Raw genomic sequence first — 56,937 nt, forward strand, 5'->3', positions numbered from 1 at the left:
CGTCCGTGTCCGGTCGTGCACGTTGCTGGTTCGCCCGTAGACCCGGTTCGTCGACTCGAGCCACATGCACCCCTCGGCGGTGTTGGTCAGCCCGAGCACGATCGCACCCGCGTCCAGAACTCGTTGCACCACCGTGGCATTCGCGGTGGGCCGCAGGTGCCGCCGAGCCACGACGCCCGCCGTGTTGGGCAGGCCCGCGACCGCCAAGGACTCCTTGACGGTGATCGGGACGCCGAACAGCGGCGGCAGGTGCTCCGGCCCGGTCGCGAGGTGGGCGTCGGCGGCGTCGGCCTGTGCCCGCGCGGTGTCGTAGCAGTCCACCACCACGGCGTTCGTGGCGGGCGCGAAACGTTCCAGCACGGCGATGTGGGCATCGATCACCGCGCGGACGCTGACCTCGCGGGCGCGAATGGACGCGGCCAGCGCGATCGCGGACTCGTCGGTGATCGTGGTGCCGTCTGAGCGGAGCATCATGCTCGTTACAGTATTACAATCTCCGTAACGTCGTCGTGTGGCGAATTTCTGGCGGGCTCAGAACTCGTTGGCCACGCCGATCACGGTGCGCCCGGAGTGGGTGCCGTCCTTGATCGACTGCAGGACGGTGCCGACCTCGGTGATCGGTGCGAAGGACTCGATCGTCGACAGATGCTGGGGTCGAAGCTGTTTGCCCAGTGCCGTCCACAGTGCGCGGCGCTTCTCGATCGGGAGCTGGACCGAGTCGATGCCGAGCAGGCTGACACCGCGCAGGATGAACGGGAGCACGGTGGTGGGAAGCTCGGCGCCGCCGGTGAGGCCGCTGGCCGCTACCGCCCCGCCGTAACCGATGGCGCTGAGGACGTGGGCCAGCGACGCGCCGCCGACGCTGTCCACCGCCGACGCCCAGTTGGCCTTGTTGAGCGGGCGCGGCTTGGCATCGGGGTCGAGGGGCAGCCGGCCGATGACCTCGTTGGCGCCGAGCTCGGCCAGCAGGTCGTTCGCGTCGGTCTTGCCGGTGGAAGCGATCACCTCGAAGCCGAGGCCGGAGAGGATGTCGATGGCCACGGTGCCGACGCCGCCGGTCGCGCCGGTGACCAGGACGGCGCCGTCGTCGGGGGTCAGGCCGTGGTCGAGCAGGGCCTGCACGCTCAGGGCGGCGGTGAAGCCCGCGGTGCCGATGGTGGCGGCGTCGCGGGTGTCGAGGCCGTCGAGCTTCACCACCCATTCGGCAGGCACCTTGGTGTATTCGGCAAAGCCACCGTTGCGCGAAACGCCCAGGTCGTAGCCATGGGCGATGACCTGATCGCCGGGGGAGAAGTCATCGATCTCCGAGGCGATCACCTCACCGGTGAGGTCGATGCCCGGCACGATCGGATAGTTGCGCACCACCCCACCGCGCGGCGTGATCGCCAGCAGATCTTTGTAGTTCGCGCTCGAGTAATGAACCTTGATCGTCACCTCGCCGCTACCGAGGAAGTCGTCTCCCACCGTTTCACGAGCGAGAACGATCCCACCATCGGATTCACGGGCCACCATCGCAGAAAACTCCATTGCCCGAGCATACGAGTTCGCGAGACCTCGGGGGAGGACCCACGTCAGGGCGGGAGGAGTTCCAGTCGGACGCCGAGGAGGCGGATCGGGCGGTCCAGGTCGAAGCGGTCGATGATCGCCAAGGCAGTGTCGGTGATGGTGGTGATGTCGTCGGTGGGGGTGGGGAGTTTTTGCTGTTTGCTGCGGGTATAGAAGGTTTTCGTGCGGACGGTGACCGAGACCCGGGTGCTGACGCGGTGGTGTTCGCGCATCTCCTCGGCGACCTCGGTGGCGATGCGGGCGACCTCGCGGCGGATTTCGCCGGGATCGGTGAGGTCGTGCGGGAAGGTCTCGGACTTGCTGCGGCCCACGGGGATTCGTGGGGTGGTCGAGAGTTCGGTGTCGCCTTTGCCGTGGCCGAGGACCCACAGGTAGGGGCCGGTGCTCGGGCCGAACTCGGCGGCCAGACGCGCGCGGTCGGCGGACATGAGATCGGCGACCGTGGTGATGTCGAGGTCGGCCAGGCGGTGGGCGATGCGGGCACCGACGCCCCAGAGCGCGTCGGTGGGGCGGTGGCCCATGAGTTCGGTCCAATTGGCGGCGGTGAGCTCGAAGATGCCGGTGGCGGCGCCGGGGTCGTGCTCGGGTTCGGCGGAGGTCTTGCCGGTGGACTTGGCGAAACCGGTGGCGAGCTTCGCGGTGAGCTTGTTGTCGCCGATGCCGACCGCGCACGTGAGGCCGAGTTCGATGATGGCGGTGCGGATTTCGGCGGCCAGCTGCCACGGATCGCCGTCGGTGGCGACGAACGCCTCGTCCATCCCCCACACCTCGACCGCGCCGGCCACCCGGCCCAGCGTCGCCATGATCTCTTCGGAGGCCACCTCGTAGGCGGCCATGTCGACCGGCAGGAAAACGCCCTCCGGGCACTTGCGCTGCGCCATTCTCAACGCCATCCCCGCACGCACGCCGTAGGCCCGCGCGGGATAAGACGCGCAGGTCACGACCTTGCGGGGCTGCGCGGGATCGCCCTCGCCGCCGACGATCACCGGCCGGCCGCGCAGCTCAGGGCGACGCCGGAATTCCACCGCCGCCTGGAACTGGTCGAGATCCACATGCAGGAGCCACCGGGGCACAGTTCCGTCTTACCGCATCGCACCGACAGATCGGCTCTTGCCACGTCAGCCGGACAGAACTAAATTCTGTATATGGAGATGCGAGATCGGTTGTTGCTCGCCGCGGAGCGGCAGTTCGCCGAACACGGCGTGCTCGATGCCACGCTGAGCGATATCCGCGCCGCCGCCGATGCCAGCGTCGGCGCGCTGTACCACCACTTTCCGGACAAGTCCGACCTCTATCGGCAGGTCTGGGTGGCCGCGCTCACCGACTACCAGCAACACTTCTGGAATGCCGTCGCCGACAGTCCCGACGCGCGGACCGGCGTCGAGGCCGGGGTGCGCGCGCACCTGCACTGGGTGCACGAACATCAATACCGCGCAACGGTTCTCACGGGTTCGCGGCCGCCCGGGGCCCGCGAGAGCGAGCGCAATGTGGAGTTCCTCACGGCCGTCCGGCGGTGGTGGCGCACGCACGCGGGATACGGCGCGGTGCGTGACCTGGAACTCGATCTCGTCTACGCGCTGTGGCTCGGTGCGGCACAGGAATACTCCCGCCAATGGCTTGGTGGCAATATCCGTACCGCGCCAACCGATGTCGCCCCCGAGCTCGCCGCCGCCGCGTGGGCGACACTGCGGGCCGACGGCACCGAATAGTCACCATGCAGGGCCACGCAACTCGAAGAACGGAACACCCGATGCCGACCGAAGCTTCCACCCTCGACCTCGACCTGGCGCGCCAGGTACTAGCCGCGCAGCCGTTCGCCCGTCTGGTCGGCACCGAGCTCACCGAATTCGGTGAGGGCGCAGCCACTCTCATCATCGACATCCAGCCAGAACACGGCCAGCAGTTCGGCTTCGTGCACGGCGGGGTGCTCGCCTACGCCGCCGACAACGCCCTCACCTTCGCCGCGGGTACCGTCCTGGGCCCCAACGTCCTCACCGGCGGCTTCACCATCACCTACCTGCGCCCTGCCCAGGGCGAGCGCCTGCGCGTGCACGCCACCGTCCTTGGCGCCACCCGCCGCCAGGCCGTCACCCACTGCGACGTCTACGCCGAGACCGAGGGCGAGGAACCTGTCCTCTGCGCGGTCGCCCAGGGCACCACTCGCCGCGTCGAGAAGGACCTCGCCCCCACCACCGAGGAAGACGCGGACGGTTTCGACGACGACGATCTCGACGACGACCTCGACGACCTCGACGACCTCGACGACCAGGACAACTACGACACCGACCAACTCGCCGTAGTCACCGTCGCAGGCCCGATGCTGCCGCCGACCGTCAGCCGCTAGCCGGACACGTCAACGGGCCGTACACAGCTGTGCACGGCCCGTTGACAGCGGGGATCAGGCGCTGACGGCGAAGGTCTTGCCGTCGGCGGCGGGTTCGGCGATCGGCTCGATCGCGTAGGCCAGGATGTCTGCCACGTCGGCGACGGGGCGGACGTTCAGGGCGGCCAGTACTTCCGCCGGGACTTCGTCCAGGTCCGGTTCGTTGCGGGCCGGGATGAAGACGGTCTTCAGGCCGGCTCGCTGGGCGGCGAGCAGCTTCTGCTTCACGCCGCCGATCGGCAGGACACTGCCGTTCAGGGTGACCTCGCCGGTCATCCCCACATCGCCGCGGACCGGGCGACCGAGGGCCAGCGACACCAGGGCGGTGACCATGGTGACGCCCGCCGAAGGGCCGTCCTTGGGGACCGCACCCGCGGGGAAGTGGATGTGGATGTTGCGGTCGAGGACCTTCGGCTCGATACCGATTTCCTCCAGGTGCGAGCGGACGTAGGTGAGGGCGATCTGAGCGGATTCCTTCATCACGTCACCGAGCTGGCCGGTGAGGGTGAGCGAACGCTCGCCCTCGGCGCCGTTGGCCTCGATGTAGAGGACATCGCCGCCCGCACCGGTCACCGCGAGGCCGGTCGCCACGCCCGGGACGGAGGTGCGCTCCATCGAGTCCGGGGTGAAGCGGGGACGCCCGAGGTAGTCGGTGAGGTTGTCGAGGTCGACCACCAGGCTCGTCACCTGACCGACCGGCTGCGGACCGGCCGCGATGTCGATGACGTTGTCGTAGCCGAGTTCGGGGTCGTACCCGAGCACCGCGCCCTCGCCCAGCGCGCCCTTGTCGACGAGCGGGGCGTCCACGGCAGCGTCGCCGACGCTCGCGGGGTCGCCTGTGACCAGGCGAGTTGCCGCCTTGCGCAAGGCTTTTGCCACCAGGCGCTCCATTTGACGCACACCCGCCTCCCGGGTGTAGTTCGCCGCGATCTCGCGCAGGGCCGCGTCGGTGATCGACACTTCTTCCGCGGTCAGCGCGTTGCGCTCCAGCTGGCGGGGAACCAGGAAGTCGCGCGCGATCGCCACCTTGTCGGCCTCGGTGTAACCGTCGACGGTGATGAGCTCCATACGGTCCAGCAGGGGACCGGGGATGGTGTCCATGACGTTGGCGGTCGCGATGAACAGGACATTCGACAGGTCGAGGTCCAGGTCCAGGTAGTGGTCGCGGAAGGTGTGGTTCTGCGCGGGGTCGAGGACCTCGAGCAGAGCCGCCGCCGGATCACCACGGAAGTCGGAGCCGACCTTGTCGATCTCGTCCAGCAGGACAACGGGATTCATCGAACCCGCCTCCTTCACCGCACGCACGATCCGGCCCGGCAGCGCGCCGACGTAGGTGCGGCGGTGGCCACGGATCTCGGCCTCGTCGCGCACGCCGCCGAGGGCGACGCGAACGAACTTGCGGCCCAGCGCCTTGGCGACCGATTCACCCAGCGAGGTCTTACCGACACCGGGGGGACCCACCAGCACGAGCACCGCGCCGGACCCGCGTCCGCCCACGACCTCGAGACCGCGCGCGGCCCGCCGCGAACGCACCGCCAGGTACTCGACCATCCGGTCCTTCACCTCGTCGAGGCCGTGGTGATCGGCGTCGAGCACCGCTCGCGCGGCCGAGACATCGGTGCTGTCCTCGGTTTTCACCGTCCACGGCAGATCGAGCACGGTGTCGAGCCAGGTACGGATCCAGCCGGATTCCGGGCTCTGGTCGCTGGCGCGCTCCAACCGGCCGACCTCGCGCAGCGCCTCCGCGCGCACGTTCTCGGGCAGGTCCGCGTTCTCCACGCGAGTGCGGTAATCGTCGGCGCCGTCGGGTTCGTCCTCGCCGAGTTCCTTGCGGATGGCGTTGAGCTGCTGACGCAGCAGGAACTCGCGCTGACTCTTCTCCATGCCGTCGCGGACGTCTTCGGAGATCTTGTCGGTGACCTCCACCTCGGCGATGTGGTCCTTGATCCAGTCGATCTGCTTGGTCAGCCGCACCGCTACATCGGGGGTCTCGAGCAGTTCGCGCTTCTGGTCGTCGGACAGGTACGGCGCGTAGCCCGCGGTGTCGGCGATGGCCTCTACGTCGTCGAGCTGGTTGACGATGTCGATGATCTGCCAGGCCTCACGCCGCTGCAGCACGGCGACGACCAGCTTCTTGTACTCGGCGGCGAGCTCGGTGGTCCGCTCGTCGGGCTCGACCGCCTCGACGAGTTCGGCCTCCACCCACAGCGCGGCTCCCGGCCCGGTGACACCGTGCCCGATCCGGGCGCGGCGCTCGGCCTTCAACACGGCCGCGGGCGCGCCACCGCGCATCCGGCCGACCTGTTCGATGGTGGCGACGACGCCGTAGGACGCGTAGCCCTCGTCGAGGCGCGGCGCGACCAGCACCGAACCGGTTTTGGCCGCCTGGGCGGCATCGATGGCGGCCTGCGCGGATTCGTCCAGTTCGATGGGCACGACCATGCCCGGCAGCACGATCGGATCGGTCAGGAACAGCACCGGCAGGTTCTGAGCTGAAGTCATGTCGACCCTTCCAAAGTTGAGCTTTGCTGACTCAACATGGACCCCCGGCGGTTTGTTCCTGCAGGTGGCGCCGTTCACTCACGGCGAAAATAATCGGCCGGGATTCTTGTGCCGCCGATGTCAAGAACGCGTGGGTGGCTCCGTCCCAGGGGTACAACCCACACAGAACACCAACCGAGGAGAACATCATGGCCAAGTACCTGCTGCTCAAGCACTACCGTGGCGCGCCCGCATCGGTCAACGACGCGCCGATGGATCAGTGGACGGCGGACGAGGTGTCCGCGCATGTGCAGTACATGGTGGATTTCGCCGATCGATTGCGATCGACCGGCGAGTTCGTCGACGGTCAGGCACTGTCCACCCAGGGCACGTGGGTCCGCTCGGACGGCGAGGGTCGCCCGCCGGTCACCGACGGGCCGTTCGCGGAGACCAAGGACCTGATCGCCGGGTGGATGGTCATCGATGTCGAGACCTATGACCGGGCGCTCGAACTCGCCGGGGAGCTGTCGGCGGCACCGGGCGCAGGTGGAAAGCCGGTGCAGGAATGGCTCGAACTGCGGCCGTTCTACACAGAGTTGCCCACGGTGACCGAATGAACGACGCGCTACTGCGCGAACTCGTCCCCGCGGTGATCGCAATCCTCGTCCGCCGCGGGGCCGGGTTCGCGGCGGCCGAGGACGCGGTGCAGGAGGCGCTGATCCGGGCGCTGGAAACCTGGCCCGACGATCCACCGCGCGACGCGAAGGGCTGGCTCGTCGCCGTCGCCTGGCGGAAGTTCATCGATGCGACACGGGCCGAAACATCCCGGCGTGGGCGAGAATTCGCGGTCGATGCCGAGCCCGAAGCCGGTCCGGTGCCCGCCACGGACGACACGCTGTGGCTGTATTTCCTGTGCGCGCATCCCTCGCTGTCGCCGGGCTCGGCCGTCGCGCTGACCTTGCGCGCGGTCGGCGGCCTGACGACCCGGCAGATCGCGACGGCCTACCTGGTTCCGGAATCGACTATGGCGCAACGGATCAGCCGGGCCAAGAAGCGGATCACGGGCTTACCGCTGGACCGTCCCAGCGATCCGGCAACGGTGCTGCGGGTGCTCTACCTCGTCTTCAACGAGGGCTACAGCGGCGATATCGATCTGGCCGCCGAAGCCATCCGCCTCACCCGTCAGCTCGCCGCCTCGACCGGCGAACCCGAGGTCTCGGGGCTGCTCGCGCTGATGCTGCTGCACCACGCCCGCCGTGCGTCGCGCATCGAGGGCGGGCGCTTGATCTCGCTGGCCGCACAGGACCGATCCCGGTGGGACACAAACCTTATCGCCGAGGGCGTGACGATCCTGCAAGCCGCACTGGCGCGTGACCGCCTGGGCGAATACCAGGCCCAAGCCGCGATCGCGGCCCTGCACGCGGACGCCCCGAGCACCGCCGAAACGGACTGGATACAGATCGTGGAGTGGTACGACGAACTACTGCTTCTCACCGACAGCCCGGTGGTGCGCCTGAATCGCGCGGTCGCGGTCGGTGAGGCCGACGGCCCCCGAGCAGGGCTGGCCGCCCTCGCGGATCTCGACCCGGAACTACCGCGCCACAGCGCATCCCGGGCCTACCTACTCGAACGAGCGGGCGAACTCGAAGAGGCCGCGACCCTGTACGCCGCAGCGGCCCGCGCGGCCACCACAGTTCTCGAGCGCGACCATCTCACCCGCGAGGCGGCTCGAGTTCGGCAGTTACCGCGACCCTGAATCCGATTGCCGCGCGGTCGCACTGGGCAAACCTGCCCACAAAACAGCTCGGCCTCCCCCGGGTTGAGGACCGGGGGAGGCCGAGTTGTGGACAGGTGGCTTACAGGTTCGAGGAACGAATCCGCTCGGTCGGGGGATCGAACGGACGGCCCGCGGTGGAGCCCGAGCTCAGGAATCCGAGGACCGCGCCGCCGATGAGGAAGATGGCGGCGAGGATGCCCAGGATGATCGGCAGGGTCTTGCCGTACAGGTCGAGCTTGTCGAGGCTCTCCTGGGTGACGGCCATCTGGGCTTCGATGGTCTCTTCGTCGAAGACGAGGTGCGACTTCAGGATGTTGACGTCCACCTGCCCGGCGCTACGGCCGTAGTACATGTGGAGGTTCTCGCCACCCTTGAGAACCGCGCCGGTCCTCGGCTCCACCCACACGTCGCGGGTGTTGGTGTAGAAGCGCGTCATGGTGACCGGCTCGGTGCCCTCGAGGCCCCACTTGGCGGCGGGCAGGGCGAGCTGATGGGACGGGTGCTTGACGACGTCCCACATGTTCGTCACCGGGATGGTCTGCCGGAAGTGGTAGACCGGCACGCCGTTGATCTCCGACTCGTCGATGAAATCGATGTCGTAGGTGGCGCGGGCGTTGAGGTCGAAGTACGGGTACGACTTCTTCTCGGTGCCGATCGGGAAGCGGTACTGCAGGCCGCGCCGCTGCGACTCGGTGGGGATCGCGGCGCCCGACTTGGGGTCCTGAGCCACGGCGATCGAACCGTTGGGCGAGGCGTCGATCGGCGCGCCGGTGACGCGGTCGATGGTGACGCGGTCGACCGAGGCGGTGAGCAGGCCGTCCTTGGGGTCCTGGTCGTCGCGACGCAGGGTCTGGCCGGCCTGGACGGTCATCTCGTCGGCGTCCGAGGGCTCCTCGACCGTCAGGAAGCGCTGGGAAACGAGCGGCACATTGGTGTTCACCTTGGCAGCGCCCTCGGTCGCGGTGAGCGACTTCGCGTCCAGCACGAGGCTTTCCTCGCCGGGCACGCTCTTGGCGACCGTGGTGATGCGCAGGTCGAGCGGGGTCTTGGCGACCTTGCCGACCGTGTAGGTGGGAATCATGACCGCGGCCGCGAGCAGCAGCGCGCCGAGACCGACGAGGATGCAGGCGATGAGCCTGCGTACGTTGCTCATCGCGAGCCGTACTGCACGTTGCCGAGCAGCGACGAGCCCGGGTCACCGGACTCCTCGGGCGCGGGGATCGAATTCTGTTGCGCGCCCGCGGTGATGCCGAGTACGGCAATCACCCCGATGACCGCGCCGGCCAGGCCGCTGACCAGGCCGGGGACGACAAACTTCATAGATCGAACTCCAATTGCGTGGTGCGAGACTCAGCCGACGGAGAAGAAACCGAGGGTCGGGGCGAACGAGCAGGTGCGGTCACCATCGGCGGTGGCCGTGGTGAGCGAACCGGTGATCACTGCCGCGACCCGGCCGGGACCGGTGTCGGCGATAGCGGTGAGAGTGGCCGGGCCGTCGGCGTTGATGCCCGCCTCGGTGGTGAGCGGCTGGGTACCGGTGCGACGGTTGTCGAGGTTGACCCACTGCACCGTCATCGGCGGATTCTGCACGACGGTGGCGGTCTTCGTGCCGAGCGCGGTGAAGACGAAGCCGGTCTGGCCCGCGGCCGGTCCGGGCGGCGGCAGCGTCGCCGGGCCGGGGACCGCCAGCGCGGTGCCGACGGAATCCGACGTCGGGCCGATGCAGCCCTTGCCGATGGTCGGGTAGAGGAACTGCGCGATGCGCGGACCGTCCGAAGGCGGCAATTCGGGACCGCCGCCGCCACTGCCGTCGAGGAAGGTGATGACCTTTTCGAGGGTGGCCTTGACCTGCGCCGGGATGCCGGGCGTGGCCAGCAGCACGCGAGCCTGGGCCAGGATCGCGGCCTGTCCGCCGTCGGCGATGGGGCCGGGGGCCGAAATCGCGCCTACGATCGTCGGAGCCAGCGCCGCGAGTGTCCCGGAGGGGACGTTCTCGGCGATGGCGGGGACGCTCGGCTGCGTCGCGGCGGACTGCGGGGCAGCCATCGTGGGCGTGGGTGCCACGAGTGCCGCACCCGCCGCTAGTACGAGGGCGGACAATGCGGTCCGCGATGCTCGGGTGCTCAGCACTGGTCGGCCGTCCTTTGTTCGGTGGATAGATGAAGCGACCCGGAAAGGTCAGTGTTATCCCGGGTTTCAGATACTTTGGAGAGGTGACTACAGCGGACAGGCGGTATGGGGGTCGTACGGTCGTCGCGCGAAAAGCCGAACGACGACTGCGATTCCTGGAAGCAGCGACGCAGATCTTCGCGGAACGTGGCTACGCCACGTGCTCGCTCGCCGAGGTGTGCGCGGCGGCCGGGCTGTCCAAGCGGCAGTTCTACGAGGAGTTCGAAACTCGTGAAGACGTGCTGGTGGCGGCCTACGACCGGATCCAGGACGACGCGGCGGCCGCGGTCGGCACCGCGCTGGTCGCGCTCGGCTCGACCGATCCGCAGCTCGCGTTGCGAGCCGGCTTCGGCGCGTACCTGGAGTCGCTCGGCTCCGACCCGTATCGCGCGCAGGTGGCGCTGATCGAGGTGGTCGGGGTGAGCGATCGGATGGAGACCCATCGCCGGACCCGCAGGCACGCCTGGTCGGCACTGATCGAGGGCGCGCTGGAGCGGGTGGGGGTGCGCCTGCGCGGTGATGCCGAGCTGACCACCGCGCTGATCACGGGCGCGGTCACCGGCGTGGCGCACGAATGGTTGCTGCGCAAGTCGCGTCCGCCCGTCGACGAGCTGGTCGATCTGCTCACCGGCGCCGCTCTGGCACTGGTCACGTTCGACTGACATCAAGGCAGCCTTCGGGACGGTGGCAACCTTGCTCACCTGCCGCCCGCTCAATCGACTCCCTTTCCAGACATTGTGAGACCGACTGGCTTCACAGTGTGGGCGAGAGTTTGACATATTAGTGACCCAGATCGCAACGGCAGAGTTTGCGAGACCGACGCTACCTGCGGGTATGGATTGACGGTGCTGCCCGTCAGCGGCGCGACACCGCGTTTCACGTAGAGGTTTGCTACTGGACGAACGACCGGGTGCACCTGCGCCGAGGGCATCGCGGGCTATCCGGTAGCAACCTGTTCCAGTTCGGTCGGAGCCCATTGTCAGCCCTTCCGCAGGGTGCCGGCGATGGTGCCGCCGAGGACACCAGGGGTTCGATAGGCCAGCGTCCCGTCGGGTTGCAGAGTGACCGTCGAGGTAGCGCCCTCGTCGAAGCATCCGCTACCGGCGGTGAGCCTGGCCCGGAAGGTGAGGCGCTGCGCGGTGGCCTCGGTGAGGGTTTCCGCACGGCCGCAGCGGTCGCGGGAGAGGGCGCCGGTGTTGGCCGAGGTCGCGAGTTCCTGACCGACCGCACCGGCGGCGATGGTGAGTTCGATGTCGAACTGAACCGGGCCGTCGGCGGCACGGCCCTTCCAGATGCCGACGAACTCGGCCGGGACGGAGTCCGTGCCCGATCCGGTGGCGGTCGAGCTGGGTGCGGTCTCGGTCGAGCTCGAAGCGACGGAGGTCGAGGCGACGGAGGTCGAGGCGGCGGAGGTGCTCGATCCGGTGCCGCCGGTGGACCCGGCATTCAGTTGGGTCCCGATCAGATAGGCGCCACCCGCGACCGCCACCGCCACCGTCGCGGACGCGGCGATCAACAGAGTCCGGGTTCGTCGCGACGCGGTGGCACGTGCCGGCGCGGGCGGCGGCCGACCGGTGAACGTGTCGGCGGAATTGTGCGCGACCACAAAGGGCGGCGGGGTGAATTCGCCGGGCACTCCATAGGGAGTCGGCGGCGATCCGCTGATGACGGTCGGTCCGTGCGGTCTCGAGGAGCCGGTCGGAGAGACCTGCGCGGGGTTCGCGGCCGGCAGGTTCGGTACCGAAGTGCCTGTCGACCAGCCTGGTGCGGAAATCGCGGCGGCATCGAGCGGCGATGCGCCGGATGGGTCGGCAGGATCGAAATCCAGGTCGAGTAGCCGGACGGCGCTGGTACTGATGTGCGCGACTACTTGTGGCGGCAGCCAATCGGTTCGTTCGGCAGTGCCGAGGTGGGCCAGTTCCGAAAGGACTTGTTCCGGGGTCGGTCTGGCAGCGGGGTCTTTGGCCAAACAGGACGAGACGAGCGGTCGCAGGGCGGAAGGAAGAGCCTCGAGACGGGGTTCCTCGTACACGATGCGCCAGAGCATCTGCATCACCTCGGCCGTACCGAAGGGGCCGTGACCCGCGGCGGCGAAGGTGAGGACGCCGCCGAGGGCGAAGACATCGCAGGCCGGACTGAGGGTTTCGCCGCTCACCTGCTCGGGACACATGAAACCCGGTGAGCCGAGAAACTTTCCGGTGGTGGTGAGGGCGGAATCCGCGATCACCCTGGCAATGCCGAAATCGATCACCTTGGGGCCGTCGATCGCGAGCATCACGTTCGACGGCTTCAGGTCGCGGTGCACGATGCCTGCCGCGTGCACCGCCACGAGCGCTTCGGCGAGCCCGTGTGCCAACGCCGGCAGCGCGGGCTCGGCGAACGGCCCGAACCGGTTGACCGCGTCGGTCAACGAGATCCCGGCGACATAGCCGGTGGCCAGCCACGGCGCCCGCGCATCGACATCGGCGTCGAGCACCGGCGCGGTGTAGGCCCCGCCGACGCGCTGAGCCGCCGCGACCTCACGACGGAACCTCGCACGGAACTCCGCATCGATCAGATCCGGGCGGATCACCTTCACGGCGACCGTGCGCCCGCCCGGGTTCCGGCCCAGATACACCTTGCCCATGCCCCCGGCACCCAGCACGCCCAGCAGTCGGTAGTCGCCGATCCGCCGAGGATCGTTCGGGTCGAGCGGTTGCATCGCGGGTGGTTCCTTCGGATCAGGTGCGCGTCAGGCGAGCTGGGCTCGGGTGTCGGCCAGCAGTTCCGACAGCATCGGCTTGGCCGCGTGGTCGTCGGTCAATTCCGCGACGGCCTCGGTGAGGATCTTCTCGGCTTCGGTGGGGCGGTTCAGCTCGATCAGGAGTACGGCGCGCTCGTAGTCGGAACGGGTGGCCTGGTCGCCTGCGTCGATGGCGCGGAAACCCGCGGCGGCGGCGTCTGCGCGCGGGAAGGCGTCGTCGGGGCGTTGCGCGCGACGCAGGATCCGGGCGGCGTTGTGGTTGTGCCGGGCCGTGTGCCAGGTGAGCAGTTCGGTGTCCGGGTGGGCGGCGGCGAGCTTCGCGATCGCTTCGTCGGAGGCCGCGATGGCCGTGATCGCGGCGGCGTAGTCGCCGGTCCAGTGCAGCGACAGCGCGGCGCTGTAGCGGCAGTAGGCGACGCGCACCGGATCACCGAATCTCTCGGCGACCTCGGCGGCCAGCACGTAGCGCTCGGCGGCCTCGGCATCGCGATCGAGCACGTCGAGCAGATCGGCGGTCTCGACGAGGGCATGGGATTCGCCGCCGAGATTGCCGGTGGCGCGGTCGAATTCGATGATCTCGTCGAGGACGGTGAGTGCCGGTTCGTCCTCGTCCAGCCGGCGATGCAGATCGACCAGCAGGAAGCGGCAGGTCCTGGCCTGCTCGAGGGCCCCGGCGCGCTCCAGCCCGGCGATCGCCTCTTCGGCCTGGTCGGCGGCGTCGAGCAACTGGCCGACGGCGCGGTAGGCGACAGCCAGATCCCATTGCGCGTACGGCACCTGCGGACTACCCGCCGCGATACCGATCGCGATGGCGGTCAACAGCTCGCTGACTGCCTCCTCGTGCCTGTTCAGGTGGATGAGCAGGGCACCGCGCCGGGCGTGCACGATGAGGCGCACGCTGTCGGGGAGGTCGGCGTCGACCAGCCGAACCGCCTCATCGATCATTTCCAGCGCCGCGACCGAATCGCCCGCGTCGAAGTGGATTCCGGAAAGGTACTGGGCCACATCGGCGACCCGCCACGCCTGACCGGCCCGGCGATACGCCGTGACGGCTTCCTGTCCAGCCGCGACCGCGTCGACGAGTTCAGTGTTGTTCTGATGCAGATACATTCGGTGCCGGGCGACATTACCGAGCAGGATGTCCTCGCCCGCCTCGGCGGCGTCGGCCGCGGCCCGGTCGAGCAACGCGGGTAGCTCGGCGGCGTCCTCCTCGGACAGCTCGCCGCGATCGAACAGTGCGAACATGCCGCCGGAAAGCCTCAGCGTCGCAGCCGCTCTCGTCTGCGGTTCCGGTGAATTCGCCAGGTGTGACAGGGAATCCCGCAGCAGCCCGACAGCTTCCGCCACGTCGCCGTGCCTACTGAGGAGCAGGCCGAGCCGACCCAGGTCGGTCTGACGGCGATCTTGCTCGCCGGTCGCGGCGAAATACGCTGCCGCCCGGCGTAACAGTGATTCGGCGTGATCGTGATCGGTCGTCTGCAAGGCTGCGCCGGCCAGCACGGAGGCGCGTCGCCCGGCCAGACTCGGATCGCCCGGCTCCGGCTCGGCCGCCAACCGCTGCGCCAAAGCCCGTATTTCGGCGGCGGCGTGCTGCGTGGTCGCCTGTTCCGCGCGTTCGATCAGTTCGAGGGTGGTGAGCTCGGGGATCTCGACCGCCGCAGCCGCCGGACCCCGCTCGACCGGCACCCGGTGCGCGGCGGCCGCGGACAGCGGCAGGTAGTCGACGATCGGGCGGCTCGCCAGCTTCTGGTGGACCGATGCCGTCTGGTGATCGGTCCCGTTGCGGTGGTCGAAGCGAGCGGCGATGGCCAGTGCCTCGTCGGTGAGCTCCACGTGCATTGCGCGCGCGGTGGATTCGGCGGCGGGACGATCGGCGGCGGCCGGGCGGCAGAGCAACGTATCACCGTTGCCCGCATCGACGAGGGTGCGCAGGAGCAGCGCCGCGCAGGTCAGGAAGGCCAGCGCGTCCTTCGGGCTCGGCGCGCGATCGAGCCAGGAGAAATGGCGGTCGAGCAGTTCCAAGCCGCGCACCTGATTGCCCGACAGCGCGCAGAACTCGAGGTGGTCGCCGATCGCGGCGAGGTCCTGCGGCTTGGTGCGCAGCAGGCGGTAGGAGCGGCGGTGCGCGCTGCGCGCCTCGTCGAGCTGGCCGGTGCGCAGGTAGGGCAGCAGCAGTTCGGTCAGAATGAGCTGCGGTTGCTCCGAACAGCCGAGTTCGCCGGCGAGGACCGGAGCGGCCAGCTCGACGGCTTCGATGTCGCGGCCCTGGCTCGCCAGCCAGGCGACCCGGTTGGTGGGGTCGCAGCCTTCACAATCGGAGTTCTCGTCACGCGGTGTGGTGCACCACCTTTCGTACCACTCGGCGGCCGCGTCGAGGTCGCCGATGTGGACCGCCACCCGATGCCTACGGCCGTACACCGCGTTCAGGCTCTGACCCTCGACCCGATAGCGGCGTTCCATCTGATCGAGGGCGGCCAGCGCCCGATCCATCGGTACCTCGGGGAATTTCGTCATCGCGCCCACCGCGGTCTTGAACTTCCACCGCAGCGACGGCGCCACCCACGACTCGTGGGCGCCGGGGTCGCGATCGTATTCGGCCAGGCAGCGGGCGAACGGGACGAACAATTTGGCCGGGCTCATCCCGTGTCCGTACGCGTCGACCATCGCCATGCGAACGTGGAACGCGAGCTCGGTGTGCGCGCCCGCCTCCGCGTGCCGCAGCACCTGTTCCAGCAGTGCGTCTTTGGCGTCACCGTAGGGCATGTCGTAGGCCTGGAACAGCAGCCGTTGCAGGTCGTCGGGGGTATTGGCGTCGGACATCAGAGCTCTCCCCGGGGATCGTGAACCGCCCAGTCGAGCAACCCGACGAATGATTTGTTCAGCAGCGCGGTGTCGACCGGCCGCATCGGATGCTGGCCCAGCAGCAGCGCCTGGCTGTAGAGCGCCTCGACCGCCGTGGTGACCAAACGGGCATCGGCGAGCCCGGTGATGCGGCGTACCAGCGGATTCCGGTAGTTGAGCACGAGCTGCGGACGGTCGCCCGCCTGGTCGGTATCGAAAGCACCCAGAACATCGGCCCACAGTTCGTCGGCGACCTCGCGGGTGGCGCGCAGTTCGGCGCGATGCTGGGCATCGCGGTCGAGCAGATACAGCGCCGCCAGCGACGGCGGATCGAAAGTGCGCAGTACCACTTCGCATTCGAGGCGATCGAGCACGCGCTGGGCGGTGGTCAGGAAGGGCCGAAGCGCCAGCTCCGTCGCCGGATCGACGAGATCGAAATGGGTGGCCAGTTCGGCGGGATCCAAACGGCGCACCCGGATCTCGGGATCGATCGCGGGCAAGCGCTCGAGAATGTCGGTGATATAGGAGTAACCGCCGTTCACCAAGCCGATGCCCGCGGCACTCGCCACCGCGGCCAGCTGCCGGAACTCCTCCACCGACGGGGTGTAGCGAACCTCGCCGAAGCGGCGGCGGAATTCGGCGAGCGGGATCTGGCCCGCGTTGGTCTCCACCGGCAACCAGCGGTCGACCAGGCGCAACATGTCGTCGTCGTGCAGGGCGAGGGCCTTCACGCCGAGATCGTGAATACGCAGGAAACGGTGCAGCGCGGACGGATCGGAGGTGGACAGTTCCACCAGCCAGTCCCTGATCCGGCCGCCGAGCGCTTCCCTCGTGCTCTCCAGCAGGTCGTCCTCGTAGAGGGCTTCGCGGCTCGCGGTGGGGCGCAGCTCGGTGGTGTCGACCACACAGCGGACGAAGAAGGCCCAGTCGGGCAGCAGGCCGGCGACGCTCTCCGCCAACAGCATTCGCTTCAGATACACGCGGTGTCCGGCCTTCGCCGCCGGGTTGACCGGCTGCGGGAGCACGAAAGCCACACCGCTGACACCGGATTCGGCGCACGCGAGATCGAAGGTGGCGAACGGGGTGAAGCCGAAGGTGTCCTCGGCGTACGCGGCGAGCGCGTTCGTGCGGTCCGAAGGAGTGGGGTGGGTTGCGCGCCAAGGAACTTCGGGCTCGGTGATCGGCTCACCGTCGACGGTGACCTCGAACGGCAGCAGGCTACCGAACAGCCGCGCCAGCTCGACGACGGTCGTCGGAGTGAGCCACTGCTCGGCGCCGCGGCGCGGCGCGAGGATCACGGTGGTGCCGGGTTCGTCGCGTTCCCGCGCGGCGGGCTCGACGCGGTAGCGGCCGTCGGCGAAACCGGTCCAGCGCACGGTCGGGCCGCCGCGCGCGGACCGGGTGAGAACCTCGGCCTCGTCCGCGACCAGGAAGCACGACAGCAGGCCGATACCGAACTGGCCGAGGAACTCGTGCCGGGCGAAGCCGAGGTCGTCGCGCTTGCCGCTGCGGCCGATCGTGGCGAGGAAGGTGTGCACCTCGGCCTCGGTCAGGCCGACACCGCTGTCATGGACACGGATGGTGCCGTCCCCGGTGCCGGCGGGCGTCTCGATCCTGACCTGCGCGCGAGCCTGTGGGTCGAGGGCGTGGCGGGCGGTGATGGCGTCGACCGCGTTCTGCAGCAACTCGCGGACGTAGACCCGTGGGCTGCCGTACAGGTGATGGCTGAGCAGGTCGACGATGCCCCGCAAGTCGACCTGGAATACCTGCTCCACCGGGGTTCCCTCCCAAAACGCTGACCATCCGCTGGGTCACTGTAACTGGATCTCGGTTGGCTGGCGGCGCAGTTCTTCGCGCTCGACTCCGCCGAGAACGCAGCGGCCGGGGTTCGGTCAGTGGGGACCGCGGGTGAGCTCGGTGCGGTTGGTGACGGCGAGTTTGGCGAGGATGTTGCGGACGTGGGTTTCCACCGTGCGCTCGGAAAGGACCAGGTGGGTCGCGATTTCCCGATTGGTGAGGCCGGTGGCGACGAGGCCGTGCACTTCGCGTTCGCGGCGGGTCAGTGGGTCGGCGGTGCGGGTGGCCGTGGTGATGTCGGCGAGTAGGGTGTCGGCCGCGCGCAGACGGTGTGGCATGTCGAGGCGGCGGAAGGCGGCGGCGGCCCGGTCGGCTGCTTCGCGGGCGGCGGGGAGGTCGCCGCGGGCGAAGAGGGTGCGGGCCAGGCCGAGGTGGCCGAGGGCGACGAAGGGGCGCGCCCCGATCGCGGCGTCCATCGTCAGGCCCTGCTGGTAGAGGCCGACGGCGGCGTCGAGATGGCCTGCGACGCGGGCGTTGTCGGCGCGGATACGCGCGATCGAACCCACACAGATGAGCGCGCCCGTGCCGTCGGCGGCGTAGTGGTGTTCGCGGCCCCGCAAGGCCCGGAAGACGCGATCGGCCGTCTCGGCGTCGTCGAGGAATTCGGCCACGATGCCCACCGAATACACCGTGCCGGACCAGCGCGGGCCGATCTCGAGGGTGTCGGGCAGCAGACGGAACGGCGCGAACAGGGCCTTCGCCTCCTCGAGATCGCCTGCCATCGCGTGCAGCATCGGGGCGAACAGCTGGGCGATCGTGATCTTCGGGGCGAAGGCCAGCGAAGCCAGCGCCGCGGTGAGCTCGTCGCGGTCGATGTGACCGACGATCACGGCATACATGCCACGGAAGGCATGGTGCAGGCCGGCGAGGGAGTAGTCGCCGATGCCGACCGCCAGTTCGTGGGCGGCGGTGTCGGATGCCAGGGCGGCGGGGAAGTCGCCGACCAGGGCCGCGCGGGTGGCCCGCAGGCGCAACAGGTGCCAGCGGGCGAGCGGGAGGCGGCGGCGGTCGGCGAGGAGTTCGATGTGGTCGAGGGCGTTGTCGAAGGCAGGCAGGTCGCCGCGTTGCAGGGATGCGTCAGCTGTCCACACGTATCCCCAGAGTTGTGCCAGCGGCTGCTCGGCGTCGGCCGCGATCTCGATTGCCCTCGCCGCGAGCACCGTTCGCTCCGCCAGGAAGTCCACGGCCGCAAGCGAGAGATGGCGGGCGTGGATCGCGTCGAGGACGACGTCGGGATCGGTGGACCGTTCGGCGGCGCGCATGGCCCGGTCGGAGAGTTCCCTGGCCCGCGCGCCCGCGCCGCGGTCGGCGGCCGACAGGGCACGCTGGGCGAGGATGCGGGCGACGAGGTCGGGATGCTTGTCGGTTTCGAGCAGGCGTAATGCCTTGCCGCAGAGGGCATCCAGTTGCGTCATCACGGTCGGGGTGGTGACGCCCTGCACCACCAAGCCTGCTTCCGCGAGCAGGTCGGGGCGGTCTGCTCGTTCGGCCGACGCGCCCGCCTCGACACAGTGGTCGAGGCTGGTGGCCACCCAACCGGCGGCGAACTCGTCGCGCGCCAGCTCGATCAGCAGCTCGGCGCGCTCGGCATCGGAGGCGGTGCCGCCCGCGGCATCGATGGCCCACTGCCCGAATCGGATCGCCTCGGCGTAGGCGGCACTCGCGCGGGCCGATCGCGCGGCCCGACGGGACCAATGGCGACCGGACGGGGAGTCCGCACAGCCGCTCGCCTGCCGCCAGTGGGTCGCGATCGCCCCTGCCACCGCCGAATCCGGACCACCTCGCCCACTCAGCACCTCGGCGGCCGCGCGGTGACAGGCCGCTCGCCGCGAAGGGGCGAGGTCGGCGTACACTGCATCGCGCACCACAGCGTGCGTGAAACCCGTGGTGTCGTCGGCGAAACGACGGACGATACCGGCCGCGGTTGCCGCATCGAGCGCCTTCGCCACCGGATCGGAGACCGGAACGGGCTCCGACGGCAGCACCGATCCGTAGACCTGCGCCAGCAATTCGGTATCGATGCGTTCACCGAGCACGCTCGCGGCACCGAGAACCTCGATATGGGTGGGGTCGATACGGTCGAGCTGGGCGAGGATCAGGCGGCGGATTCCGGGGACCGACAGGAGCGGGTCGTCGCCGGCGCCCATGTCGGCATCGATGACCAGGCGGACCAGCAGGGGAGTGCCGCCGGTGCGTTCGTGCACGCGGTGCGCGAGATCCGAAGTGAGGCCGCGCTGTTCGAGCCAGTAGCGGACCTCGTGTTCGGAAAGACCTGGTACGGACAGGGATTGGAAGTGGGGTAGGCGCAGCCAGGCGGGCTGGTCGGCGAGCAGGGTTTCGCCCATCGGTTCGCGAGCGGTGCCGACGATGAGCACCTTGGTGCGCGGCGTTTCGGTCGCCACGTGGGTGAGCAGCGCCAGCGACGTGGGATCGGACCAGTGCAGATCCTCGAGCACCAGCAGCAAACCCGACGGCGCGGCGGCCGCGACGAGGACATCGGCGACCTCGGTGAACATCCGGAAGCGCTGGGCGGCGGGCCCGCCACCGGGTTCGGTGACGGTGTCGAGGGCGGCGGCCAGTTCGGGGAGCTCGCGCGCGGCCCGGCGCCACGGCCACAGCGGCGGCATCCCCGCGTCGTCGAGGGCGCTGCCACGGGCAACCCGCAATCCCGCCTCGGCGGCCAGCGAGCCGACCTGCTCGGCCAACCACGATTTGCCGATCCCCGCTGTGCCGCTGACCAGCACGAATCGGCCCGCACCCGAGGCCGCGGCCACCACCGCGGCGCGCAGGCGGGCGATCTCCTCATGCCGTCCGACGGCCGGAGTCTGCACCGCCCCAGTATCTCGCGCGGGCGCGAGTTCAGTACTGCGAATACGTACCGGCACTGATCCGCGCGATGCCGTTCGGCGCGACGCTTGAGCTATCCGATTCCCCCAGTTCAGGAGATGAAATCATGTACGCACACGTCATCTGGTTCGACCAGCCACGCACGGCGACCGAACTCGCCGCCGTCGACTTCGCCAACGCCAATCGCATCGAGCCCGCCGTCGCGGGAGTGCCTGGGCTGCTCGACTTCTACGAACTGCGGCGCGCCGACGGCTCCGGCATGGTGATCGGCATCGCCGAGACCGAGGACGCCCTGCACGCGGTGCGCGAGGCGATCCTGGCCACCGAACTGCTGCCGGGGGAGGACCCCGCCCTGCTGCCCGGCCCCGACCGGGTGGAGATCTGCCCGGTGCTCACCCACCGCGACCGAGCCGCCATCTACGCCAGGGCGGACGAGTCATGAACCTGATCATGGTGGGCAGCCGGATGCCGGTCGGCCGGTGTGTCGGCCTCGCCGTGCAAGCCGTGCTGCGGTGGGGGGTTCCCGCCGGCGCGGGGTAACCGCGGCGCTACAGGTCGGCCAGGGCGATACCGGTGAGCGGGCTGCCGATGCGGACCAGGTCGGTATCGGTACCGGTGCCGATGTCGACCAGGCGGATCGTGCCGCCGAGATCGCTCACATAGAAGCGGGAATCGAAACCGGTGACGCCGATCGCCTCGCGGTAGCCGGTGGAGATGATCGCCGGGGTCCCGACCTCCGGCTGGACCTTGGCCTCGTACAGCGCGTTGCCGCGGGGGGCGGCACCGCGGTCGGTCCAGACGAGATCGCCGAGACCGTGGAGTTCGACATCGATCGGCTCGGGCAGGTTCTCCCAGAGCAGCTCGATATCGGTGCGGGCGGCAGGATCCGCGCCGGGGGGCAGATCCATCCGAGTGCGGAAGATCCGGCCCTCGCCGCCCTTGGCCGCGCCCTTCTGCGTCCAGTAGAGCAGGCGGCGGTCGAGGTCGAGGCAGATGCCGACGCACCAGTTGCGCGGGAGGGAGGCATCGGCATCGCCCTCGCCGGTCACCACGAGGGCGTGCAGGTCGTCACCGTTCAGATCACAGGTGAGAACCTGCATGCCCTCGCGATCACACCAATACAGCCTGCCCCCTTCGACATCGGCGGCGAGCTGTTTGCCGGTGGTGAAGGCGCCGATCGGGACGATCGTGGTGCGGTTGCCGCCGTCGAGGTCGACCCGTTCGATGGAACCGTTGCGGGAGAAGAACTCCGGTTCGACGCCCGGCTCCGGACGCGCGTCGGGGGTGCCCATGTTGGTCCAATAGATATGGCCACGCAATTTGTCGACGACGACACCGTCGGGAAAACGATCGAGGCCGTCGACCACGGTGCGCACGTGTTTGCCGTCGAGCGAAATAGCATGCATCGCAGCTGCTTCGAGATCTAGAGCGACTATCTCGGTCATGGGGCTCAGCCCTGCTTCGGCTTCGGGTAGTCGTCGTAGAAACCCGCACCCGTCTTCACCCCGAGTTTGCCCGCGTCGACATATTTCTTGAGCAGCTCGACCGGGCCCTTCGGCAGGTTCGGGTTCTCCTGCTCGTAGTGCTCCTCGATATCGAGCACCACATCCAGACCCACCTGGTCCATCATCCGGAACGGGCCCGCCTTGGTGCCGAAATTCCGCATGAACATCTCGTCGACATCATGGGGAATCGACACACCCTCGTGCACCACCTCGAGCGACTCGCGCTTGATGGCGGCCCAGATGCGGTTGAAGATGAAGCCGGTCGACTCCTTGCGCACCAGGTACGGGTGCAGGCCGTACTCCGGGAAGGTCTTCAGGACGAAGTCGAGGACGTCCTGCGAGGTCTGACCGTCCGACATCACATCGAGCACCGTCGACTGCGGCGGCATATAGAAGTGGGTGTTGAGCATCCGGTCGTTGGTCGTCAAACCCTCGGTGAACAACCGGCTCGCGTACGACGACGAGTTCGAGGCGACGATCGCGTCGGCATCGGCATCGGCGTCGAGCTGGGCGAAGACCTTCTTCTTCAGGTCGAGGATCTCCGGCACCGCCTCGACCACCAGCCACGCGCCCTTCACGCCGATCGCCTGATCGGGCACATACTCCGCGGTGCCCGGCTTACCGTCGGGCACCGTATCGGCCACCTCGGGCAGCTGTTTCTCCACGAAAGCCACGGCCGCGTTGCCGACCTCGCCATCGGGATCGATGATGCGGACCTCACCGCCCCTGGTGGCGAACATCAGGGCGATCCTTCTACCCAAGGTGCCACCACCGATCACCGCGACCGGACGCTCGAAATGATTCTTCGGAACATTGCTCACAGCGACTCCCTCTGCACAGGCGACGGGGGAAGAACTCAGTGACGCAGACAACAGCCATGCCAGCCTAGCTCCGACGTGCGACAGCGCGGTTGTCCCACGCACGCCTCGCGTTGACTCCCCTCGCGACCCGGGCCGCATCAGCGATGTCGGGTGGGCCGACTTCGCCCGACTTTTGATCTACAAACAGGCATGGCGTAGCGGCACGGCCACCGCGGATCGTTGGTACCCGTCGAGTAAGCGGTGCTCGGCCTGCGCGACAATCAATCCCGCCCTGAAGTTGGCCGATCGAGTGTTTATCTGCGGGTGTGGGTTTCGTGCCGACCGTGACCACAACGCGGCGATCAACCTTGCTTGCTGGCCCACGATTCACCAAGACGCTCCACGATCCCCGGACCCCCCGAGCAAGAGGCCGGGTTACCAAAAGTCCGCCGACGGGAAGGCGCTGACCGATACCCTTCGGGTGTCGGTGTAACCGACCCGGGAGAAGCGGAAACCGACGTTCACGCCGCATTCGTGGCCTGAACCGAGGACGCCCGAGAAGGGCGGTGTCTGGCCCCATCGGGTGCCCAGACATGCTGTTATCCTCACGTTCTTCACGTATTTCGCGCGTCAGCACTAGGGGGCTCCTCGATGACCACACTGGCCTCCGGACTCTTCATCGATTGGGAAGAGCTGACGGGGCAGTCGAAATTCGTCGTCGAGCTGATCAGTTTCCCGATCTTCAGCGCGCTGGCCGGTTGGCTCACCAACTGGACCGGCGTGCTGATGCTGTTCTGGCCGCTGTACTTCAAGGGCTTCCGGGTGCCGATGCTGCACGTGCTGTACCCGTACCTACCCCGGCGCGTGCAGGTGCTGCCCACGTTTTCCGGTGACGGGCGCATGCTCGGCTTCCAGGGCTTCATCCCGGCACGCGCGGAGAAGATGGCGAGCATCTGCGTCGATTCGGCGCTGTTGCGGATCGGCAGCCCACGCGACTTCATCCATGAACTCGATCTCGACGGGATCGGCGACTATCTCGCCGAACGGGCGCGCGATCAGGTGCAGCCGATCGTCGACGAGATCATGTACCGGGAGAACCCCGATCTGTGGCGCTCGCTGCCCAGACCCGTGAAACAGGCCATCTACCAGCGGGTCGACCGGCAGCTGCCCGCGCTGTGCCGGCGGGCGTTCGAGAGCCTCGGCGACAATATCGACCAGCTGCTCGACGTGAAGAACTTCGTGATCCGGTACCTGGAGAAGAACCCGGCCATCCTGAAGGACCTGACCACCACCATCGCCGCGCCCGAACTCAAGTTCATGGCGCGGATCGGTCTGCTCGGCGCGCCCTTCGGCTTGATTCTGGCGCTCTACCTGCATGTGCACTCGAAGATCCCGTACTTCGGCGCGATCCCGGCCTGGGTGATCGTGCTGTTCGCGTCGGCCATGATCGGCGTGACGGTGAACGTGATCGCGATCAAGATGGTGTTCGAACCCGGCGATCCGCAGCCGCGCTACAAGTATCTGTGGCGTCAGGCGCTGCTGGCCAAGCGTCAGCCCCAGGCCGCCACCGACCTCGCCCACATCCTGGCGTACCAGGTGCTGACCGTGGAGAACCTCTCCGTCGAGCTCTTGGAAGGGCCGAACGGGGACAAGACGCGTCAGCTCATCGAGCGGGTGGTGTCGGAGGAGATCCACAAGCAGCTCGGCGCGACCGCGTTCATGGTGCGAGCCGCACTCGGCAAGAAACAGTTCGAGAATCTGGCGGTCTCGGGCGCGGGCGCCGGGCTGGTTTCGGCGCGCACGATGATCGAGGACGAGCAGTTCGTGCTGGAACAGGCGAAGAAGATCGATGACTTCGCGGCGCGCAAGCTGCGGACATTGACGCCCGGCGAGTTCATGGAGATGTTCTACGCGTCGGTCGAACAGGACGCGTGGTTGCTGTATCTGCACGGTGGGGCGCTGGGCATCGGTGTCGGCGCGCTCCACCTGCTGACCTTCGGCTGGTAATAACAAGCACGCGTGCTTGCATTTTTTGACGGTCGCTGCGACTCTTGGTGACGACGGCGCACCGGCACCGGGTCGCGCCATGATCGGCAAGGGAACTCCATGGCTGACCTCGCAGCGCTGCTCGACGATTACGCCGCCGAATGCGCGGATCTGGAAAACCTGGTCGCACCGCTGACCCCCGAGCAGTGGCAGACGCCGACACCCGCGCCACGCTGGGACATCGCCACCCAGATCGCCCACCTGACCTGGACCGACGAGGTATCGCTGATCGCCGCCACCGACGCCGAGGGCTTCGCGGCCTTCCTCGCCGAAGCGGCCCCGCGCGGCCTGACCATCGTCGACGACGGCGCCGAGGAAATCGCCCAGACCCCACCCGCCGACCTGCTGGTTCGCTGGCGGGCCGGACGCGAGCAGTTGATCGCCGCGCTGGCCGCCGTCCCCGCGGGCACCAAGCTGCCGTGGTTCGGCCCGCCGATGAGCGCCGCGTCGATGATCTCGGCCCGCATCATGGAAACCTGGGCCCACGGGCAGGACGTCGCCGACGCGCTCGACGTCACCCGCGTCCCCACCGCCCGCCTGCGCACGGTGGCCCACATCAGCGTCCGCGCCAGGAACTACGCCTACCTGGTCAACGGCGAATCCGGCCCCACCGATGAATTCCGCGTGGAACTGACCGCCCCCGACGGCACTCTGTGGACCTGGGGCCCCGAAGACGCACCTCAGCGCGTAACCGGCCCCGCCATCGATTTCTGCCTCGTGGCGACCCAGCGCCGCCACCGCGAAGACACCGCCCTGACCACCGAGGGCCCGGACGCCGACCACTGGCTCGGCATCGCCCAGGCCTTCGCCGGCCCGCCCGGACCAGGCCGCCACGCAGGCCAGTTCGCCTGAAAGTCAGCATGAGAACAGGCGAGCGCCTTCCCAGAGCGCCATTCGTGCCGACTGCCCCGGACTTCGTTGGCCGGGGGTGACCACCGTGGCAGTCGTGAATGACGCTCGCCTGCTCCCTTCAGATACCCGATACCGGGTGTGAGAAACACTTGCCCAGCCGAAAACCCGCCCCGACTAGGACTGATACGGCGCCGTTTCGGATGTGGCTCTGATCTCAGCCGTGGGAGGCGCTCACCGCGCGCGGTACTCGGTACCGTAGGTATCAGCACGTGGCTTTCAACGATGCGGGCCCGCTCTACTCGGGTATACCCACAGCCACAGGAGGGAACCGCATCGTGACCGCACATCGGCCTGCTCAGATCGTGCGCCTGTCCGCGATCATCTTCTCCGGCGCCGCCAGCCTCTGCCTCACCGTGGCCGCGGGCGCCTACATCGTCAATCACATGCCGGAACTGGCACCGCCGCCCACCGAATTCGCGGGACCGGCCGCGACGCCGAATCCCGGCCACCACCGCCCCTTCTCGATCGAGGACTCCGCACCCCGCGTCGGCGGTGTGGAGCTGGCCATGTCCTTCGGCGCGCCGACGCTGTCCACCGAGCGCTCCGACCCCGCCGCCACGCGCACGCCGATCACCGCGCAGCAGTCCGGAGTCGGTGCGCGACCGGGTAATTCACCGCTGACCGGGCGGGTCGGGATCGGCGGCACCTATGTCGGCGCGCAGGTGACGCCGCCGCGCAGCGATACCGTGGCGTTCACCGTCGACACCAACCTCGTCACGGTGGCGGCGAAATACCTCGGCCTGGCGGTGGATCCGGCCGCGGTCACCGCGCTGCACACCGAATTCGACGCGCGCCGTGGCGAGTTGGTTTTCGTGCTGTCGGATCCCGGCCTCGGCAGCCACACGTTGCGGGTCGAGGGTGCAGGCACCGAACCGGCCGAGACCCCCGGCACCACCGCGGAATCGTCCGAAGACGAGGGCGACGCCGAGGCACCGCGATCCGCGACCGGGGAACTGCCGACTACCGTCGGCGTGTGACTCCTCGCGGCACCTCGAACGGTGCGTACGACTTCTGTGTGGTCGGCGGCGGCATCGTCGGCGTGGCCACCGCGCATCGGTTGCTGACCCAGTATCCCGAGGCGAGCCTGGTGCTCATCGAGAAGGAAGACACGCTCGGCGCGCATCAGACCGGGCACAACAGCGGCGTCATCCACTCCGGGATCTATTACCCCCCGGACAGTTTGAAGGCACGGCTGTGCCGGGCCGGTGCGCGATGGACGAAGGAATTCGCCGCGGCCCACGACATTCCGTTCCGTGAATGCGGAAAGTTGCTGGTAGCCACCGATTCCGCCGAACACGCGCGGATGCTGGCGCTGTACGAGCGTTCGATCGCCAACGGCGTGGAGGTCGAGGCGATCGACGCGGCCGAACTGCGGCGGCGCGAACCACGGATCGCCGGGGTCGGCGCGCTGTTCGTGCCCGCCACCGGCATCATCGACTACACGTTGGTCACCGCCGCGCTCGCCGCCGAGGTCGAGTCGATGGGCGGCAAGATTCTGCTCGGCACCGCAGTCGAGGCGATCACCGAGAGTGTCTCCGCCGTCACGGTTTCGGGTCCGGGTGGTTCGGTCACCGCGGGCACCCTGATCGTGTGCGCGGGCCTGCAGGCCGACCGGATGGCACGAAAGGCCGGGATAGAAACGGACTTTCGGATCGTTCCGTTCCGTGGCGAGTACTACCGGCTCCCCGCCGAGCGATCGGATCTGGTACGCACGCTGATCTATCCGGTGCCCGACCCCGCGCTGCCGTTCCTCGGCGTGCACCTGAGTCCCACCATCGACGGCGAACTCACCGTCGGCCCCAACGCGGTGCTCGGGTTGTCGCGGGAGGGGTATCGCAAGGGCAGCGTGAACCGACGTGACGCCATCGACGTGCTGGGTTTCGCCGGCGTGCGCCGGGTGGCCCGCGACCATCTCGCCACCGGGATCCGCGAGCTCCGCAATTCGGTGTTCAAGCGCGGCTACCTCGCCGAATGCCGCAAATATTGCCCCGAACTCAGCACCGACGACCTGCTCCCGCACCGTGCGGGCATCCGGGCCCAGGCGGTGCTGCGTGACGGCACGCTGGTGCACGACTTCCTCATCGAACGCACGCCGCGCTCCATCCACGTGCTCAACGCACCGTCCCCGGCCGCCACGTCGGCGATGCCGATTGCGGAATACCTGGTCGAACAACTCCATTCCGCTAAATAAAGAGGAGATTTGTAGTACTTTTGGCTCCTGTACGCGTGGGCGAGGAAACCCATCCGGAGCAGGGAGGGCCGATGGGCCACATCAGGTTTGCGAGTGACGTCGGCGCACCGGTCGATGCCGCCTTCGCCTACACCGAGGATTTCCGCCACGCGCCGCAGTGGCTGGTCGGCGTCACCGACGTCGCGCCGCTGGGCGAACCGGATCAGGGCTTGGGCGCCGCGTTCGCGGTGAAAGTCCGGTTGTTCGGAGTGATCCCGCTGCGTTCATCGGTGGAGATCACCGAATATCGGCGCAATGCCGTCATCGGGTATACCCTGCGTGGGCGGGTATACGGAACCGTTACCCTGCGATTCGATCCACTCGGCTACGAACGGTCGGTGCTGACCTCCGAAGCCGACTATCCACCACCACGCGGCATGTTCGGCCGCCTGTGCCACGGCCTCGTCGACGCGGCCGCGAAATCGGCACTGCGCCGAACGGAATCGCGGTTGCGAAGGGAGATAGAGGCATTCCACGGTACCGATCTTGTCGGCCGCATCGCCTAGGGTGGCGGTCATGATCATCGTGAGCACCGACGGGTCCTGCCTGCGCAATCCCGGTGGTGCCATCGGCTGGGCATGGGTGAATCATTCCGGGCCCGCCGACAGTGGTGGCGCGGCCAGCGGCACCAACCAGATCGCCGAACTGCGCGGGGTACTGGAAGCCATCCTCGCCCACCCCGGCGCCGAACCGATGCTCATCGAGAGCGACTCCCAGTACGCCATCAAGTGCGCCTCGGAATGGATCACCAGCTGGCGACGCAACGGCTGGCGCACCTCCACCGGCGGCGCGGTGAAGAACGTCGAGATCATCAAGCAGATCGACCGGGCCATCACCGGCCGCGAAGGACCGGTGCGGTTCCGCTGGGTGCGCGGCCACGTGGGCAACTACTTCAACGAACAAGCCGACAAACTGGCGGGCGAAGCGGCACGAGCTGTCCGCGAGAACCCGGCTCTCGGCCGCGAGTCGGCCCCGGTCGCGCCGGAACCGGCAAGGATTCGGCGCCGGGAACCCGCGGCGCCTGTCCCCACGAACTCGGTCTCCACAGGGAAGTCGGTCGCAGCTGAAGTGCCGGTAGCAGGGACTCTGACCCTGTTCTAGGTGCGGTGCGACCGGAGTGGGACCGCACAGCGAAACGCCGCGGGCGATGAATCTGCCCGCGGCGTTTCGATTGGCTCGGTTTCCTGTGCGCTCAGTTCCCGGGTGTCGGGACAGGCGCGGGAGCCGGAGACGGAACGGCCTGACCGGGCGCTGTACCACCGGCGGCCTCGCCGCCGCCGTTCTTGAGCAACGGCGAGTCCAGCTTGCTGACCAGCCACTTGTCGCCCGAGTGCTCGAGGCTCATCTCGATCGCGAACATCATCCGGTCGGGCTGGGTCTGGGTGAAGTTGGTGCGGTACTGGGTCATGGTGACCATGGCCTTGACATCGTCGGTGCTGCCCGAGATGTAGGCGCACTGCACGTCTTCACCGGTCGACTTGACCTGGGCCTGCACCATGGCGCCCTTGAGCGCATCGCTGGCGTCGCTGAACTCCTTGAGGTAGTCGCCGGTGGCGCCCGCCTTCATCGACGCGATGTAGCCGTCGAGATCCTTGGAGTAGTCGTAGTTGGCCAGGATGGCGCCGTAATCACAGGCGGCCTTGGTGGACTCGGCGATCGCGTCGAGCTTCTCGGCCTTGTTGCTGTTCTGCAGGAAGAACACCACGCCCGCGGTGATCGCGCCGACCGCGACCACACCGGCCACACCTGCGGCGATCCAGCCCTTCGAGCTCGATGCCGCGCTCGGGGCAGCGGCCGGAGCCGGCGCCTCGGTCACGGTCTGTGCCTGCACAGTCGGCTGATCGACCTCGGGAGTCGCCGCCGCACCCTTCACAGTGTCGTCGGCCTTCGCCAGATCGGGCTTGTCTGCTGCGGCAGCATCGGACTTACTCTGGGCATCGTCGCTGGTCATCGAATCAATCCTGCTCTTTCCCGGCGCACATATCGCACCGATTTCCGATCGTGGTCCGTGAGCCGGGCCACACGTTCTTCCCCGCGAGTATGCCCGGTCAAGCTGTGAACAGCCTGGCCGGGCACCATCTCACTTGGCGGGAATGGGTGTCCGCTCGTTCGGGTCGACACCGGGCGGCATCTGCGCGCCGTTGTTGGGCACGTTCGGCCGCGGGGCGTTGGCCGAACCACGGATCTGCAGGTCAGAGGTCGGGTTGGTGCAGTAGTTCCACTTCGGAATGCTGCCGTCCTGTACCTCTTCGTTGCGCCGGTACGCGGTGTCGTAGTTACACGTCGGGCGCGGCCAGATGTCGATGATGGTGTGGAATTCGCCGTCGTGCGCCGGAGCGCTGATCGACCCGAGCCCCAGTGCCAGCGACGGGAACAGCAGCCGCAGCGCGGGCGTACGCAGCTGCGCGGCCTTGGTGATCGCCACGAAGTTGGCCGCCAGCGAACTGATCGGATCGGCGGTCGCGTCGAGCACCGCGCCGAGCGTTTCGAACTGCGCAGGCGCGTTGTCGAGCACGCTCTGCAGCTCGGCGTTGGCGTTGTTGAACTGCGTGAGCAACGCACCCGAATTCTGGGTGAGCGTCTGCAGATCGGGCTGGGCGTGCGAGGTGGTCTCGGCGATCACCCGCAGGTTGGCGATGAGGTTCACCGTCTGCGGAAGCAGGTTGTCCAGACCCGCGACCACCAGGCTGACGCCGTTGATCAGGCCGCGCAGCTGATCGGGACCGGCACCGAGCGCGATGTCGAGCTCGTCGAGGATCACGTCGAACTGCTTCGGATTCACCTGAGCGATCAGCGCGCTGGTGTCGTCGAGCACAGCCCACACCGGAACCGGCGTCTGGATCTGCTCCGGGTTGTACTTGATCACCGCGCCGTCCCGGAGGAACGGACCGACATCGCTCTTCGGACGGAAGTCGATGTACTGCTCGCCCGCGGCCGAGAGCGCCGCCACCTGGATCATGGTGTCGACCGGGATCTTGAAATCCTTGTCGATCCGGGTCTTGGCGGCGATCGCCTCGCCGTCGTTGATCAGCTCGATCGAGGTGACCTTGCCGATCCGGAACCCGCGCATGGTCACGTCGTTGCCCGGCTGCAGACCGCCGGAGCGATCCAGGTTCACGGTGACGTCGTACTCGGACCGCAGCGGGTTGACCCGCATCACGTTGACCAGCAGGTACGACCCACCGAGCAACAGCACGACTACGAGCGCGCTGTTCGCCAGCAAGATCTTGCTGCTCGCGAACTTCTTCAGCCTGCTCATCGGTGGCCTCCCACTCGGCCCTGAACGATCTGCAGCACCTGGATGAAGCTGCCGACGAAATCGTTCACATCTTTCAAGTCCCAGAGCTTGCTGTTCGCCGGGTCGGTCAACAGGCCCACATCGAGGTTGGTCAGCGTCGCGTACGGCGCCAGGCTCTTGCCCTTGAACGTCTGATTGGCGCCGGGTCGGATCGCGTGCAACTGATCCATCACATACCCGAAGTCGCTGCCGGTCGCGGCCAGCGCGTTCATCAGGTTGTCGAGATTGGTGAGCAGCTCGGACAGCTGGTCACCGGTGGTGTTGGAGTAGTCGCCGATGGCGGCGGTGGCCGTGGCGAGCTTGCTGAGCAGGTCGCCGATCGCCCGGTTGTTCTCGGCGATCGCGCCGATGGCCTGGGGCAGTGTGTCGGCCACCTGGCCGAGCTGACCCTTGTTGGCCTCGATGGTGTTGGCGAGGGTGTTGAACTCCGTCAGCACCGAGTCGACCTTGGTGCTGTTGGCGTTCAGTTCGCCGATGACACCGGTCATCTCGTAGATCAGATGGCCGAGTTCGGTGCCGTGCCCGTTGAGAATCGAGCCGAGTTCGGTGCCGAGCCGGCTCAGGCTGGCGACACCGCCGCCGTTGAACAGCATCGACACCGAGACCAGCAGCTCTTCCACCGTGGCGCCGGCCGAGGTGGCTTCCAGGGTGAACGTGTCGCCCGCGGCCATATCGGGCGCGCCCGCCGCGTTCTTCGGGCTGCTCAGCGCGATGAAGACGTCACCGAGGGGAGTGGCCTGGCGCAACTCCGCCGTACTGCCCTTCGGCAGCTTGAAATCGGTGTTGATCTCCATGTCGATCAGAGCTTCGAAGTTCTTGGTCGTGATCGCCGACACGACGCCGACATCGGAACCACCGACCTTCACCTTGGCCTGATCGGGCAGGTTCAGCGCGTTCTCGAACTTCGCGTGCAGGGTGTAGGTGTCGCCGCCGGTGCCCGGTTTGGGCAGCGGCAGGTCCTCTACAGTGAAGCCACAGCCGGTCGTGATCGTGACCGTGGCCAGTGCGGCCGCGGAGAGCAGCGCGCGGCGGGCCTTCATCGTCATTCGTCGGTTCATTTCGTCAGTCCGAGCAGTGCGGCGGTGAGCCCGTAGTCGGGGCCGAAGTCCTGGACGTTCCCGGTGGTGCGGCAACCATCGGGCCGCATCTGGATCCGCTCACAGAACGCGCTGACGATCTCGCCCGAGAGGGCGGTGCCGATCAGCGCCTGCAGGCGGACGAAGCCCTTTTCCTTGTTGATCGCGCCGTCGATGTTCTGCATGAGCAGCGGCACCACGTCGACGATCTCGACCATCGCACCGGAGTTGGCGCGCAATTGGTTGGTGACGGTGGTCAGGCCGGTCAGCGAGGCGGCCAGTTCTTCCTGATGCCCGGCGAAGGTCGTCGAGGTGTTGTTCAGGAACTGGTTGAGCTGGTCGAGGGTGGCCTGCAGACCGGGCGCCTGGTCGGCGAGCAGCCCCGACATGGCGGTCACCCGGTCGCTGAAGTCGCGCACGGACTGATCGTTGTCGGCCAGCATCGTCGTGAGCTCGTTGAGCTTGATGATGATGTTGGCGATGGCGTCCTTGTTGTCGACACCGACCTTCAGCGCACCCGAGAGCGCGTCGAGGGTTTCGCGGATCTTCTGACCGTTGCCGTTGAGCACCGGGTACAGCACCCGGCCCGACAGCGGGCCCAGACCCTCCTGGCCGGGTTCGGGCTTGAGCGAGGCGGCGAACTGGTCGATGGTCTTGATCATCGTGTCCAGCTCGACCGGGGTCCTGGTGCGCGCCTTGGGCAGGTGATCGCCGGACTTCATTGTCTCACCGCCGGTGAACGGCGGGCTCACCTCGATGTGGCGATCGGTGACGATCGAGGGCGAAATGATCGCCGCGATCGCGTCTTTCGGGACCTTGACGCCGGCGTCGATGGTCATGTGGACCTCGACGTAGGTGCCCTTGGGCACGATCTTGTCGACCTTGCCGACCGCGAGACCGAGGACCATGATCTCGTTGCCCTCGTACATGCCGGCGATGTTCTCGAAGTCGGCGGTGATCTTGGTCGAGCGGCCGAGCGCGTCGTCGAACTGGCTCGGCATCAGCGAGCAGCTGCCGAGGGCCAGCGCGGTGGTGGCGATCATCATGGTCCGCGCGATGCGGAGCCTGTTGGTCAGTTTCATCCTTGGCACCCCTGGATCACCTGAACGAAGCACAGCCAGTTGTCCGGGAACAACCACGGCAGTGCGACCGAGCCGTAGTTACCGTTGCCGAGCGCGTTGTTGAAGTAGCGCGCCGTGGGCTGACCGATCTGCAGCAGCTTGTCGAGATTGTCCTTGTTCTTCTGCAGACCCTCGGCCATGGTGTTGAGCTGGCTGATGGTGCCACCGAACTGGTCGCCGTTCTGAGCGCCGATCTCCTCCAGCTGACGGGTCAGCGTGGCGACGTTGTCCAGCAGCTGGCGCAGCAGGCTCTGCCGTTCCATCACCCGGTTGGCGATGGCCTCGCCCTGGGTGATCACGAGCAGGATCGAGTTGCGGTTGTCGGCGAGCAGCTGGGTGACCCGGTTGAGGTCCTTGATCAGACTGTCGACCTCACCCTTGCGCTGGTCGACGACCTTCGCGACCGCACCGACACTGTCGAGCGCCTGGGCGACCAGCTCCGGCGAATCGCCGAGCTGGGAGTTGATGGTGTTGAGCGAGGCGGCGAGCTTCTTGGTGTCGAGCGCCTCGAACTTCGGCGTACCGACCTGCACCACATCGGCGATGTTGTACGGCACGTCGGTGTTGCTGCGCGGGATCGTCTTGTTCTTCAGACCCGATCCGTCGCCGGGCTGCAGGTCGACGTAGCGCGCGCCGAGCAGGGTCGCCATCTTGATCGCGGCGTGCGCGTCGGGACCGAGCTTCAGCGAGCTGTCCACGTCGAGGGTGATCACCACGTGATCGCCCTCGATCTTGGCGCCGGAGACCGTGCCGACCTGCACACCCGAGACAGCGACCTTGTCGCCGGTCTTGATGCCCGCGGCCTGCACGAATTCGGCGTCGATGGACTGTTTTCCGAGCCCGATGAACTGGAAGATGCTCGAACCGACCAGCAGCAGCACGATGCACAGCGCACCGACCACCCCCAGCCAGAAGTTGCGGTTGCCGACGAAGGCTGACTTGATCTTGCTCATCTGCACACCTCGGAATGGCCGGTGCCACCGATCTGGCTGACCAGGCCGCGCGGGAACAGAACCCCGTACAGCGAGATGTCCAGACCACACAGGTAGGCGTTGGCGTGGGTGCCTTCCGATGTCATCCGGCCGAGGTCGGCGAGCATCGAAGGCATGTCGATCGCGACCTGGTCGAGCTTGGCACCGTTGGCCAGCAGCAGATTCAGTGCCGCGGTGGTCGAGTTCTGGGTCGCAGCCAGCTTCGGCTGGATCTTGGTCATCATCCCGACCAGCGCGGTCGTGGAATCGGCGAGGGTGACCGTGGACGCCTGCAGCGACTGACCCTGGTCGTAGAGTCCGCCGATCAATGCCCTGGTCTGGGTAATCAGGGTCTCCAATTCATCCCCTCGCTTCGCCAACCCGGCCATCACACCGGACAGGTTGGTGATCACGTCGGACAGGATCGCGTCGCGACGCTGGAAATCGGTGGCCAGCTGGGCCGCCTGAACGATGAACGCCGACAGCGAGACCCCATCGCCCTGCAGCGCCTGGATCAGGGTCTCCGACATCGCGTTGACCTCGGCGGGCTCGAGCGCCTGGAACAGCGGCTGGAAACCGTTGAGCAGGGCCGAGATGTCGAACGAGGGCTCGGTGCGGTCGAGCGGAATGGTGGAGCCGCTCTTGAGCGGCTCCGGGCTCGGCGTCGCGCCCGGGGTCAGCGCCACGTAGCGCTGACCGATCAGGTTCTGGTACCTGACCAGCGCCTTGGTGTCGTTGAACAGGGTCTGGTCGCTCTGCACGATGAACGACACCTTGGCGTCGTTCTTGCCGTCGAGCTCGATGGCCTCGACCTTGCCGACGCGCACGCCGGCCATCCGGACATCGTCGCCGGGCCGCAGCCCGAGGACGTCGGTGAAGATCGCGGTGTACTTGCGGGTGTCACCGTCGACCGTGCGGGCCAGTGTGTTCCACACGACCACGGTGACGAGCAGTGAGACGAGCGCGAAGATACTGAACCCGATCAGTGGCTTACGGATACTCATGCGCCACCCCCGTTTTCGGACACTTGCAGGGTTCCGCCCTTCAAAATCGGACCGAGCAGCAGATATTCGGACGCGTTCGGCTTGCGACCGAGCAGCTGAGTCATCGCCGCGTCACCGGAGTAGGAGATCGGTGTCGCGGTGGGCACGCTCGCCGGAGCGGGCGCCGCGGCCGGAGCGGCCGCGGGAGCGGGCGCACCGCCCAGCACACCGGGCAGGCCCGGAATCTGGATCGACGGGACGAGACCCTCGAGCGGGGTGCCCTGGAACGGCTTGATCTCGGTGCCGTTGGCTGTGTGCATCGGCGCCACACCGGGACTGGTGAGACCCGGGATGTCGGGCATGCCCGGGATCGACACCAGCGGCGGGAGGCCCGCGGCCGTGTCGAGCCTGCGCGGACGCAGGTTGTCCGGGATCGCCGGCAGCGAGGCTTCGGCCGGTGCGGTGAAGCAGCTCGGTCCGAGCAGGTCGCCGTAGCGCGGGCAGTCGGCGACGGTGTTGGGCTGGTACGGCGTGAAGGTCAGGCCGGCGTTCCACACCATCTGCTTGCCGCTCGGGCCACCGTGGAAGGTGGTGTTGAGCTGGGCCAGCGAGGGACCGAAGACCTGGAAGGTCCTGGTGATCGACGCGGGGTCGGCGGCCAGCGCACCCAGGGTGGCGTTCATGCCGACCGTGACTTCCTTGCCCACATCGGGATTCGACGCGAACAGGTCGTTCACCCGGTCGGTGGTGGCGCTCGCACCGGCCAGCAGCGCGATCAGCTGTTCGCGCTTGGTGGCGATGGTGTTCGCGGTCTGTACCGAGGAGCCGAGCACGTCGAGCAGTTCCGGCGCCGACTGGTTCAGCGCGTGCGCGGAGTCGGAGAAGTTGTCCAGCATGCCGCCCAGGTTCGGGCCCGCGTCGGCGACCGTGGTCAGCCAGTGGTCGAGGCGCTGAATGGTCGAGCCGGGGACCCGGCCGCTGCCGTCGAGTGCCTGGGTGAGCGTGCCGAGCACGCGACCGAACTGCACCGGATCGACCTCGTCGAGGATGTCGCGCACCGTGGTGAGCGTGTCCTGCAGCGCGATGGTGCCCTGGCTGCGGTCCTCGGGGATCTGCGAGCCCTCCTTCAGGTGCTGGCTGTTCGCACCGTTGTAGACCAGCTCCACGGAGGTGACCGCGAACAGGTTGGAGGGCACCACGCGGGCGGTGACGGTGTTGGGGATGCCGTCGGCGAACTCGGGCTTGAGCTCGATGTTCACCTTCTGCTCGGCGTCCTTGCCGATCTCGACGTTCTTCACCACGCCCACGAGCACGCCGCGGAACTTCACGTCGGCGTCCGACGGCAGGCCGTCACCGGTGGTCGACAGGTTCGCGACCACGTTGACCTTGGGAACGAAGTAGCCCTGGTAGCGGGCCGTGAGGAAAGCCAGGATGACGCCGAAGACAATCAGACCGGCCGCGCCGGCCACATACAGCTGCTTCATGGTGGGACCGCGCCCACTCGGATCGATGATCATCGCGCCCTTACCCCGAGATCCTGATGCCGGGGTTGATGCCCCAGATCGCCAACGTCATGACGAGGTCGGCGAACACGACCAGGATGATGCACATCTTGATCGCGCGGCCTGCCGCCACACCGACGCCTTCGGGACCGCCCGAGGCGAAGAAGCCGTAGTAGCACTGGATGAACGTCGTGATCATGACGAAGATGATCGCCTTGAGCAGGGAGTAGAGCACGTCCGTCGGCACCAGGAATTGGAAGAAGTAGTGCGAGTAGGTACCCGACGCCGTACCGCCGATCAATTGCACGGTGACCGAGCAGGCCAGGTAGGCCATGGTCAAACCGAGGGCGTACAGCGGCACGATCGCCATCACCGCGGCCATCATCCGGGTGCTCACCAGGTAGGGCAGCGGGCGAATCGCCACCGACTCGAGCGCGTCGATCTCCTCGGAGATGCGCATGGCGCCCAGCTGTGCGGTGAATCGACAGCCCGCCTGGGCCGCGAAGGCCAGGGCCGCCAGCAGCGGGCCGAGCTCGCGGGTGGTGGCGAAGGCGGAGATCGCGCCCGTGATGGGGCTCAATCCGAGCAGGTTCAGCGAGGTGTGGCCCTGAATGGCCACCGTCATGCCGCCGAAGGCACTGATGATCAAGATGACGCCGATGGTGCCGCCACCGACGACGATGTTGCCGTTACCCCAGGTGACGTCGGAGAGCAGACGCCAGACCTCCTTCGGGTACTGCTTGAAGGCCAGCGGGATGGACCCGACCGAACGCAGGAAGAAGAAGACCTGGTGGCCGAGGCGGGCGAGCAGGTCGCCGGGCGCCTTGCTGGCCTTCTGCAGCGACCGGATCGGTCGCAGTAGCGGAGGTACGTATGTGGATGACATGGCTCAGACCACCTGTGGGGGGAAGACGGCGGCGTAGATCTGGGTGATCGCCACGTTGACACCGAGCAGCATGACGGTGGAGCTGACCACCGCGGAGTTCACCGCGTTGGCGACACCACCGGGACCACCGCGAGCGTTCAGGCCGCAGTCGCAGGCGATGATCGAGGCGATCAGACCGAACAGGACCGACTTCAACAGCGCCACCGCGAGGTCGCGGGTGACCGCGAACGAGGCGAAGGTGCTCATGTAGGAGCCGGGCGTACCGCCCTGGGCGAAGATGTTGAACATGTAGCCGGTGAGGAAGCCGACGAAGACGACGAAGCCGCAGAGCAGGAAGCTGACCAGCATCGCGGCGCCCAGGCGGGGAGCCACCAGGCGGCGCAGCGGGTCGACACCCATGACCTTCATCGCGTCGATCTCTTCACGGATGGTGCGGGAACCGAGGTCGGCGCAGATGGCCGAACCGACGGCACCGGCGATCATCAGCGCGGTGACCAGCGGGGCGCCCTGCTGGATGATGCCGAGCCCGTTGGCCGCACCGATGAACGAGGTGGCACCGACCTGGCCCGCGACCGCGCCGACCTGGATCGAGACGATCACCGCGATCGGGATGGCGACCAGCAGCGTCGGCGCCGCGGCGACACTGGCCATGAACGCGGACTGCCGGACGAACTCGTCGAAAGGAAAACGCCGACGGAAGATCGCGACGATCAACTCCGTGATCGCTTCGATACCCATCGTGATCTGTCGACCGAAGGTTTCCAGCGACTTCTTCGGATGGTCGTCCCAAAGGCCCTTCGTCCAGTCGACAGCCTCGCTGACTCGTGAACGTGTGGGCGGACTCTCGGTCGACTGCACTGCATAACCCCTCTCGACGCCGGGCCCTCAACGCCCCGGCGACTTGTTTGCTTGACGCACCTTACTACGGAGTAGCGCAGAACACATCACCGACATGTGAGCGCTGTCATAGATAGAGGTCACTGTCCGAAACGGCTATGAGACCGGCCATGCCGGACCCTACCGCCCGTAATTCTGGGATTCCAGGGATTACCCGCGAAGTCCTTTTCCAGCATGGTTTCCCAGTACCAGCGGTCGCGGTAAAGGAATATTGCGGAATTTTGTCATTCATAACGAAGTCCTCGTCGAATTATCCGAACACATCACGCGAGAAACACGAACGACGCGCCGCGCCGCGATTGCAATAGGGAATCGCTATGACAACCACTCGGGAAGGCCCGCACGACACGGCGGCAAACGCACCGGTCCGGAGGCGCGCCCGGGACCGAATACAGGCACGATAGACAGACCGTATTGATACTGTGCGAACTTCCGACATCTGGAGGGACATGTTCAGCAAACTCGCCAAGGTGGCCAACACCGCCTTCGCCCTCGCCCTCGGTGCAGCTCTGCTGAGCACCGGTGCGGCCAACGCGCAAGCAGGCCCCCCGGTGATCGGCGGCGGCTCCGGCATCGTGATCGACAACGCGTTCGAGTGCACCGTCACCACGGTGGGACACGACGGCGCGGGCAGGCTGGTCGGACTGACCGCGGGCCACTGCGGCGACGCGGGCGCTCCGGTCAGCGCCGAGGTGGATCGAGGCTACGGCGAGATCGGCCGTTTCGTGTACAGCAACTCCGAACTCGACTACGCGGTCATCGAGTTCACGCCGGGCCGGATCATCCCGGTCAACCGGATCGGCAACGTCACCATCACCGGCGTCGGCGGACCGGCGCAGTTCCCGACGATCGTCTGTAAGGAAGGCCGGACCACCGGCAATACCTGCGGCATCACCTGGGGCGACGTGTTCGCGACCAATACCGAGACCTGGTCGCAGATGTGCGTGGTCGAGGGCGATTCCGGCGCGCCGGTCGTCGTCGGCTCGACACTGGTGGGCATGGTCAACGCCTATCTGGCGCTGGCCTGCTTCGGGCCGGAGGTCGGGACGAACATGAACTCGATCATGGCCGACATCAACGCCCGCGGCGGCGTGGGTTCGGGGTATCACCCGATCTAGTCCCTCGCCCGTACTCCCCGGATGTCGAGCGGGTCGCGTGGTTGTCCACGCGGCCCGCTCTTGCTATGTGGCAAGCGATTTCGGTGCGAGCGCGGGTCCGTCGGCGCCGGCGCAGTGCGGCAGGCAGTCGACGCGTTCGGGCTGCGGAGGCTGACGCGGCACGCGGAGCAGGACCGCCGCGACACCCCCGCCGAGCAGCAGCAGCACCGCGCACCAGCGCATCGCGGTGTCGAAGCCGGCGGCGAAGGCGACCGGGTCGCCGAACGCGCCGGACAACCCGGCCAGCCCTGGCAACGCCGCCACGGCGAGTAGCTGTGCCGTTCGCGCCACGGCGTTGTTCACCCCGGAGGCGATGCCGGCCTCGCCCTCGCGCACCTCGGCGAGCACCGCGCCGGTCAATGGCGCTACCAGCACCGACAGTCCGAGCCCGAAGACGAATACGCCGGGCAGCACATCGGTGAGATAGTCCGCGCCCGGTCCGATCCGCTGCAACGCGAACACCCCGCCCGCGGCCAGCAGCGGACCGAATGTCATCGGAATCCGCGGCCCGTGCTGTTGCGCCCATCGGCCCGCGGGCGCCGAGAGCACCAGCATCAGCAGGGTGACGGGCAGTCCGGCGGCGCCCGACGCCATCGGCGAGTACCCGGCCACCAGCTGCAATTGCAGCACCAGCAGGAAGAAGACGCCGCCGAGCGCGGCGTACACGAGCAACGTCACCAGGTTCGCCACCGTGAACACCCGCGACCGGAACAGCGACGGCGGTACCAGCGGATTCGGGCTGCGCAGTTCCACCAGTACGAAACACGCCAGCGCGGCCAGCCCGACCGCCACCAGCACCACCCGGGAATCGATGAGTCCCAGTGTGAGCGCACCGAGCGCGAGCGCGACGATCACCGCGCCCGGTATGTCGATCCGCGCGGGCGCCTCCGGATCACGGCTCTCCGGGACATATTTGAGCGTGACGACGGCGACCACCAGCGCGAGCGGCACATTGAGCAGGAAGATCGCCCGCCAGCCGACCAGATCGATCAAGCCGCCACCGAGCAGTGGCCCGAACGCACCGGCCACCCCGCCGAGACCGGACCACAGTCCGATCGCACTGCCCTGATCGCCTTTGTCGATCGACGCCGAGATCAGCGCCAGGCTCCCCGGCGTGAGCAACGCGCCCGCCACGCCCTGGAGCAAGCGCGCGGCCACGAGCATCTCGATGTTCACCGCGGCCGCGCACAGCAGCGAGGTGATCGCGAATCCGACGATGCCCCAGACGAAGACGCGCCGACGGCCGAGCCGGTCGCCGAGCGAACCGCCGAGCAGGATGAAGGAGGCCAGAGTGAGCGTGTAACCGTTCACGGTCCACTGCAACCCGGCGACATCGGTGTGCAGCGATTCGCCGATCCGCGGCAGCGCGACGGAGACGACGGTGGCGTCCAGCGACGCCATCGACGAGCCGAGGATGGTGGCGAGCAGAATCCACCGGCCCGTGGCCGAGTTCAGCCGAACCGTCTGTGGCACTACTCCAAACTAGCCGCCACCCACGTCTTTCGTCGGGACTACAGGCTCTCCACGCAGACGACGACGTGGCGCTCGGCGTACTTGAAGCCGGAATCGGCGGCATCGGGGCAGTCGTCGACGCTGTCGGAGTTCTTGTTGATCGTGATGACCTTGACCGGTTCGGTCCCGCCCTCGCCGCACTCGATGCGCTTGGGTTCGTCGCCGCCCACGTCGATGCAGCCGCCGACGACCCAGTCGATGTCGAGGCACAGCGCGCCGGTCTCGATACCGTTGAGCGTCTCGGCGTAGAAGTTGTCGCGGTCGCCGACACAGCCGTTGCTGGTCTTGGCCTTGCCGATGACCTTGTAGTTCGACGAACGGCTACCGCACGCGGCCTTCTCGATGGTCGCGTCGTTGACCGTGCCGCCGAGCGCGACGCAGTCGCCGACGTTGGCCTGGAAGTCGGTCTTGCCGCCCTTGCTCGATGTCGGCGCGGGCTTGCTGGCGGTGGGTTTGCCGGTGGTCGACTTGCCCGGCTTGGTGGTCGGCGTCGCGGTGCTGGTCGCGGGGACGACATCGATCGCCGGCTGAGCGTGGCCGTCGATGGTGCCTCCGCAACCGGTCGAGACGAACGCGGTCACGGTGATGGCGATCGCGCCGACGAGCCGGCCGATTGGCAAATCTGCAAACACCCATTGTGAATACACCACCGGTGCCACCCCCGTCGACTCCAACCGGCGGGTCTGTCCCTGCGATACCCTTGGGATTCCGGTCGCCGTGTGCGGCGCGGGGCCCCCGATCGCGTGTATCAGGAGGTATCCATCGTGTCAGCACCGGTCGACGACTTCGCGGCGCCACGGCAAATGGTGGTCGATCCGCGCTTCATCCGGCTCGCGGATCATTTCTTCGGGATGTTCACCCAGCCCAGTCGTGGCGGCGGGGCGCTGGCCATCTACCTGGACGGACGCCCGGTCGTCGATATCTGGGCGGGCTGGGCGGCCAAGGATCAGCGCTGGACCGGCGAGAACATCGCGCTCACCTTTTCCACCGGCAAGGGTGTCGCCGCCACCGTGCTGCATCGGCTGGCCGAGCGCGGGCTCATCGATTACGAGGAGCCGGTGGCCACCTACTGGCCGGAGTTCGGGTCGCACGGCAAGGACGACATCACCGTGCGCGATGTGCTGTCCCATCGCGCGGGCCTGCATCGCGTACGCGGGCTGGTGCCGGGTCGCGAGGGCATTCTCGACTACGACGCGGTGGTGGCCGCCCTCGCCGAGAGCCCCGCCGACCCGCGCCGCATCCGCACCTCGGGCTATCACGCGATCACTTTCGGCTGGTTGGTCGCCGAGATCGTGCAGCGGGTCACCGGCGATCCGTTCACGGCGGTATTGCGCCGAGAAGTGGCCCAGCCCTTGGGAATCGACGAGTTCTGGTTTCAGGTGCCGCCGGGCGAACGGCATCGGATCGCGAAGATCTTTCCGCATCTGGCGCCACCGGGGATCCGCTGGAACACCGCGTCGTCGGTGCTGTCGTGGGTGCGACCCGCGCGTGGTCTGGCCGAGGCGGGTATGCCGGAGAGCTTCGACGAACTGGTCCGCGATCCACGGGTGCACGACGCGGTGATGCCCGGCTGGAACGGGGTGTTCTCGGCGCGGGCGCTGGCCAGGATGTACGGGGCCCTCGCCAACGGTGGGCAGGTGGGCGACGTGCGGTTCCTGCGCCCGGAGACGATCGAGACGATCAACCGCACCCAGCAGACCAGCAGCCGCGACTATGTCCTCGGACTGCCACTGCGGTTCACCCTCGGCTACCACCGGCCGGTACTGATGACCAAGCAGCAACCACGACATGCCTTCGGCCACTACGGTGTCGGCGGTTCCGGTGCCTATGCCGATCCCGATCTGGGGATGTCGATCGCGTTCGTCACCAATCGGCTGGGCGGGGCCGTGACGGCGCTCGGTGACGCGCGGTTGGCCAAGCTGGCGGCGATGGCGCAGGGGACGGTGCGGGGCGATCGAACCTCTCGAAGAGATGCCACGTAGTACCAGGTATGAGTTCGCCGAGCCCCGCGCCCACCGCGCCGCGGTTGTCCCTGCTGCACGGCGTGGCCGCGGGGCGGGATTTCGAGGGCTACCTGCGACGACGCGCCGCGCGCAGTGATCCGTTCGCAGTCGGGTTCCCCGGGTTTCCGCCGGTGCTGTTCACCGGAACGGCCGAGGGCGCACGCGCGTTGTTCCGGGCGCCGGTGGCGTTGCTGGAGCCGCCGCGGCCCAATCCGATCGAGCCGATGGTCGGGGCCGCGTCGCTGATTCTGAGTTCGGGGACGCGCCATCGCACCGATCGCGCGCTGCTGGCGCCCGCACTGCACGGCGCGCGGGTGCGACTGCTGGGCAAGGTGATTCGCGATGCGACACTGAACGAGATCCATCGTGGTCCACGAGGACCCTGGCAACTCGGCACGCGAATCGATGCGCTCGCGGCCGCGCGCGCCATCACCTTGCGTGTCATCCTCGCCGCGGTGTTCGGCGCCGATTCCGATCGCGCGGCCGAATACGGCGGCGTGGTCACCGATTTCCTCACCGCCTTCACCACCCCGCTCCTGGTGGCACCCGTATTGCGCCGTGACATCGGCGGTTTCGGTCCGTGGGAGCGGTTCACCGCGGCTCGGGAGCGGCTCGACGAGCTGATCCTGGCCGACATCACCCGCCGGCGCCGCACCGGCCCCGCCGACGGTGACCTGCTCGATCTTCTCCTCGCCACCCGCTACGACGACGGCACCACCCTCACCGACGCCGAACTGTGCGAGCAGCTACGCACCCTGCTCGTCGCGGGCCACGAAACCACCGCGACCACTCTCACCTGGGTGCTCTACCACCTGCACCGCGAACCCGGCCTGCTCGCCCGACTGCTCACCGAGCTACCCACCGCGGGCGGCGACCCGGCCGAGCAGGCCCGGCTACCGCTGCTCGACGCCGTCTGCCAGGAAACCCTGCGCCTGCATCCACCGGTGCCGATCGTGCTGCGCACGGTGAAGGAGCCGCTGCGCTGGCTCGGAGTCGACGTGGCGGCGGGCGCCACCATCGGCCTCGCCGTCGGCGTCCTGCACAGCCAACCGTCCACCTGGCCCGCACCGCACCTGTTCCACCCCGACCGGTTCCTCGACCGCACCGTCACGCCGTTCGAGTTCGCGCCGTTCGGCGGTGGTCACCGGCGCTGTATCGGCGCGACACTGGCCGACTACGAGCTGCGGATCGTGCTGGCAACGCTGCTGACCGAGGTCCGGTTGACCCTGGATCCCGCGCTGGCGCTCGGTGGACGACCGCGCACCGTGCCCCGCAATCTCGCGACCGCACCGGATCGGGCGATCCACTTCACACGCACCGGGTGATCTGCCTCACGTGACGTTTGAGAGTCACACCGGTGTGTTTCCCCGCTGTTCGCACGCACCGCCGCCGACTCGCCGCTGTGAGCGCGGCGTTTGACGGAAGCCGATGAATAACAGCATGTTATGTGACCCACGGCACATAGTTGCGCGCCTGTTATCACCGCTCGGCGCGGCTGGCACCGTGTCACCTGGTGCGGGTAGTAATGGAGGGTCAGGGTCGGGGAAGTCGTTACCCCGTAGAGACCCGTTGCGGCCTCTACGGCACATGAGAACGAGCGTCACTGAGTAGATCTCGCGCCGCCGCATGCGGAACGAGAGATGGAATGGACGAGAAACCTATGCACTACGAGGCAAATATGCGGCAATCGCACTGGCTCCGCCGGGGTCTGCTGCTGTCGGCGGCGATCGCAGCGACCGGCGCGTTGATCGCCGTGCCCGCGCAGGCTCAGCCGACTCTGCCGGGCTTCGGCGCCGGTTCGAGCCAGCCCGCGGTGAACGAGCCCGCGCAGCAGGCGCCCTTCGCGCCGCCGAACATCAACATCGCCGACGGCGAGACCGTCGGCGTCGCGCAGCCGATCATCATCACCTTCCAGGAGCCGGTCGAGGACCGCGCGGCCGCCGAGCGGGCCATCAAGGTCACCTCGAGCACCAACGCGCCCGGCTACTTCTACTGGACCTCGAGCAAGCAGGTCCGCTGGAAGCCCACCGAGTTCTGGCCGGCCAACACCAACGTGACCGTGGTCGCGGGTGGCACCTCCAGCGCGTTCCACATCGGTGACGCGTTCGTCGCCACCGTCGACGACGCCACCAAGATGATCGTCGTGACGATCAACGGTGAAGTCGTGCGCGAGATGCCGACCTCGCTCGGCAAGACCGGCCACGAGACCCCCAACGGCACCTACATCGTGGGTGAGCGGCTCGAGAAGATGACCATGGACTCGTCCACCTACGGCGTGCCGGTCACCGATCCCGAGGGCTACAAGCTCGAGGTCGAATACGCGACCCGCATCTCCAACAGCGGCATCTTCGTGCACGCCGCACCGTGGTCGGTTGCGCAGCAGGGCTATTCCAACGCCAGCCACGGCTGCCTCAACGTGAGCACCGAGGACGCGAAGTGGTTCCTGGAGAACTCGCACCGCGGTGACGCCGTGGTCATCACCGGCACCCAGGGCGGAACCCTCAGTGCGGGCGACGGTCTCGGCGACTGGAACTGATGTACTGAGCGCACTGCGCTGAACAAAACCCGAACAATACGATCAATCGAGGTCGTGTTGTTCGGGTTTTTGCTGTAATCGGCACTGTGTGCCCGATGTTCAGGAAATCGGCGGGCAGGGTTAACCAATGGTTCGCCATGCACCGTAAAGCTGCCGCGGTGCGAAAGAGTCCAGAGCGAGTACTCCCCGGGAGAAGCCGTCCGTGGCAGGACTACGCGCTGTTCGCGGTACTCGTGGTGCCGAACCTGGCGCTGCTCACCCTGTTCGTTTACCGACCGCTTGCCGATAACATCCGGCTATCGTTCACCGACTGGAATATCGCTGACCCGGTGGCGAATTCGGTCGGGTTCGACAACTACATCGAGTGGTGGCAGCGCGACGACTCATGGAAGGTCGTCAGCAATACGCTGATCTTCACCGTGGCGGCGGTTGTGGTGAGTATGGCGCTCGGTCTCGCGCTCGCCATGCTGCTCGATCGAAAACTGTTCGGGCGCAATGTAGTCCGCTCGGCGATTTTCGCCCCGTTCGTGATTTCGGGCGCGGCGATCGGCGTAGCTTTTCAATTCATCTTCGATCCGAGTTTCGGTCTGGTACAAGACGTCCTGCACCGGCTCGGCGTCGACAATGTGCCGGATTTCTATCAGGACCCGAATTGGGCCCTGTTCATGGTGACGCTCACCTACATCTGGAAGAACCTCGGCTATGCCTTCGTGATCTATCTGGCCGCGCTGCAAGGCGTGCGCGCCGAATTGCTCGAAGCAGCCGAAATGGATGGCGCGAGCAGCTGGACCCGATTCACGAAAGTTCTTCTGCCACAACTGCGTCCGACAACCTTCTTTCTGTCGATCACCGTGTTGCTGAACTCGCTGCAAGTCTTCGACATCATCAATGTGATGACGCGCGGCGGACCGCTCGGCAACGGCACGACGACGATGGTGTTCCAGGTGTACGAGGAGTCGTTCCGCAATTTCCGGGCCGGCTACGGCGCCACCGTGGCCACGATCATGTTCGTGGTGCTGCTGGTGGTCACGTTGATCCAGGTGCGCGTGATGGACCGAGGCGAACGATGAAACATGTAGGCCCGCAGACACTCTCGTACAAGCGGCGCGAACGTGCCGTCACCGGACTCGGCTACGCGGCGATGGTGTGCGTGCTGATCATCGTCGGAGTCCCGCTGTTCTGGATCCTGATCACCTCGCTCAAGGACCGCTCCGAGATCTACACCCAGCCCGCGGTCTACTGGCCGCACAGCTGGCACCCGGAGAACTACAGCCACGCCACCACCACGGTGCCGTTCTGGACGTTCCTGCGCAACTCGCTGATCGTCACCGGCGTGGTGTCGGTGGTGAAGTTCGCGCTCGGGGTGTTCAGCGCCTACGGCCTGGTGTTCCTGCGCTTCCCCGGCAAGAACATCGTGTTCCTGGTGATCATCGCGGCGCTGATGGTGCCCAACCAGATCACCGTCATCTCCAACTACGCGTTCATCGCGCAGCTCGGCTGGCGAAACACCTTCCAGGGCATCATCATTCCGCTCTGCGGGGTCGCCTTCGGCACCTTCCTGATGCGCAACCACTTCCTGTCGCTGCCCGCCGAGGTGATCGAGGCGGCGCGGATGGACGGGGCGAACTGGTGGCGGCTGCTCACTCGCGTGGTGCTGCCCATGTCGGGACCGACGATGGTGGCGTTCGCGGTGGTGACGCTGGTCAACGAGTGGAACGAGTACCTCTGGCCGTTCCTGATGGCCGATTCCGCCGATGTCGCGACGCTGCCGGTGGGGCTGACCCTGCTGCAGAACACCGAGAACCCCAGCGTCACCAACTGGGGGCCGGTGATGGCGGGCACCGTGCTCACCATGTTGCCGATCCTCATCGTCTTCCTTGCCCTGCAACGTCACATGATCAAGGGCCTCACCTCCGGTGCGGTCAAGGGATAGATCTCGAACAGGAGTTCGCCAGTGTCCAACTCACGATTCCCGGCGTTGAGCCGCCGTGGCTTCCTCGGCCTGACCGGCGGCGTCGCCGCTGCCGCGGCGCTGTCCGCGTGCGCGGGCACCGGCGGCGGATCCGGTGATTCCGGTGACGCCAACACCATCACCTTCTGGTCCAACCACCCCGGCACCTCCAAGGAGCTGGAGCTGGAGCTGATCAACCGGTTCCAGGCGAAGAACCCCGACCTGAAGGTGAACCTGGTCGACGCGGGCAAGAACTACGAGGAGGTGGCGCAGAAGTTCAACGCCGCGCTCACCGGTGGTGACCTGCCCGATGTTGTGGTGCTGTCGGATGTCTGGTGGTTCAACTACGCGCTGAGCAAGGCCATCGAACCGCTCGACGGACACTTCGGCGCCGCGGGTGTGCAGCTGAGCGACTACGTCGACTCCCTCGCCGCCGACTACCTGTTCGACGGCAAGCACTACGCGCTGCCCTACGCCCGCTCGACGCCGCTGTTCTACTACAACAAGGACGTCTGGGCGAAGGCCGGACTGCCCGACCGCGGCCCGAACTCCTGGCAGGAATTCGACGAGTGGGGCCCGAAGCTGCAGTCGCTCGTCGGCGCCGACAAGTTCGCGCACGCCTGGGGTGACGCGAAGAACTACCTGGGCTGGACCTTCCAGGGCCCGAACTGGACCTTCGGCGGCGCCTACTCCGATCAGTGGAAGCTGAAGTTCACCGATCCGGGTTCGATCGCCGCGGCCACGTACCTGCGCGACTCGATCAACGTCAAGAAGTACGCCGCGATCCGCCCGCAGATCGCGGTCGACTTCGGCACCGGCGTCGCGGCCTCGACCATCGCCTCCACCGGCGACCTCAAGGGCATCAAGAAGAACGCCGACGGCAAGTTCGAGGTCGGCACCGCGTTCCTGCCGCACCCGAACGGTCCCGGCGTCACCACCGGCGGCGCCGGTCTGGCGATTCCGTCGCGGATCTCGGATACGCGAAAGGTCAACGCGCTCAGGTTCATCGAGTTCATCACCAATGCGGCCAACACGGCGTACTTCACGCAGAACACGGGCTATATGCCGGTGCGCAAGTCGGCCGTGACCGACCCCAGCGAGATCGACTTCCTGGCGAAGAACCCCAACTCCAAGGTCGCCATCGACCAGCTCTCGGTAGCGAAGTCGCAGGACTACGCGCGCGTGTTCGTGCCCGGCGCCGATCAGATCATCGGTACCGGCTACGAGCAGATCGGTCTCCAGAACGCCGATCCGGCCACGGTTCTCGCGAAGGTGGCCGCCGACGTGCAGGCGATCATCGACCGGCAGATCACGCCCAAGCTGCCCAAGTAGTTCCCCCACGGGCCGGTGGTTCGTTGTGACCACCGGCCCGTTTCGCTTTCCCCGCTAGGAGAATTCGCCATGGCGACAGTGCAGTTCGACGGTGTGACCCATCGCTATCCCGGCGCCGACGCCCCCGCCGTCGACGCACTCGACATCGACATCGCCGATGGTGAATTCCTGGTGCTGGTCGGCCCATCCGGCTGCGGCAAGTCGACCAGTCTGCGGATGCTGGCCGGACTCGAATCCGTCGAGGCGGGCACGATTCGGATCGGTGAGCGCGATGTCACCGACCTGCCGCCGCGCGCCCGCGACGTGGCGATGGTGTTCCAGAGCTACGCGCTCTACCCGAACATGACCGTCGCCGAGAACATGGGCTTCGCGCTGCGCAACGCGGGAATGTCGAAGTCCGACACCTTGGTTCGGGTGAAGGAAGCCGCGGCGATGCTCGAACTCGAGCCGCTGCTCGACCGCAAACCGGCCAAGCTCTCCGGCGGCCAGCGTCAGCGCGTTGCCATGGGCCGGGCCATCGTGCGCCGCCCCCAGGTGTTCTGCATGGACGAGCCGCTGTCCAACCTGGACGCGAAGTTGCGGGTGAGCACCCGATCCCAGATCGCCGCGTTGCAGCAGCGACTCGGCACGACCACCGTCTACGTCACCCACGACCAGGTGGAGGCGATGACGATGGGGCACCGTGTCGCGGTGCTGCGCGACGGAAGGTTGCAGCAGATCGCTTCTCCGCGTGAGCTGTACGACAATCCGCTGAACACCTTCGTCGCCGGGTTCATCGGCTCGCCCGGCATGAACCTGCTCGAAGCGCCCGTCGTCGACGGCGAGGCGGTGCTCGACGGACTGCGAATCCCGGTGCCCCGCACTGTTTCCGGTACGCGCGTCGTTCTGGGCATCCGCCCCGAATCCTGGGAAGTCACCACCGATCCCGCCGGGATCACCGTCGTCGCCGAACTACTCGAGGAACTCGGCGCCGAATCCTTCGTCTACACCCACGGCGCGGGCACCGACTGGTCCACCCGCTCGGGCAAGATCGTGGTCCGAGTCGATCGCCGGTTCCAGACCACGCTCGGCGAGACCTTGCACCTGCGGCCGAAGCCGGAGGAAGTCTTCTTCTTCGACGCCGGCACCGAACTGCGTTTGCGCTGATCAGGCATTCGGTCAGGCGGTACCGCGACGCGGCCGAGCGGCCTGCGCTAGGACAGGCCCGCCGCTGTGCGTCGGCCGATCGCGGCGTTGAGGGCGTCGAGTTCGGCGAGGATGTCGGTGGCGGCCCAGATTCGATTTCGTTTGGAGTCGGAGACGACGTCGAGGATCCCCACGTCGACGAGTCGTTCGAGGGCACGGTAGGTAGCCGAATCGGTGGTCGCCGTGATGGCGTTCGCGCCGGCGACAGTGAGAATCGGGTGCTCGACCAGGTTCGCCAAGAGCGCTTCGTCCGCGGAACCGCCGCGAGGACGGGCGCGGTCTCGCCATCGCTGGGGGAGCGCGGCGAGCGTGCGGGCCGAATCGATCGCCGCCTCGCTGGCGTACACCGCGGCGAGCGCCAGATAGATGACGAATTCGTCGGCGGCGCCGGCGCGGTAGGCGGCCAGTTGGGCGAAATAGCGCGAGGTGTCGGCGAGCATGACCGACGCCAGGGGAACGGTGACCCTGTCGGTCAGCCCGCGTCTGCGCAGAATGGCGCTCACCAGGGCGCGTCCGATCCGGCCGTTGCCGCTGACGAACGGGTGGATCGACACGAACTGCGCGTGCGCGATCGCGGCTTGGACCAGGATCGGCAGATCACCACGCGCGACGAAGGCCAGCAGGTCGGCGACCAATTCGGGCACGAGTTCCGGTGGCGGCGGTACGTACAGGGCGTGCAGCGGCGTGTAATCGCTTCCGCCGATCCAGGTTTGGACGGTCCGGAAGCGTCCCGCCTTCTCCCATTCCGGAGCGATCAGCACGCGATGGGCGCTGAGCAGATTCGCCTCCGTGATCCGGCCGGTCGCCGCACTGTCGACCAGTCCGGTGAGGGCCCGGACCGCGCTGACCTGTGACGCCGCCTCAGGTCCGGTCGTCGCGCCGCCGAAGGATTTGCTGAATGCTCGCCACCCCGCATCGATGTGCTCGATCCGCGACGACGCGACAGCCTCGCTGCGCAGCAGGAATTCGCGCAGCGGTGCCGAATACTGGCCCTGGCCGGCTTCGAGATGTGTCACCGCGATCACCGCGGCCTCGCTCGCCGATGTTGTTCGCCTGGTGGCGAAGTCGAGTTCGGCGATACGCGGTGGGATCGACACCGCTGCCTGCTCGGGGACGGGGCCGACTCGCGGACTTCGTCCGTCACGCGCCTGCCAGGAATGCTGCTCCGTGCGGTGGGCCGGCCAATCCATCTGCTCTTACTGTACTTTCGCTATCACAAACTCTACTTACATGGTCACTACTCGCGTTTGCCCAGAGTGACGACAGCAATCAGCTGACTACTCGTTATTCGCGCCGTTCGGTTCTCGCGTGGGCCCGCGCCCGGTCGACAGCTTGCCGGATGCCCTCGGTGAAGGGGACACCGTGGCCGGGGAGAACCAGATCGGCGGCGAGCGGCTCGAGGGCCTCGAGTGCGGTGAGGGTTTCCGGGGTCGAGTGGTTGAAGAAGTCGGGAAGTAATTGGGGGCCTGTAAATTTCGAGGTGGGATGCGCGGTAACCAGGGTGTCGCCGGTGACTACCGCACCGGCCGCTGCGAGATGGAAGGCCGAATGGCCCGAGGTGTGTCCCGGGGTGGCGATCGGCGTGGGGCGGCCGGGAAGATCCAGCTCGCCCGCGGTGCGGAAGGGCTGGATATGGGGGACCGGGTTCTTGCGGAGGCCACCCGCGCGAGTGATCCGCAGCGCCCAGCCGCAGGTGGAGACATCGGTGAGCCGTTTGATGACGTCGAGCGGAGTGGCGGACTCATGGACCTCACCTTTGGCATGGGCCACCTCGAGCCGGCTGGTGTAGGCGGGGATGCCGTACTTCGCATGGAGGTGGTTGAGGGCGCCGACGTGATCCAGGTGCGCATGGGTCAGCAGAACCGCGGCGATGTCTTCGACGCGATGACCGAGGGCCTCGACACTGGCTTCGATCAGGTCGGCGTCGCCGTACCACCCCGCGTCGATCAGCGTGAGGTCACGGCCCTCGCGGAGTAGGACCATGTTCACGTCCGTACCCGCGATGGTGAAGACGTTGTCGGCTACCTGCTGGTGACGCATGAGATTGCCCCTCTGCGATGGAGTGGTGTCGACCCTACCGGCGACCGGCAGGGTCGAGACCTCGTCACCAGATGGTCACACGTTCCTCCGGCTTCAAGTAGAGCTTGTCGTCCGGAGTCACACCGAAAGCGTCATAGAAGGTGTCGATATTGCGGATCACCGCGTTGCAGCGGAACTCCGGCGGGGAGTGCGGGTCGACGGCGAGGCGGCGGATGGCCTCCTCGGTGCGGGCCTTGGTGCGCCAGACCTGCGCCCAGCCGTAGAAGACGCGCTGCAGACCGGTGAGACCGTCGATCACCGGAGGCTGCTTGCCTTCGAGCGAAATCTTGTAGGCGGCAAGAGCGATGGACAGTCCGCCGAGGTCGCCGATGTTCTCACCGATGGTGAATTCGCCGTTCACGGTGTGCTCGTCGTCCAGGTCGGCGGGGGAGAGCACGTTGTACTGGTCGATCAGGGCCTTGGTGCGCTTGCCGAACTCGGCGCGATCCTCGTCGGTCCACCAGTCCTGCATGTTGCCGTCGCCGTCGTATTTCGCGCCCTGGTCGTCGAAGCCGTGCCCGATCTCGTGGCCGATCACCGCGCCGATCCCGCCGTAGTTGGCGGCGTCGTCGGCGTTCATGTCGAAGAACGGCGGCTGCAGGATCGCCGCGGGGAACACGATCTCGTTCATGCCGGGGTTGTAGTAGGCGTTCACGGTCTGCGGGGTCATGAACCATTCGCCGCGATCGACTTCGCCACCCAGTTTGCCCAGGTCGCGGTCGTGCTCGGCGGCATGGCCACGGCGGTAGTTGCCGACGAGGTCGCTCGCGTCGATCTCGACCGCGGAGTAGTCGCGCCAGGTGTCGGGGTAGCCGATCTTGGGGGTGAACTTCTCCAGCTTGGTCAGTGCGGCCGCGCGGGTGTCGGGGCCCATCCACTCGAGGTCGGCGATATTGCGGCGGTAGGCCTCCTGGAGATTGGCCACCAGCTCCACCATGCGGGCCTTGGCCTGCGGCGGGAAGTGCCGGGCCACATACAATTTGCCGACCGCTTCGCCGAGCAGTTCCTGCACCAGCGACACTCCGCGCTTCCAGCGTTCGCGGTTCTCCTCGGCACCGGTGAGGGTGCGTCCGTAGAAGTCGAAGTACTCCTCGACGATCTCGTCGGTGAGGAACCCCGAGCGCGCGTGCAGCACCTGCCACGCCGCCCACGCTTGCCAATCCGCCTGCGGCACCTCGGCCCAGGCAGCGGCGAAGGCGCGCAGGTAGCCGGGCTGGCGCACGACGAGCTCGGCGAACAGGTCCTTGCCGTCACGGTCGAGTCCGGTGGCGACACCGTCTACCCAAGCGGCCCAGTCGAATTCCGGGTTCTCTGCGACCAGGTCGGCGAAAGTGGTGAGGTTGTAGCTCTTCTCGGCGTCGCGGCGCCGCACGACATCCCAATGACCCGCGGCGAGTGTGCGTTCCAGCTCGAACACGCGACGGGCGGCGTCGGCCGGGTCGGCGGGGAGCAGGCCCGCCAGCGACGCGTCCGCGGCGGCGATGGTGAACGTCTTGGTGATGTGCGCGAGGTACGCGTCGCGGATGTCCGCGAACTCGTCGGCGCGGTAGTAGGACTCGTCGGGCAGCCCGATGCCCGACTGGGTCGCGTGCACCAGATAGCGGGTGGAGTTCTTGTCGTCGGTGTCCACGTAGTAGGCGAGCGCGCCACGGACCCCCGTGCGCTGCAAGCGCCCGAGCAGCGCGGCGAACGCGCTCGGATCGCCGACCTCGGCGATCGCGCGCAGCTCCTCGGCGACAGGCGTGAACCCGGCCGCCGCGACCACATCGGTGGCCATGAAGCTCGAGAACAGATCCCCGATCTTGCGGGCATCGGCATCGTCGGCGGCACCGGCCGCGCTATCGGTGATGATCGCCTGCACATCTAGCTCGGCCTGGTCGTAGAGCGTGCGAAACGCACCGTCGACAGCCCGGTCGGCCGGGATCTCGTACCCGGCCAACCACTGCCCGTTGACATGCGCGAACAGATCGTCCTGCACCCGCACATCCTGATCGCGGAAGGACAGATCAATACCGGAGGGAGCGCTCAGATCAGAAGTCACGCCCCCCAGTATGCCGAAATACCGATGGCCGGCGATGTGGTCTTACGCGCAGGCGAACTCGTCGTCTCGGACGCCGGCGGTGAAGGCATTCCACTCTTCGGGGGTGAAGTGCAGCAGGACGGCTTCGTGGCGGAGCGTGGTCGAGCCGTCGGAGGAGGTGTGGGCTACCAGGTCCGGGTGGGGGCGGGCGGTGAGCAGGCAGTGGAGGAAGGCTGTCCACAGGGGGGCGTCGACGGTGATGACGGGCTCGACCAAGCCGGCGTTCATCGGGTTGCGGCGAAATTTGCTGTCTCGTATCTGGACAGCGTCTCCGTCGAAACGAACCTCGACACACTGGTTGCCGTTATTCGAGCGTGACGAGGTGAACCAGCCGTGTTCGGCCGGGCGGCGGCGAGCGGTGGTGGACATAACCAGAATCTTACACGCTTGCATACTCCCTGATCAGGGCGAGAGATTCGGTGCGGGAAAGGGATTGCTCGCGGGCGCGCACGTAGGCGAAGCCGAGATCGCGGACCTGTTCGGCATCGTCGACATGGCCGCCGAACACCGCGCTCTCAGCCCAGGCGAAGGTAGGTAGCTGATCGCTTGCGAAGTCGAGCAGATGGAAGCTGGAACCGCCGAGCACGGCCCCCTCGGGCGCGCTGAACGGGATGACGCGCACGTCGACGGTGTCGAGTTCGCGCACCAGCGCGACCAGGTGCCGCAACTGCCCGCGCAGCACCTCGCCACCGCCGGTCTGCTGACGCAAGGTCGCCTCGCCGAGCACCGCGGTGAGTTCCAGCGGATCGGGCCCGCGCAGCCGCTGCTGGCGGCGTAGTCGTATCGAGACTAATTGGTCAACCTGAACCGGGCGGATCATCACATCGGCACTGATCAGCGCCCGCGCGTACGCCTCGGTCTGCAGCAGACCGGGCACGATCATGCTGTCGTAGCTGCGGATACTCTGCGCGCCGGCCTCCATCCCGTACAGCCGCTGCAACTCGGGACCGATCAGCGCCGAGGAGGCCGTCGTCCACCAGCCACGCTGTTTACTCGCCTCGAGCAGGGCGAGCAGTTCGCGGCGTTCGTCGGGTGTCACATCGAGAACATCGAGGACCGGCTCGATGGTGGTGCGGGTGAGCACCCGCCTGCCCTTCTCGACATGCGACCAGTTCGCGGGCGTGAACCCGACGCGACGGGCGAACCCGGCCGAATCGAATCCGCGCTGCTCACGGAGTTCGCGCAGACGCAGGACGAGTTCCCAGCGCGCGACGGTCGGCGAAACGGGAGCCATGGGCGAATATCGTACGCCGATCGACACGCCAGCTACTGACTATTGTCAGCATGGTTGTGCGGCTATAGGCTGTCCGGAACGGTCTTTTTCTCTCACGTCCTGCCGTTATGAAAAAGTTTCCTGCGCACCCGGTCGTGATGCTCCACCACCCACCGAGTTTCGCCCCGATCGAGCGAACTCACAGCTACATCGAACCACCGTCGACAGAGACGAGGTCGTGATGAGCACGTTGCACACCGATGAGGACAAGGGCGGGTATACGGCGGCCGAGGAATACTCGGCCACCCAGGACGCTTTGGCGCGCTGTCGCCAATACCGCAAGCACCATGGCCTCTACGGCGTCGTCGACGCGGCGCTGGGGCGGATCGTGCTCGAGATCGGCTCGGTCGGCGCGGTGGTGATGCCGTCGACGCTGGGCGAACGGGTCCGCGGGCTGCTCGTCACGCGGGGCCTGCGCTGCGGGCCGATCATCGCCCACCCGCGCTCCGGTCGCTGGACCTTCCTCACCGGCCCGGTAGACAACTCCTACCTCGACACCGTGCTGTTCGCCGAGCTGTTCCGGGTCTGCGCCTCGGTCGCCCTGCCCGGTAGCGAGGTGGTGCTGCCCTCACCGGCCGACGAGCGCAGCGGATATCGCACCTGGATGCAGGCGCCAGACGGCGACTTCCGACCCGAATTCGCGCAGATCGTCGCCGCTACCAGGACAAATGCCAAGTCGGCGACCTTGACCCGGCAGCCGGGTTCAGCCTGAGCTACCCGCCGCCGAGGCGCGCGTGCATCTCCCAGACGAGCACCTCGGCGTCGCCGTGCGGACGGATCAACTGACCACCGGAGCGGGTCAGCCGAATCGCGTCGCCCTGGGACAGGGTGCCGAGGCCCTCGACGTCGACCTCACCGCGTGCGACGAAAACATGCAGGTAGGGAGCATCGGGGAGGGTGACGCCGGGACTGTCGGCCGTCATCCTGGCGACGTGCAT

General features: G+C 67.3%; 51 protein-coding genes and 1 pseudogene (2 of these 52 running past the window's edge). 22 read left to right on the top strand and 30 right to left on the bottom strand.

Annotation, left to right across the window (positions count from 1 at the left end):
• The 3 genes in view from ACFQ9R_RS06555 to ACFQ9R_RS06565 are tightly spaced (at most 57 nt apart) and all read right to left on the bottom strand, a layout consistent with a single transcriptional unit that may run on beyond the window.
• Nucleotides 1–474 carry the start of an amidase gene (locus tag ACFQ9R_RS06555; RefSeq protein WP_378989306.1) on the bottom strand. The gene continues 969 nt to the left of window position 1, outside the view, so only the first 474 of its 1,443 coding nucleotides appear in the window; its start codon is at nt 472–474; its stop codon lies beyond the left edge, outside the window.
• 57 nt (nt 475–531) lie between these two features.
• Nucleotides 532–1,527: an acryloyl-CoA reductase gene (locus ACFQ9R_RS06560; RefSeq protein ID WP_378989307.1), complete on the bottom strand. Its 996-nt coding sequence runs from the start codon at nt 1,525–1,527 to the stop codon at nt 532–534.
• A 44-nt stretch (nt 1,528–1,571) separates the two neighbouring features.
• Nucleotides 1,572–2,639, bottom strand: a complete 1,068-nt coding sequence (locus ACFQ9R_RS06565; RefSeq protein WP_378989308.1) for a DNA polymerase IV — start codon at nt 2,637–2,639, stop codon at nt 1,572–1,574.
• A 72-nt stretch (nt 2,640–2,711) separates the two neighbouring features.
• On the opposite strand from ACFQ9R_RS06565, the gene ACFQ9R_RS06570 reads away from it, so the two are divergent.
• Both ACFQ9R_RS06570 and ACFQ9R_RS06575 read left to right on the top strand, forming a co-directional pair.
• On the top strand, nt 2,712–3,275 hold the full coding sequence (locus tag ACFQ9R_RS06570; protein WP_378989309.1) for a TetR/AcrR family transcriptional regulator: 564 nt from the start codon (nt 2,712–2,714) through the stop codon (nt 3,273–3,275).
• Between the two features lie 41 nt (nt 3,276–3,316).
• A pseudogene (locus ACFQ9R_RS06575) lies at nt 3,317–3,724 on the top strand (PaaI family thioesterase); the annotation flags it as partial.
• A gap of 240 nt (nt 3,725–3,964) precedes the next feature.
• Here the strand turns inward: ACFQ9R_RS06575 and lon are convergent.
• Entirely contained in the window at nt 3,965–6,451 is a 2,487-nt protein-coding gene (gene lon, locus ACFQ9R_RS06580) for an endopeptidase La (protein ID WP_378989310.1), read from the bottom strand.
• A gap of 188 nt (nt 6,452–6,639) precedes the next feature.
• On the opposite strand from lon, the gene ACFQ9R_RS06585 reads away from it, so the two are divergent.
• Both ACFQ9R_RS06585 and ACFQ9R_RS06590 read left to right on the top strand, forming a co-directional pair.
• Complete coding sequence (locus ACFQ9R_RS06585) at nt 6,640–7,047, top strand: YciI family protein (protein ID WP_378989311.1); 408 nt, start codon at nt 6,640–6,642, stop codon at nt 7,045–7,047.
• Nucleotides 7,044–8,186, top strand: a complete 1,143-nt coding sequence (locus tag ACFQ9R_RS06590; protein WP_378989312.1) for an RNA polymerase sigma factor — start codon at nt 7,044–7,046, stop codon at nt 8,184–8,186. The genes ACFQ9R_RS06585 and ACFQ9R_RS06590 overlap by 4 nt, the downstream gene beginning before the upstream one ends.
• 100 nt (nt 8,187–8,286) lie before the next feature.
• Here the strand turns inward: ACFQ9R_RS06590 and ACFQ9R_RS06595 are convergent, their stop codons facing one another.
• Genes ACFQ9R_RS06595 through ACFQ9R_RS06605 form a run of 3 tightly spaced genes read right to left on the bottom strand, consistent with a single transcriptional unit; the run spans nt 8,287 to nt 10,337 of the window.
• On the bottom strand, nt 8,287–9,360 hold the full coding sequence (locus tag ACFQ9R_RS06595; RefSeq protein WP_378989313.1) for a DUF3068 domain-containing protein: 1,074 nt from the start codon (nt 9,358–9,360) through the stop codon (nt 8,287–8,289).
• Nucleotides 9,357–9,527 carry a DUF2613 domain-containing protein gene (locus ACFQ9R_RS06600; protein ID WP_082844323.1) on the bottom strand — a complete coding sequence of 57 codons (171 nt, stop codon included), beginning with the start codon at nt 9,525–9,527 and terminating at the stop codon, nt 9,357–9,359. The genes ACFQ9R_RS06595 and ACFQ9R_RS06600 overlap by 4 nt, the downstream gene beginning before the upstream one ends.
• A 30-nt stretch (nt 9,528–9,557) precedes the next feature.
• Nucleotides 9,558–10,337 carry a hypothetical protein gene (locus tag ACFQ9R_RS06605; protein WP_378989314.1) on the bottom strand — a complete coding sequence of 260 codons (780 nt, stop codon included), beginning with the start codon at nt 10,335–10,337 and terminating at the stop codon, nt 9,558–9,560.
• A gap of 83 nt (nt 10,338–10,420) precedes the next feature.
• On the opposite strand from ACFQ9R_RS06605, the gene ACFQ9R_RS06610 reads away from it, so the two are divergent.
• Nucleotides 10,421–11,038 (top strand): TetR/AcrR family transcriptional regulator, encoded by a 618-nt coding sequence (locus ACFQ9R_RS06610; RefSeq protein ID WP_378989315.1) that lies wholly within the window; start codon nt 10,421–10,423, stop codon nt 11,036–11,038.
• Between the two features lie 317 nt (nt 11,039–11,355).
• Here ACFQ9R_RS06610 and ACFQ9R_RS06615 read toward each other — a convergent pair whose 3' ends face one another.
• From ACFQ9R_RS06615 to ACFQ9R_RS06630, 4 genes are all read right to left on the bottom strand, one after another.
• Entirely contained in the window at nt 11,356–13,077 is a 1,722-nt protein-coding gene (locus ACFQ9R_RS06615) for a protein kinase (RefSeq protein ID WP_378989316.1), read from the bottom strand.
• 30 nt (nt 13,078–13,107) lie between these two features.
• Nucleotides 13,108–15,939, bottom strand: coding sequence for a hypothetical protein (locus tag ACFQ9R_RS06620; RefSeq protein ID WP_378989317.1), 2,832 nt, complete (start codon nt 15,937–15,939; stop codon nt 13,108–13,110).
• Entirely contained in the window at nt 15,939–17,735 is a 1,797-nt protein-coding gene (locus ACFQ9R_RS06625; RefSeq protein ID WP_378989318.1) for an HSP90 family protein, read from the bottom strand. The genes ACFQ9R_RS06620 and ACFQ9R_RS06625 overlap by 1 nt, the downstream gene beginning before the upstream one ends.
• A 117-nt stretch (nt 17,736–17,852) precedes the next feature.
• On the bottom strand, nt 17,853–20,648 hold the full coding sequence (locus ACFQ9R_RS06630) for an AAA family ATPase (RefSeq protein WP_378989319.1): 2,796 nt from the start codon (nt 20,646–20,648) through the stop codon (nt 17,853–17,855).
• 122 nt (nt 20,649–20,770) lie between these two features.
• Between ACFQ9R_RS06630 and ACFQ9R_RS06635 the strand changes: the two genes are divergently transcribed.
• Complete coding sequence (locus tag ACFQ9R_RS06635) at nt 20,771–21,106, top strand: hypothetical protein (RefSeq protein WP_378989320.1); 336 nt, start codon at nt 20,771–20,773, stop codon at nt 21,104–21,106.
• Between the two features lie 106 nt (nt 21,107–21,212).
• Here ACFQ9R_RS06635 and ACFQ9R_RS06640 read toward each other — a convergent pair whose 3' ends face one another.
• The gene (locus tag ACFQ9R_RS06640; RefSeq protein ID WP_378989321.1) at nt 21,213–22,070 is read right to left on the bottom strand and encodes a hypothetical protein; all 858 of its coding nucleotides are present in this window, start codon (nt 22,068–22,070) and stop codon (nt 21,213–21,215) included.
• A 44-nt stretch (nt 22,071–22,114) separates the two neighbouring features.
• Nucleotides 22,115–22,990, bottom strand: coding sequence for a 3-hydroxyacyl-CoA dehydrogenase family protein (locus ACFQ9R_RS06645; protein ID WP_378989322.1), 876 nt, complete (start codon nt 22,988–22,990; stop codon nt 22,115–22,117).
• On the opposite strand from ACFQ9R_RS06645, the gene ACFQ9R_RS06650 reads away from it, so the two are divergent.
• From ACFQ9R_RS06650 to ACFQ9R_RS06680, 7 genes are all read left to right on the top strand, one after another.
• The gene (locus ACFQ9R_RS06650; protein WP_378989324.1) at nt 22,983–23,462 is read left to right on the top strand and encodes a zinc ribbon domain-containing protein; all 480 of its coding nucleotides are present in this window, start codon (nt 22,983–22,985) and stop codon (nt 23,460–23,462) included. The two genes, ACFQ9R_RS06645 and ACFQ9R_RS06650, sit on opposite strands and share 8 nt — an antisense overlap.
• 158 nt (nt 23,463–23,620) lie before the next feature.
• Nucleotides 23,621–24,976: a hypothetical protein gene (locus tag ACFQ9R_RS06655; protein WP_378653593.1), complete on the top strand. Its 1,356-nt coding sequence runs from the start codon at nt 23,621–23,623 to the stop codon at nt 24,974–24,976.
• 99 nt (nt 24,977–25,075) lie between these two features.
• Entirely contained in the window at nt 25,076–25,867 is a 792-nt protein-coding gene (locus ACFQ9R_RS06660; protein ID WP_378989326.1) for a TIGR03084 family metal-binding protein, read from the top strand.
• A gap of 335 nt (nt 25,868–26,202) precedes the next feature.
• Entirely contained in the window at nt 26,203–26,904 is a 702-nt protein-coding gene (locus ACFQ9R_RS06665; protein ID WP_378989327.1) for a hypothetical protein, read from the top strand.
• Nucleotides 26,901–28,118, top strand: a complete 1,218-nt coding sequence (gene lhgO, locus ACFQ9R_RS06670) for an L-2-hydroxyglutarate oxidase (RefSeq protein WP_378989328.1) — start codon at nt 26,901–26,903, stop codon at nt 28,116–28,118. Before ACFQ9R_RS06665 ends, lhgO begins: the two co-directional genes overlap by 4 nt.
• A 71-nt stretch (nt 28,119–28,189) precedes the next feature.
• Nucleotides 28,190–28,663 (top strand): SRPBCC family protein, encoded by a 474-nt coding sequence (locus ACFQ9R_RS06675; RefSeq protein ID WP_378989329.1) that lies wholly within the window; start codon nt 28,190–28,192, stop codon nt 28,661–28,663.
• 10 nt (nt 28,664–28,673) lie between these two features.
• Entirely contained in the window at nt 28,674–29,258 is a 585-nt protein-coding gene (locus tag ACFQ9R_RS06680) for a ribonuclease H (RefSeq protein WP_378989330.1), read from the top strand.
• 91 nt (nt 29,259–29,349) lie between these two features.
• Here the strand turns inward: ACFQ9R_RS06680 and ACFQ9R_RS06685 are convergent, their stop codons facing one another.
• The 9 genes from ACFQ9R_RS06685 to ACFQ9R_RS06725 all read right to left on the bottom strand — a co-directional run bounded on the left by ACFQ9R_RS06685 (nt 29,350) and on the right by ACFQ9R_RS06725 (nt 38,852).
• Nucleotides 29,350–30,108, bottom strand: coding sequence for a hypothetical protein (locus ACFQ9R_RS06685; protein WP_378989331.1), 759 nt, complete (start codon nt 30,106–30,108; stop codon nt 29,350–29,352).
• 129 nt (nt 30,109–30,237) lie between these two features.
• Nucleotides 30,238–31,416, bottom strand: coding sequence for an MlaD family protein (locus tag ACFQ9R_RS06690; protein WP_378989332.1), 1,179 nt, complete (start codon nt 31,414–31,416; stop codon nt 30,238–30,240).
• Complete coding sequence (locus tag ACFQ9R_RS06695) at nt 31,413–32,501, bottom strand: MCE family protein (protein ID WP_378989334.1); 1,089 nt, start codon at nt 32,499–32,501, stop codon at nt 31,413–31,415. The genes ACFQ9R_RS06690 and ACFQ9R_RS06695 overlap by 4 nt, the downstream gene beginning before the upstream one ends.
• A gap of 8 nt (nt 32,502–32,509) precedes the next feature.
• A complete protein-coding gene (locus tag ACFQ9R_RS06700; protein ID WP_378989335.1) occupies nt 32,510–33,613 on the bottom strand; it encodes an MCE family protein in 1,104 nt (367 codons plus the stop codon).
• The gene (locus ACFQ9R_RS06705) at nt 33,610–34,605 is read right to left on the bottom strand and encodes an MCE family protein (protein ID WP_378989337.1); all 996 of its coding nucleotides are present in this window, start codon (nt 34,603–34,605) and stop codon (nt 33,610–33,612) included. The genes ACFQ9R_RS06700 and ACFQ9R_RS06705 overlap by 4 nt, the downstream gene beginning before the upstream one ends.
• Nucleotides 34,602–35,627 (bottom strand): MCE family protein, encoded by a 1,026-nt coding sequence (locus ACFQ9R_RS06710; protein WP_378989338.1) that lies wholly within the window; start codon nt 35,625–35,627, stop codon nt 34,602–34,604. Before ACFQ9R_RS06710 ends, ACFQ9R_RS06705 begins: the two co-directional genes overlap by 4 nt.
• Entirely contained in the window at nt 35,624–37,123 is a 1,500-nt protein-coding gene (locus tag ACFQ9R_RS06715; RefSeq protein ID WP_378989339.1) for an MlaD family protein, read from the bottom strand. Before ACFQ9R_RS06715 ends, ACFQ9R_RS06710 begins: the two co-directional genes overlap by 4 nt.
• 7 nt (nt 37,124–37,130) lie before the next feature.
• Nucleotides 37,131–37,994 (bottom strand): MlaE family ABC transporter permease, encoded by an 864-nt coding sequence (locus tag ACFQ9R_RS06720; protein WP_378989340.1) that lies wholly within the window; start codon nt 37,992–37,994, stop codon nt 37,131–37,133.
• Between the two features lie 3 nt (nt 37,995–37,997).
• On the bottom strand, nt 37,998–38,852 hold the full coding sequence (locus ACFQ9R_RS06725) for an ABC transporter permease (RefSeq protein ID WP_266294734.1): 855 nt from the start codon (nt 38,850–38,852) through the stop codon (nt 37,998–38,000).
• Between the two features lie 488 nt (nt 38,853–39,340).
• Between ACFQ9R_RS06725 and ACFQ9R_RS06730 the strand changes: the two genes are divergently transcribed.
• Complete coding sequence (locus ACFQ9R_RS06730) at nt 39,341–40,009, top strand: S1 family peptidase (protein WP_378989341.1); 669 nt, start codon at nt 39,341–39,343, stop codon at nt 40,007–40,009.
• A gap of 63 nt (nt 40,010–40,072) precedes the next feature.
• Here the strand turns inward: ACFQ9R_RS06730 and ACFQ9R_RS06735 are convergent, their stop codons facing one another.
• Both ACFQ9R_RS06735 and ACFQ9R_RS06740 read right to left on the bottom strand, forming a co-directional pair.
• Complete coding sequence (locus tag ACFQ9R_RS06735; protein ID WP_378989342.1) at nt 40,073–41,521, bottom strand: MFS transporter; 1,449 nt, start codon at nt 41,519–41,521, stop codon at nt 40,073–40,075.
• A 38-nt stretch (nt 41,522–41,559) separates the two neighbouring features.
• Complete coding sequence (locus ACFQ9R_RS06740; protein ID WP_378989343.1) at nt 41,560–42,192, bottom strand: hypothetical protein; 633 nt, start codon at nt 42,190–42,192, stop codon at nt 41,560–41,562.
• A gap of 171 nt (nt 42,193–42,363) precedes the next feature.
• Here ACFQ9R_RS06740 and ACFQ9R_RS06745 point away from each other — a divergent pair, with 171 nt between their 5' ends.
• The 7 genes from ACFQ9R_RS06745 to ACFQ9R_RS06775 all read left to right on the top strand — a co-directional run bounded on the left by ACFQ9R_RS06745 (nt 42,364) and on the right by ACFQ9R_RS06775 (nt 50,528).
• The gene (locus ACFQ9R_RS06745; RefSeq protein ID WP_378989545.1) at nt 42,364–43,542 is read left to right on the top strand and encodes a serine hydrolase domain-containing protein; all 1,179 of its coding nucleotides are present in this window, start codon (nt 42,364–42,366) and stop codon (nt 43,540–43,542) included.
• A gap of 8 nt (nt 43,543–43,550) precedes the next feature.
• Entirely contained in the window at nt 43,551–44,888 is a 1,338-nt protein-coding gene (locus ACFQ9R_RS06750; protein ID WP_378989344.1) for a cytochrome P450, read from the top strand.
• A gap of 320 nt (nt 44,889–45,208) precedes the next feature.
• Nucleotides 45,209–46,099, top strand: coding sequence for a L,D-transpeptidase (locus tag ACFQ9R_RS06755; protein WP_378989345.1), 891 nt, complete (start codon nt 45,209–45,211; stop codon nt 46,097–46,099).
• Nucleotides 46,100–46,257: 158 nt separating this feature from the next.
• Entirely contained in the window at nt 46,258–47,169 is a 912-nt protein-coding gene (locus ACFQ9R_RS06760; protein WP_378989547.1) for a carbohydrate ABC transporter permease, read from the top strand.
• A complete protein-coding gene (locus ACFQ9R_RS06765) occupies nt 47,166–48,032 on the top strand; it encodes a carbohydrate ABC transporter permease (RefSeq protein ID WP_378989346.1) in 867 nt (288 codons plus the stop codon). Before ACFQ9R_RS06760 ends, ACFQ9R_RS06765 begins: the two co-directional genes overlap by 4 nt.
• Before the next feature lie 21 nt (nt 48,033–48,053).
• A complete protein-coding gene (locus tag ACFQ9R_RS06770; protein WP_378989347.1) occupies nt 48,054–49,382 on the top strand; it encodes an ABC transporter substrate-binding protein in 1,329 nt (442 codons plus the stop codon).
• 69 nt (nt 49,383–49,451) lie between these two features.
• Nucleotides 49,452–50,528 carry an ABC transporter ATP-binding protein gene (locus ACFQ9R_RS06775; RefSeq protein WP_378989348.1) on the top strand — a complete coding sequence of 359 codons (1,077 nt, stop codon included), beginning with the start codon at nt 49,452–49,454 and terminating at the stop codon, nt 50,526–50,528.
• A 47-nt stretch (nt 50,529–50,575) separates the two neighbouring features.
• On the opposite strand, the gene ACFQ9R_RS06780 is transcribed toward ACFQ9R_RS06775, so the two are convergent.
• The 5 genes from ACFQ9R_RS06780 to ACFQ9R_RS06800 form a co-directional block, all read right to left on the bottom strand.
• Entirely contained in the window at nt 50,576–51,757 is a 1,182-nt protein-coding gene (locus ACFQ9R_RS06780) for a Fic family protein (RefSeq protein ID WP_378989349.1), read from the bottom strand.
• 94 nt (nt 51,758–51,851) lie between these two features.
• Nucleotides 51,852–52,607, bottom strand: coding sequence for an MBL fold metallo-hydrolase (locus tag ACFQ9R_RS06785; protein ID WP_378989350.1), 756 nt, complete (start codon nt 52,605–52,607; stop codon nt 51,852–51,854).
• A gap of 64 nt (nt 52,608–52,671) precedes the next feature.
• Nucleotides 52,672–54,687, bottom strand: a complete 2,016-nt coding sequence (locus tag ACFQ9R_RS06790; protein WP_378989351.1) for a M13 family metallopeptidase — start codon at nt 54,685–54,687, stop codon at nt 52,672–52,674.
• A gap of 42 nt (nt 54,688–54,729) precedes the next feature.
• Nucleotides 54,730–55,095, bottom strand: coding sequence for a DUF397 domain-containing protein (locus ACFQ9R_RS06795; protein WP_378989352.1), 366 nt, complete (start codon nt 55,093–55,095; stop codon nt 54,730–54,732).
• 10 nt (nt 55,096–55,105) lie between these two features.
• Nucleotides 55,106–55,960, bottom strand: a complete 855-nt coding sequence (locus ACFQ9R_RS06800; RefSeq protein WP_378989353.1) for a helix-turn-helix domain-containing protein — start codon at nt 55,958–55,960, stop codon at nt 55,106–55,108.
• 220 nt (nt 55,961–56,180) lie between these two features.
• On the opposite strand from ACFQ9R_RS06800, the gene ACFQ9R_RS06805 reads away from it, so the two are divergent.
• A complete protein-coding gene (locus tag ACFQ9R_RS06805) occupies nt 56,181–56,711 on the top strand; it encodes a hypothetical protein (RefSeq protein WP_378989354.1) in 531 nt (176 codons plus the stop codon).
• A 1-nt stretch (nt 56,712) separates the two neighbouring features.
• On the opposite strand, the gene ACFQ9R_RS06810 is transcribed toward ACFQ9R_RS06805, so the two are convergent.
• On the bottom strand, nt 56,713–56,937 hold the 3' portion of the coding sequence (locus ACFQ9R_RS06810; RefSeq protein WP_378989548.1) for a pirin family protein. 495 nt of this gene lie beyond the right edge of the window; the window shows 225 of its 720 coding nt (coding positions 496–720); its start codon lies off the right edge, out of view; it ends in the stop codon at nt 56,713–56,715.

This window comes from Nocardia sp. NPDC056541 (assembly GCF_042794235.1).
Classification (GTDB): Bacteria; Actinomycetota; Actinomycetes; order Mycobacteriales; family Mycobacteriaceae; genus Nocardia.

Excerpts from the sequence above, each read along its gene's own strand:
- ACFQ9R_RS06730 (WP_378989341.1), top strand. The coding sequence starts at position 39,341 with ATGTTCAGCAAACTCGCCAAGGTGGCCAACACCGCCTTCGCCCTCGCC.
- ACFQ9R_RS06655 (WP_378653593.1), top strand. The coding sequence starts at position 23,621 with ATGACCACACTGGCCTCCGGACTCTTCATCGATTGGGAAGAGCTGACG.
- ACFQ9R_RS06590 (WP_378989312.1), top strand. The coding sequence starts at position 7,044 with ATGAACGACGCGCTACTGCGCGAACTCGTCCCCGCGGTGATCGCAATC.
- lon (WP_378989310.1), bottom strand. The coding sequence starts at position 6,451 with ATGACTTCAGCTCAGAACCTGCCGGTGCTGTTCCTGACCGATCCGATC.
- ACFQ9R_RS06755 (WP_378989345.1), top strand. The coding sequence starts at position 45,209 with ATGGACGAGAAACCTATGCACTACGAGGCAAATATGCGGCAATCGCAC.
- ACFQ9R_RS06685 (WP_378989331.1), bottom strand. The coding sequence starts at position 30,108 with ATGACCAGCGACGATGCCCAGAGTAAGTCCGATGCTGCCGCAGCAGAC.
- ACFQ9R_RS06705 (WP_378989337.1), bottom strand. The coding sequence starts at position 34,605 with ATGAGCAAGATCAAGTCAGCCTTCGTCGGCAACCGCAACTTCTGGCTG.
- ACFQ9R_RS06745 (WP_378989545.1), top strand. The coding sequence starts at position 42,364 with ATGGTGGTCGATCCGCGCTTCATCCGGCTCGCGGATCATTTCTTCGGG.
- ACFQ9R_RS06695 (WP_378989334.1), bottom strand. The coding sequence starts at position 32,501 with ATGACGATGAAGGCCCGCCGCGCGCTGCTCTCCGCGGCCGCACTGGCC.
- ACFQ9R_RS06765 (WP_378989346.1), top strand. The coding sequence starts at position 47,166 with ATGAAACATGTAGGCCCGCAGACACTCTCGTACAAGCGGCGCGAACGT.
- ACFQ9R_RS06700 (WP_378989335.1), bottom strand. The coding sequence starts at position 33,613 with ATGAAACTGACCAACAGGCTCCGCATCGCGCGGACCATGATGATCGCC.
- ACFQ9R_RS06675 (WP_378989329.1), top strand. The coding sequence starts at position 28,190 with ATGGGCCACATCAGGTTTGCGAGTGACGTCGGCGCACCGGTCGATGCC.
- ACFQ9R_RS06715 (WP_378989339.1), bottom strand. The coding sequence starts at position 37,123 with ATGATCATCGATCCGAGTGGGCGCGGTCCCACCATGAAGCAGCTGTAT.
- ACFQ9R_RS06775 (WP_378989348.1), top strand. The coding sequence starts at position 49,452 with ATGGCGACAGTGCAGTTCGACGGTGTGACCCATCGCTATCCCGGCGCC.
- ACFQ9R_RS06600 (WP_082844323.1), bottom strand. The coding sequence starts at position 9,527 with ATGAAGTTTGTCGTCCCCGGCCTGGTCAGCGGCCTGGCCGGCGCGGTC.
- ACFQ9R_RS06785 (WP_378989350.1), bottom strand. The coding sequence starts at position 52,607 with ATGCGTCACCAGCAGGTAGCCGACAACGTCTTCACCATCGCGGGTACG.
- ACFQ9R_RS06680 (WP_378989330.1), top strand. The coding sequence starts at position 28,674 with ATGATCATCGTGAGCACCGACGGGTCCTGCCTGCGCAATCCCGGTGGT.
- ACFQ9R_RS06800 (WP_378989353.1), bottom strand. The coding sequence starts at position 55,960 with ATGGCTCCCGTTTCGCCGACCGTCGCGCGCTGGGAACTCGTCCTGCGT.
- ACFQ9R_RS06635 (WP_378989320.1), top strand. The coding sequence starts at position 20,771 with ATGTACGCACACGTCATCTGGTTCGACCAGCCACGCACGGCGACCGAA.
- ACFQ9R_RS06805 (WP_378989354.1), top strand. The coding sequence starts at position 56,181 with ATGAGCACGTTGCACACCGATGAGGACAAGGGCGGGTATACGGCGGCC.
- ACFQ9R_RS06750 (WP_378989344.1), top strand. The coding sequence starts at position 43,551 with ATGAGTTCGCCGAGCCCCGCGCCCACCGCGCCGCGGTTGTCCCTGCTG.
- ACFQ9R_RS06795 (WP_378989352.1), bottom strand. The coding sequence starts at position 55,095 with ATGTCCACCACCGCTCGCCGCCGCCCGGCCGAACACGGCTGGTTCACC.
- ACFQ9R_RS06710 (WP_378989338.1), bottom strand. The coding sequence starts at position 35,627 with ATGAGTATCCGTAAGCCACTGATCGGGTTCAGTATCTTCGCGCTCGTC.
- ACFQ9R_RS06780 (WP_378989349.1), bottom strand. The coding sequence starts at position 51,757 with ATGGATTGGCCGGCCCACCGCACGGAGCAGCATTCCTGGCAGGCGCGT.
- ACFQ9R_RS06660 (WP_378989326.1), top strand. The coding sequence starts at position 25,076 with ATGGCTGACCTCGCAGCGCTGCTCGACGATTACGCCGCCGAATGCGCG.
- ACFQ9R_RS06585 (WP_378989311.1), top strand. The coding sequence starts at position 6,640 with ATGGCCAAGTACCTGCTGCTCAAGCACTACCGTGGCGCGCCCGCATCG.
- ACFQ9R_RS06690 (WP_378989332.1), bottom strand. The coding sequence starts at position 31,416 with ATGAGCAGGCTGAAGAAGTTCGCGAGCAGCAAGATCTTGCTGGCGAAC.
- ACFQ9R_RS06620 (WP_378989317.1), bottom strand. The coding sequence starts at position 15,939 with ATGTCCGACGCCAATACCCCCGACGACCTGCAACGGCTGCTGTTCCAG.
- ACFQ9R_RS06640 (WP_378989321.1), bottom strand. The coding sequence starts at position 22,070 with ATGCATGCTATTTCGCTCGACGGCAAACACGTGCGCACCGTGGTCGAC.
- ACFQ9R_RS06615 (WP_378989316.1), bottom strand. The coding sequence starts at position 13,077 with ATGCAACCGCTCGACCCGAACGATCCTCGGCGGATCGGCGACTACCGA.
- ACFQ9R_RS06570 (WP_378989309.1), top strand. The coding sequence starts at position 2,712 with ATGGAGATGCGAGATCGGTTGTTGCTCGCCGCGGAGCGGCAGTTCGCC.
- ACFQ9R_RS06720 (WP_378989340.1), bottom strand. The coding sequence starts at position 37,994 with ATGTCATCCACATACGTACCTCCGCTACTGCGACCGATCCGGTCGCTG.
- ACFQ9R_RS06560 (WP_378989307.1), bottom strand. The coding sequence starts at position 1,527 with ATGGAGTTTTCTGCGATGGTGGCCCGTGAATCCGATGGTGGGATCGTT.
- ACFQ9R_RS06595 (WP_378989313.1), bottom strand. The coding sequence starts at position 9,360 with ATGAGCAACGTACGCAGGCTCATCGCCTGCATCCTCGTCGGTCTCGGC.